This is a genomic window from Pseudomonas sp. Irchel s3b6 (assembly GCF_900187415.1).
Classification (GTDB): Bacteria; Pseudomonadota; Gammaproteobacteria; order Pseudomonadales; family Pseudomonadaceae; genus Aquipseudomonas.
This window is the reverse complement of the sequence record NZ_FYDM01000002.1, coordinates 447,991-504,712: the sequence shown is the minus strand read 5'-3', so window position 1 is coordinate 504,712 and position 56,722 is coordinate 447,991. Positions and strand designations below refer to the sequence as shown.

Sequence of the window (56,722 nt, the reverse complement as noted above, 5' to 3'; positions counted from 1 at the left end):
TGACTTCAGGCAAGAGTCCGGGGACGGCGCCGAGACAGCCAAGGTCTGCTACGTGAACTACGGCGTGACGTTCACCATGACCGAGGTGCAGAAAGTCCGTGGCCCCGACGCTGTGCATCTGTTCAAGATCCTGACCGAGCAAAGCAGTTCGCCGAAGTGGAATTTCTACAAGTATGTGGTCGATCGCCAGGGCAAGGTGATCGCGAACTTCTCCAGCCTGACCAAGCCCGATAACCCCGAATTCATCCAGGCCATAGAGCAGGCGCTGGCTTCCAAACCCTGATCGGCGTCCACTAAAAAGCCCCGCCTCTGTGCCAGAGAGCGGGGCTTTTTTGCGATTCAAGCGAGCGAGCCCTTCAGGCTCGCCGTGAATCAGAAGCGGTAGGTCGCGCCGACACCGAAGCCGTTCGCCCAGTTTTCATACTTGGCGTTGTAGCTTTGGCCACGGTCGTTGCTGTTGTTGACCTTGACCGCTTCTTCCTTGAGGTAGGAATAGGCCAGGTCGATGGTCAGGTCATCGGTCGGGCTCCAGCCAGCGCCCAGGCTGAAGATCTTGCGGTCGCCCGTCGGGATGCGCGGGGAGCGATCCACGTTGTTGGTCGGTGCCTGGTCAAACGACAGGCCGGTACGCAGGACCCACTGCTTGTTCAGCTGGTACGAAGCACCGATGGCGTGAGCCCAGGTGTCGTGCCAGTTCTGTTCTTCGGTGATTTCGCCGAATTGTCCGCCCAGAACGCCTGGAACGCCTTTGTTCTCGACGGTGATCTCTTTCAAGCGGCTCCAGCGGGTCCAGGTGCTGCCTGCGTACAGGGTCCACTGGTCGTCCAGCTCGTGAGTCACCGAGAAGTCCACCGATTCAGGGGTGGTCAGGTCCAGGGTGGCATCGTACTTCTGGTCTTTGCTCTGGCCTGCCAGCGGCAGCAGACCGTAGTTGATCTTGGTGTTGCCCTCGAGCTTGTACTTCACTTTCGAGTGGTAGGTCAGGCCGACGCGGGTACTGTCGGTCAGTTGTGCCAGGACACCGATGTTGTAGCCCAGCGCGGTGTCGTCGCCCTTGATGCGCACGTGACCGTCAGGCGCAGCCTGGGTAATCGACAGGTCGGACTCCAGGACCCCTTCGATACGGTTGATGGTTGGACCAAAACCGATGGAAACCTTGTCGTTGAACGCGTAGGAAACGGTTGGCTGCAGGGTGACGACTTTTACATCACTCTTGCTGCCGAAGTATTTGCCGGCAAAACCGTTCTCGTAGTCGGTGACCAGGCCAAACGGGGCATACATGCCGACGCCGACGGCCCATTGGTCATCGATTGGCTTGACGTAGTAGCCCATTGGCACGGCGATGAACGGAACCATGTCGCCTTGGTTGGTGCCGCCATTGGGGCTGGAGGTGGCATGGTTGATATCGGTGTGAGCGTCGAGCATGGCGACACCGCCGGTGACTTGTTCGCGCTTGAGGCGCGACATGCCGGCAGGGTTACCGAAAATGGTGCTTGCATCATCTGCGACAGAAGAACGCCCGGCGAATCCAGTACCCATCCCACTGATGCTTTGCTCGTTGATGGCGAAGCCAGCTGCGAAGATCTGCGTGGATGCCATGGTAACGGCGAGGCCAAGTGTGGTTTTGAGCATTACTTTTTTCATTATTAGAACTCCCGGTGATCACCGGGGCGGAAATTACCAACATTTTTGCTTTAGCGCCATAGGCTGTATGCCTTGAGATAGAGCGGTTTTGTAGGACAATCCGACCAGAATCGCGGCTTTTTTTACGATCTTGCAGTTTTGGCTGCTCAGCAGGCGATCTGATTCACGGGTGATACACAGGCTTGCCAGGCGCAGGTGAAATCGCGCAGGCGTCCTTGAGGCTGGAAGGTCTGGCGCCAGATTCGCGCCATACCCAGCAGATCATCTGCTTCGGGGAGGGGAGTGTTTTGTTCTTCTATCAGTAACCAGGCGATGGCGGTGGCGTAGCGCAGGTTGACGGTCAGTTCCAGGTGCGGGCCGCTGAGGAAGGCATGCTGGCTGGCAAGGCCGCGCACCAGGCTGGCGCGATCCGGGTCCCGTGCCAGGTAGTGATCCCAGAGTGCCTGGTGGCGGAGTTCGGCAATCCGGTACAGGCCGTGTCCACGGCGGTCATGCAGGGCGGAACCCAGGGCGGATTGACTGGCGGCGACCCCCAGTAGCAAGGCTTCAGCTGTCGTGCTGTGGCGCCCCAGATAAATCAGCGTGGGGCGGATCACAAAGCGGCACAGTTCGCTGGCGGCGATACCCATAAATCCCTCGAATGTGAAATGGGCGGCGATACCTGAATGGGTGGGCTTGGCAGCAGTGGGTTGACTCAGGCTCGCCGGAAGCGGATCAGGCCGCTTGAGTTGAAGTCTAGTGTCAATTTCGCGCTGTAAAGGACTGTTTTTAAAATATTTACGGCTTCCAGTTATAAACCTTATATCGGTTGGTGCTTAAGCCGGAACCGCAGCTGGAGAAACATCGGGCAATAAAAAGCCCTGCATTTTCAGCAGGGCTTTCAGGGTTTTCAGCCTTTCTGGCGTTTCAGGCAACCAGTGCCTGACGGGTACGCTCGATCACGGCCTGCAGCGGCTCGGCGCTGGAGTACTGGTCGGGGTACAGGCGTTCGCTGTGACGAGCGATGCCGTGTTCGTTGACCAGGGTGAAGCTGAAGCAGCCTTTGCGAGCGGCCATGATCAGGCAGTTCATTGGTGCGAAGGCGTTGGTTAGGGTGCGAATGGCATCCTGAGTGTGGATTTGAGTAGACATAGTTATTAGGTGTTCCTACAAATGACACGGATAAGAACCGTGCAACGTTAAAACGTTCCAGTAACGTCGATCACCATTGATCGAACGAAGAACCCGACTGGAACAAAGCAGCCAGTTGAAGCGCTATGATTTTTGCGCGCTTGGGCCGGCAGGTAGGTACTTAGGAGGGCAGGCAACACATCAAGGGCAAAGGTTCTGGGCCCGGGGTGAAGATCCTGATCAATTTGCAGGTTGGTTCGGTCAGAGTAAGTGAGCTTCGCAACACCCTTTGCATTCGATTCAAAGGCCGTGTTGCCGCAAGCATTACCTGGAAACCATCGAGGTGGTCGATCCCGTGGTGTCGGTAGAGGCTTCTCTTTAGGGAAGGTATACCGCGGGTGTCGTTCGACCAGAATTGACTTTCAGCTTGGTACTAACGCCGGGGATACTAACGGATTGAATTGTGGAATGGAAGTGTGTTAGGCAAAAAACATTTGGTTACAGGTCCTGGGGTCTTCGGTAGCCGGCGGTCAATCGGCGCCACGGCGGGACAGCACACAATTGTGACAACAAATGCGGGGAGGTAACGGCTTCAAGCGGGGGTTGAACGGCGGACAGTCGCTCCGGGTGTTACGGATTGGCTGTCATCCGCACGAAAAAAGTGCGCCGATATAACCGCCTCATCGGGACTTGTGCACATTAGTTGCGCAGGCTGTCACCGCTCTGTCATTTCACCCTCAAGCACAGTGGGTGCCTGTAGTGAAAGTTTAAGTCAATGAAAAACATCGCTTTTTTTTACTGGTGAAAAAAGCGTCAGTTTGAACGCAGGCCCCATTCCACAAGGCTTCTGGCGAGTTCGGGGCGGGTTGTCCACTGAGTTATCCACAGCTTCTGTGGATTGTCCCGAGCGCTTGCTCTAGGACGGGCGTGCAGGGTTTTTTTCGGCTTTACCTGTACGAAAAAAGGAGTAAAGTTGCGCGCCTTCCGGTCTGCCCCACAGTGCTTTATGAAGTTTCGCTCAGTATCAACCTCTGTTACCGACGTACCCTCAAGTGTTACCCCGCCCAAGCGCTTTACGATGCGTGTGGCCGAATGGTTGCTCGACAGCCCGCGCCTGGGGGAAAACCCTAACGTCAAGCATCTTGCTGGCCACTTGCTCAAGGCGCCGGCCCGTGAAGGTGTGGTGGCAGCGCAAAGTCGCCTGGGCCAGTTGATGTGCCGCGAGTGCGGCAATGCCCGGGACCGCCGCATAGGCCAGGACCTGCTGCGCCAGGCCGCTCGGGCCGGGGACCGGCGTGCCCAGCGCGAATTGGGCCAGATCGAAGACTGAGCTGTCCAAGCCTCGATGGCTTGGTTAACCTTCGGGCTTTAATTCTTCGGCGGGAGTCGTCATGGCTGTGGACTTGACCAGTGTGTTGCTGGGGCTGGCGGGCGCTGCATTGCCATTGCTGGTATTGGCGTGGCAGCTGCAACGACGCCTGGGTTTGGCACAGTCCGAGTTTTCACTGCTGCAAGAGCGCCTGAGCACTGCGCAGATGGCGCAAGACGGCCTTAATGCACAGCTCGATGCCTGCCGCGACGAGATCAGTGACCTGGGGCAGGCCAACGCCGCCAAGCAAGCCGACCTGGCTGCCGTGCGCCGTGAGGTCGAGCTGTTGCAGATCGAGCGTGACAATGCCCGTGACGCGGCCCATGCCTGGAACCTTGAGCGCAGCAGCAAGGAAACCGAATTGCGACGCCTGGACGCCCAGGCCGCCTCGCTCCATGCCGAGTTGCGCGAGCAGCAGGAAAGCCATCAACAGCGCTTGAACGACCTGCAGGGCTCACGGGATGAGTTGCGCGCGCAGTTTGCCGAACTGGCCGGGAAAATCTTCGATGAGCGCGAGCAGCGCTTTGCCGAAACCAGCCAGCAGCGCTTGGGGCAGTTGCTCGATCCGTTGAAAGAACGCATTCAATCCTTTGAAAAGCGCGTCGAGGAAAGCTATCAGGCCGAAGCCCGCGAGCGCTTCTCGCTGGCCAAGGAGCTGGAGCGCTTGCAGCAACTGAACCTGCGGTTGAGCGATGAAGCGACCAACCTGACGCGCGCGCTCAAAGGTCAGAAAACCCAAGGTAACTGGGGCGAGCTGATTCTTGAGCGAGTGCTGGAGCACGCCGGCCTCGAGAAGGGCCGTGAGTACCAGACGCAAGTCAGCCTCAAGGGGCCGGATGGCGAGCGCTTCCAGCCGGACGTGCTGATTTACCTGCCCGGCGACAAGCAGGTGGTGGTCGACTCCAAGGTCAGCCTCACGGCCTATCAGCAGTATGTCGCCGCAGACGATACGGCGGTGGGCCAGGCAGCACTCAAACAGCACGTGCAGTCGCTGCGCAACCACGTCAAGGGTCTGTCCGACAAGGACTACAAGCGTCTGGACGGTCTGCACAGCCTCGATTTCGTGTTGCTCTTCGTGCCCATTGAGGCGGCCTTTTCGGCAGCCTTGCAGGCCGAACCGAACCTGTTCCAGGAAGCTTTCGATCGACACATCGTGATTGTCAGTCCAACCACGTTGCTGGCCACCTTGCGCGTCATCGACAGCCTGTGGAAGCAGGAGCGGCAGAGCCAGAACGCGCGGGAAATCGCCGAGCGTGCTGGGTGGCTGTACGACAAGTTTGTACTGTTTATTCAAGATCTGGACGAGGTCGGCAATCGCTTGCAGCAGTTGGATAAAGCCTACAGTGCCGCGCGCAACAAGCTGACCGAAGGCCGCGGCAACCTGGTCAGCCGCAGCGAGCAGCTCAAGCTGCTGGGCGCCCGGGCCAGCAAGAGCCTGCCGGCGGATTTGCTGGAGCGGGCGATGACCGATGTGGATGGTCTGGCCGAATTGCCCGAGTAATCGGGTTTCCCCGTGGCGAGGGAGCTTGCTCCCGCTGGGGTGCGAAGCGCCCCTGAAAGCGTCCAGCCCGTTGTCTCAGACTCGCCGCATCCATCGGTTTACGGTTGCTGGGCAACCGAGCGGGAGCAAGCTCCCTCGCCACGGGTTGGCTGTCCTTTCCTCGGTGTGTCGACTACAGCGGCAAATGCCGGCTCAACAAGGCGCGCAGCGCCGCCGGTTTCACCGGTTTGGCCAGGTAGTCCAGGCCTGCCGCATGCACCTGGGCAATCATCTCCGGTCGTCCATCGGCACTGATCACTACGCCCGGTACCGGCTCGGCCAGTTGGGTGCGTAGCCAGGCCATCAGCTCGGTGCCGGTCTCGCCCTCGTCGAGGTGGTAATCCACCAGCGCCAGTTGCGGGCGCATGCCGTCGTTGAGCAAGGCGGCACACTCCTCACGATTACGCGCGGTGTACACCTGGCAACCCCAGCGCGAGAGCAGGCTGTTCATGCCGATCAGAATGCTGTCCTCGTTGTCGATGCACAGTACCTGTGCTCCGCTCGGCAACTGGCCGTTGAGTTCCGCCATTTTACCGGGCGCACTCGCTTGAGCGCGGGCCAGCGGTACGCTGACACTGAACACGCTGCCTTTGCCGGACCAGGAGCGCACGTGCAGTCGATGGCCCAGCACCCGGCATAAACCGTCCGCAATCGCCAGGCCCAGGCCCAGGCCTTTTTCGGCGCGGGTCTGGTGGCTGTCGAGGCGCTTGAACTCTTCGAAGATGACCTGGCGCTTGTCTTCCGGAATGCCCGGGCCCCGGTCCCAGACTTCCAGGCGCAGCTGCTCGCCTTGGCGGCGCACGCCCAGCAGCACGGGGCCTTTGGCGTAGCGGAAGGCGTTGGTCAGGAAATTCTGCAGCACACGGCGCAGCAACTTGATGTCACTGTCGACCCGCAGGTGGCTGCCGCGCAGGCGGAATTCCAGGCCCTGGTCACGGGCCAATGCCTTGAACTCGGCACCCAGGGTATCGAACAGCTCGTTGAGCACGAACGGTTTGCGGTCCGGGTTGATTTTGCCGTTCTCCAGGCGCGAAATGTCGAGCAGGTCACTGATCAGGTCCTCGGCCGAGCGCAGCGAGCTGTCCAGATGCTGCACCAGCTGCTGGGTCTCGGGCGACAGCTCTTCATCGCGGTGGGAGAGGGCGGCGGAGAACAGGCGCGCCGCATTCAGTGGTTGCATCAGGTCGTGGCTGACCGCTGCGAGAAAGCGGGTCTTGGACTGGTTGGCCAGTTCGGCGGTGCCCTTGGCTTCGGTCAGGGCGACATTGAGTTGCGACAACTCATGGGTGCGTTCGGTGACTCGCTGCTCCAGCCCTTCGTTGGCTTCGGTCAGCGCCTGCTCGGCTTCGCGGAACGCGGTAATGTCGGTGAAGCTCATGACAAAGCCACCACCTGGCATCGGGTTGCCGATCAATTCGATCACCCGGCCATTGGGGAACAGGCGTTCGGAGGTGTGGGCGCGGCCCTGGCGCATCCAGTGCAGGCGTCGGGCGACATGGACTTCCGCTTCGCCGGGGCCGCACAGGCCGCGTTCGGCATTGTGGCGAATAATGTCGGCAATCGGCCGGCCGACGCTGATCAGGCCGTCCGGGTAGTTGAAGAGTTCGAGGTAGCGACGGTTCCAGGCCACCAGCTTGAGCGACTGGTCGACCACGCTGATGCCTTGGGTAATGTTCTCGATCGCGCCTTGCAGCAGTGCGCGGTTGAACTGCAGCACTTCGGAGGCTTCGTCGGCAATTCGCACCACGTCCTCGAGCTGCATTTCCCGGCCTTCGATGGCGGCCTTCACCACGGCCCGGGTCGAAGAGGCCCCCAGTACACCGGCCAGCAGGCGTTCGGTGTGGGCGATCCATTCGCCATCGGCGTTCAAGTTCGGATTGAAGCCCTTGCCCTGGCGGTAAGCGAAGCGGATGAAACTTTGCCGTGCGCGTTCCTCGCCGACAAAGCGTGCCGCCAGTTGCAGCAGGTCGTTGATCTGTACCGCCAGCATCGAGCGGGCGCTGGGGCGAGCGCTGATCTCTTGGCCGATGAAACGGCCTGCCTGCCAGTGTTCCGAGACCCGGGTGCGCGACAGCACCGAGACCCAGGCAAACAGGGTGAAGTTACCGGCCAGCGACAGCACCACCCCTTGGGTCAGTGGGGTAATCGGCAGGTTCAGCGGGTTGCTGTGCAGCCAGCCGAGCCCTGGGAAACTGTTCAGCGACCAGCCCATGCTGTGGGCGGCAATCGGCAGGATCAGCGTGTAGAACCAGAGGAAGGTCCCGGCGGCGAGACCGGCAAACACCCCGCGGCGGTTGGCCTGTTTCCAGTACAGTGCGCCGAGCATGGCCGGCGCCAGTTGAGTGACCGCGGCAAAGGCGATCTGCCCGATGGTGGCCAGGCTGGCCGTCGAACCGAGCAGGCGATAGGCCACATAGGCCAGCAGCAGGATCACCACGATGCTGACGCGGCGTACCGACAGCATCCAGTGACGGAACACTTCGAACGGCCGCTCGGCATTCTTGCGGCGCAGCAGCCATGGCAGCAGCATGTCGTTGGAGACCATGGTCGACAAGGCCACGCTGGCCACGATCACCATGCCGGTGGCGGCCGACGCGCCGCCGATGAATGCCAGCAGCGCCAATGCCGGATGGGACTGGGCCAGCGGCAGGCTGATCACGAAGGAGTCAGGCAGCACCGAGCTGGGCAACATCATCTGCCCGGCCAGGGCGATTGGCACCACGAACAGGGCGGCCAGCGCCAGATAGGCCGGGAACACCCATTTCGCCAGGCGCAGGTCCTGGGGGTCGATGTTCTCCACCACCGTGACATGGAACTGCCGGGGCAGGCAGATAATGGCCATCATCGCGACGCCGGTCTGTACCACCATCGAGGGCCAGTTGATGGTTTCTTTCCAGTATTGCTCCAGGCGAGGGGCGAGCATGGCTTGGTCGAACAGGTCGTCGAAACCGTCGTACAGGCCGTAAGTCACGAACGCTCCCACCGCCAGGAAAGCGAACAGCTTGACCAGCGATTCGAAGGCAATCGCCAGCACCATGCCTCGGTGGTGTTCGGTGGCATCGAGGTTGCGGGTTCCGAATACGATGGTGAACAACGCCAGAATCAACGACACGATCAGCGCCGTGTCCTGGGCGCGGGTGCCCATGGCATCGGCCCCCGCACCGATCAGCAGGTTGACCCCCAGCACAATGCCCTTGAGCTGCAAGGCGATATAGGGCAACACGCCGACCAGGCAGATCAGGGCCACCACCACCGCCAGTGACTGGGATTTGCCATAGCGCGCGGCAATGAAGTCGGCAATCGAGGTGATGTTTTCCTGCTTGCTGATCATCACCATTTTTTGCAGGACCCACGGCGCGCCAAGCAGCAGCAGGATCGGCCCCAGGTAGATCGGCAAAAATGACCAGAGTTGTTCGGCGGCCTGACCCACCGCGCCAAAGAAGGTCCAGCTGGTGCAATAGACGGCCAGCGACAGGCTGTACACCCAGGCACGCATTCGCGGCGGCAGTGGCGTACTGCGGCGGTCGCCATAGAAGGCGATGGCGAACATGATGGCCATATAGGCCAGGGCGACGGCGGCAATCAGCCCGCTGGACAGCGACATGGGAACTCCCGGCAAAAGACACACGGGACTCCAGCCCGTTCGGACAGTCTCGCACGATGCACAGGCTTCGTCAGTGTCGACCATGGTCTCAGCGTGGCGGGGTGTCGCAGCTGGATATCGGCAACGTGGGTGCCGGTGCTGAAGGCACCTTCGCCAGCCACGACAGTGGGGATTGAGTTAGCCTTGGCACCTGACGTTCGACCGCCCCTGATTATTGAAGGATCGACCCCGCCATGAAGATCATCCGCAGCCAGTCCTTCACCGGCGACCGCCCTTGGGCGGCGCTGGATATCGCCAATATGAACGGCATCACCACCCGTTTGCACTGGACCGATCAGCCCTATATCTGGCACGTCAACGACGGCCAGGAAGTGTTTGTCGTGCTCGATGGACAAGTACAGATGCGCTATCGGGAAAACGGTGTCGAGCGGTCCACGATGCTGGAGGTCGGCGATATCTTCTATGCAGCGGCGGGCACCGAGCACGTTGCCCATCCGCAAGGGCCGGCCCGGGTCCTGGTGATAGAGGCGGAGGGCAGTGTCTAGGCTCTATATCTGCAAAACAGATAACAGTTAGAGATATTACCCGTTATATAGATATTCGATTCAGTTCTACCATGGGCTCAACCTCACCCGAGGACAGGAGTTCATCATGCAATGCCCTAACAGCAGCCAAACCCTCGTTCGACCCTTGAGTCATTTGCACCATCCGCTGGAAGCCATTCGCCAGTTCACCCCGAACTGGTTTGCCGCCACCATGGGCACCGGGGTGCTGGCGTTAGCACTCGCCCAGCTGCCAGTCTCGATCCCCGGCCTGCATGCCTTCGCCGAAGGCTTGTGGATGTTCAATATCTTCCTGTTCCTGCTGTTCAGTGGTCTGTATGCAGCGCGCTGGGTATTGTTCTTCGACGAGGCGCGGAGGATTTTCGGGCATTCCACCGTGTCGATGTTTTTCGGCACCATTCCCATGGGACTGGCGACCATCATCAACGGCATGCTGGTGTTTGGTTTGCCCCGCTGGGGGCAGGGTGTGGTGCCGGTGGCCGAGGTGTTGTGGTGGCTGGACGTTGCGATGTCGCTGGCCTGCGGCATCCTGATCCCGTACATGATGTTCACCCGCCAGGAGCACAGCATCGACCAGATGACGGCCGTATGGCTGTTGCCGGTAGTGGCGGCAGAAGTCGCGGCAGCCAGTGGCGGGCTACTTGCACCGCACCTGGCCGACGCTCATGGGCAGCTGGTGATGTTGACCACCAGCTATGTGTTGTGGGCGTTCTCGCTGCCGGTGGCGTTCAGTGTGCTGACGATCCTCGTATTGCGCATGGCCCTGCACAAGTTGCCCCACGAGAGCATGGCGGCATCGAGCTGGCTGGCGCTGGGGCCGATTGGTACCGGGGCACTGGGCATGTTGCTGCTGGGCGGTGACGCGCCGGCGATCTTCGCCGCCAATGGCTTGCCGGGGATCGGTGAAGTGGCCGCCGGGTTGGGCCTGATCGCCGGGATCACGCTGTGGGGCTTTGGCCTGTGGTGGATGCTCATGGCCGTGTTGATCACCCTGCGTTACCTGCGTGAAGGCATCCCTTTCAACCTCGGCTGGTGGGGTTTTACCTTCCCGCTGGGGGTTTACTCGCTGGCGACGCTGAAACTGGCGAGCACGCTGAACCTGAGCTTCTTCAGTATTTTTGGCAGCGTATTGGTCATCGCATTGGCAATTATGTGGTTGATCGTTTCCCGGCGCACGCTGCAGGGCGCCTGGCGTGGTGAGTTGTTTGTCTCGCCGTGCATTGCCGGTTTGAAGAAATAGTTCGCAAAGTTTAGCTATGGTTGTGGCCTGGATCGCTGTGTGACATTCCTATAAGAGCATCCAGGCCACTCGGGAACATGGAAGATGAGTCACCCCTCGCAGTTCACCTTGCTTCGCAAGCGGCGGTTCCTGCCGTTTTTTGTCACCCAATCGCTGGGTGCGTTCAACGACAACCTCTTCAAGCAGTCGTTGATTCTCGCCATTCTGTACAAGCTGACCCTTGAGGGTGATCGTTCGATCTGGGTCAACCTCTGTGCGTTACTGTTCATCCTGCCGTTCTTTCTGTTCTCGGCGCTGGCTGGCCAGTTCGGTGAAAAGTTCGCCAAGGACGCGTTGATCCGCCTGATCAAGCTCGGTGAAATCGCCATCATGGCGGTCGGTGCCGTGGGTTTCCTGTTCGATCATCTATGGATGATGCTGTTGGCATTGTTCGCGATGGGCACTCACTCGGCGCTGTTCGGTCCGGTGAAGTACTCGATCCTGCCCCAGGCATTGCGTGAAGAAGAACTGGTCGGCGGTAACGGCCTGGTGGAAATGGGCACCTTCCTGGCCATTCTGGCCGGGACCATTGGCGCCGGGATCATGATGTCGACCAGTGACTACGCGCCCATCGTCTCCACGGCGATCATCGGTGTTGCGGTGCTGGGTTACCTGGCTAGCCGCGGCATCCCTCGTGCGGCGGCGTCCAGCCCGGAACTGCGGCTGGACTGGAATATCTTCCGGCAGTCCTGGGCGACCTTGCGCCTGGGCCTGGGGCAGACGCCGGCGGTGTCACGCTCGATTGTCGGCAACTCGTGGTTCTGGTTTGTCGGGGCGATTTACCTGACGCAAATCCCGGCCTACGCCAAAGAGTGGATGCACGGCGACGAGACGGTGGTAACGCTGATTCTCACGGTGTTCTCGGTCGGTATCGCGCTGGGTTCGATGCTCTGCGAGAAGCTCTCCGGGCGCAAAGTGGAGATTGGCCTGGTGCCGTTTGGCTCCTTTGGCCTGACCGTATTCGGCTTGTTGCTGTGGTGGCACTCCGGCGGTATTGCGCCCAGCGAGCAAGGCCATGGCTGGGTCGAAGTGCTCGGCTTCGGTCATGCCTGGTGGGTGCTGCTGGATATTCTCGGCCTGGGCGTATTCGGCGGCTTCTACATCGTGCCGCTGTATGCGTTGATCCAGTCGCGCACCGCGGAGCATGAGCGGGCGCGGGTGATCGCAGCCAACAACATCCTCAACGCGCTGTTCATGGTGGTTTCGGCGATCGTCTCGATGGTGTTGCTCAGCCTCGCTGAGCTGTCCATTCCTCAGCTGTTCCTGGTGGTGTCACTGCTCAACATCGGCGTGAATGCCTACATCTTCAAAATCGTCCCTGAATTCAGCATGCGCTTCATGATCTGGCTGCTCAGCCATTCCATGTACCGCGTGCAGCACCGCAATCTCGAGCTGATTCCCGATGAGGGGGCGGCGTTGCTGGTGTGCAATCACGTGTCGTTCGTCGACGCCTTGTTGATTGGGGGGGCAGTGCGTCGGCCGATTCGCTTTGTGATGTATTACAAGATCTACAACCTGCCGGTGCTGAACTTCATCTTCCGTACCGCCGGGACGATTCCGATTGCCGGGCGTCAGGAAGATATCCAGATTTACGAAAGCGCCTTCAAGCGCATTGCCCAGTACCTGAAAGATGGCGAGTTGGTGTGCATCTTCCCGGAAGGCAAGCTGACCGCCGATGGCGAGATCAATGAGTTCAAGGGCGGGTTGACGCGGATTCTGGAAGAGACACCGGTGCCGGTGATTCCATTGGCCCTGCAGGGGCTGTGGGGCAGTTTCTTCAGTCGCGATCCGGACAAGGGCTTTTTCCACCGTTTGTGGTCGCGGGTAACCCTGGTCGCCGGTCCGCCGATGGCGGCGCAAGTGGCGCAACCGGCACAGTTGCAAGCGGCGGTGGGGGAGCTGCGGGGAGCGGTTCGCTGAAGGATGCCGGATAAAAAAACGCCCGCAATCCGCGGGCGTTTTTGTGTGTCAGGCGGCGCTGACTTTCAAGCCGACCAACCCGGCAATGATCAGTGCGACGCTGGCCAGGCGGAACAACGCCATGGACTCACCGAACAGGATGATCCCGGCGATCACCGTGCCTATGGCGCCGACACCGGTCCAGATCGCATAGGCCGTGCCCAGCGGCAATTCCTTCATCGCCAGGCCCAGCAGGCCAAGGCTGATGGCCATGGCGATAACGGTCAGGGCGGTGGGAAGAGGGCGCGTGAAGCCGTCGGTGTACTTCAGGCCAACGGCCCAGCCGACTTCAAACAGGCCAGCGAAAAACAGAATGATCCAGGACATGGAAACCTCCATCGATTGATGGGGCCGTCCCCAGATTAATGATTCGATCGAGCCGCGAGGTCGTCCTCGCGATGCGCAGTATAGTGCCCATTATTAACCTGACGATCAAGTTACGTGCGTAATCTGTTGCCGGTTATGTGCAAACGCCACCGAAGCGGTGGCGTTTGCACGGGGCCTGTCAGGCTTCGTCTGTATCGACGACTCAGATGCCTTGCGGCGTCTCTTCACCGCCCAGTGCTTCAACCAGCGCCGGGAGGAAATCGCCGAAAGTCAGCATCATCAGGGTGAAGCTGGCATCCAGTTGGCCAAGGGCCTCATCGCCGCCGTCCTGTTCAGCCTGGTCTTGCAGCAGGTCTTCGAATTTCAGGCGCTTGACCACCATCTTGTCGTCGAGCACGAAAGACAGCTTGTCCTGCCAGGCCAGGGACAACTGAGTCACCACTTTGCCAGTGCTCAGGTGCAACTGGATTTCTTCGCTGGTCAGGTCCTGGCGCTTGCAGCGCACGATGCCGCCGTCTTCGTGGGTGTCGCGCAGTTCGCACTCGTCCAGCACGAAGAAGTCATCCGCGGCTTTCTGGGTGGTGACCCACTCCGTCATGGTCGCGGTCGGGGACATCTTCACGGTCAGTGGGCGCACGGGCAGCGAGCCGATCACTTCGCGCAGGGTGGAGAGCAGGTCTTCGGCACGTTTCGGGCTGGCCGAGTTGACCAGGATCAGGCCTTGTTTCGGCGCAATGGCGGCGAAGGTCGAGGAGCGACGGATAAAGGCGCGTGGCAGGAAGGCCTGGATGATTTCATCCTTGATCTGATCACGCTCCTTTTTATAGACCTTGCGCATTTGCTCGGCTTCGATCTCTTCGACCTTTTCCTTCACAGCGTCACGTACGACGCTGCCTGGCAGAATGCGTTCTTCCTTACGTGCGGCAATCAGCAGGAAATCGCCGCTGACATGCACCAGTGGGGCATCTTCGCCTTTGCCGAATGGCGCGACGAAACCGTAGGTGGTCAACTCCTGGCTTGCACATGGACGCGCCAGTTTGGTGGCCAGTGCAGTTTCCAACGCCTCAGCATCAAAAGGCAGATCTTGGGTCAGGCGATAGATAAGCAGGTTTTTGAACCACATGGGGTGAGTCTCTCCTTTATACAAAGGGGGGCATTATTCTCCGCGCGGCGTCATAGGCCAACCCTTCGCTAAGCCTTTGGAAGGCCTGAGAAAATTATTTAAAAAAGTACTTGCCAGAGGTGGGACTGCTCCGTAGAATGCGCGCCACACCGAAGCGAAGGGTGATTAGCTCAGCTGGGAGAGCGTCTGCCTTACAAGCAGAATGTCGGCGGTTCGATCCCGTCATCACCCACCATTCGTTTTAAGTGTTACGCGCAGCGGTAGTTCAGTCGGTTAGAATACCGGCCTGTCACGCCGGGGGTCGCGGGTTCGAGTCCCGTCCGCTGCGCCATATTCGGTAACCTGGAACGCTGAACGCCAGGTCACCACGGAAAAGCCCGCTCACGCGGGTTTTTTTCTGTCTGTTGTTCCTGCAGGATGCATCGTTTCACCGGTTTTCAGATTTTTTGAAAAATATTTCAATTAAATCAACACTTTATGAAAACCTGTGGCATAATGTGCCCCGCAACGAAGGTAAAGGGTGATTAGCTCAGCTGGGAGAGCGTCTGCCTTACAAGCAGAATGTCGGCGGTTCGATCCCGTCATCACCCACCATTTACTTTCAACGCTACGCGCAGCGGTAGTTCAGTCGGTTAGAATACCGGCCTGTCACGCCGGGGGTCGCGGGTTCGAGTCCCGTCCGCTGCGCCATATTCGGTAACCTGGAACACTGAACGCCAGGTCACCACAGAAAGCCCGCTCAATGCGGGCTTTTTGCTGTCTGGGGTTTGCTTAATGCAAGCGCTTGCCGCCTGTCGAGTCCCCCGCAACGGCCTGTTTCCTGCCTTCCCCCCAATCCCTGCACATGCCTGGTCATTCGATTATCCGGCATGCACGCTCTCCAATGATTCATGTCAACGGCCACCCCGGCCAATTCCTATAGAAACAAAGTGGGACCTGCAGGTCCCGGTTCTTGCCTGATGAGGCGATAAAAACCAATAGGAAACTGGCCAACGGGACGACCCGTCGCCAGACCCAAAAGGGGTGTTTCAATGGATTTGAATTTGCCGCGACTGGCCATGCTGGTCTCGTCGTTGTTGTTTGTGCATCAACTCAACGCCAGTGAGCCGGCTTCGGCAGCGGCAACCCAGCCAGGTACGCTGATCGAGCAGGGTAAGTATGTCGCCCAGCTCGGCGACTGCATTGCCTGCCACACCGCCAAGGGCGGCGCGGTCATGGCCGGTGGCCTGGAGTTGAAAACACCGATGGGCACGCTGTATTCCAGCAACATTACCCCGGACCCGGAGACCGGAATCGGCCGCTACACGTTCGAGCAGTTTGACCGAGCCATGCGTGAAGGTGTCACGCCGGCGGGCGATAACCTTTACCCGGCGATGCCTTATCCGTCCTACGCGAAAATGAGCGAAACGGACATGCGGGCCCTGTATGCCTATCTGTTGCAAGGGGTCACCCCCGTCAAACAAGCCAATCTACAGGCGGACATGAGCTGGCCGTTCAACCAACGCTGGGGGCTGTGGTTCTGGAATCGGCTGTTTGTCGATCACATGCCCTTCGAACCCGACCCGGCCAAGGATCAGCGAGTGAACCGTGGCGCCTATCTGGTGCAGGGGCTGGGGCACTGTGGTGCTTGCCATACGCCACGAGGCATTGCCTTCCAGGAGAAGGCCATGAGCGATGCCGGTTCCAGCGGCGAGCACTATCTGGCCGGGGAAACCGTGGAACAGTGGCGCGCGCTCAGCTTGCGTAACCTGTGGACCGTCGACGACACGGTGCAATTGCTCAAGACCGGGCAGAATCGCTTTGCCACGGTGTCGGGCAACATGGCTGAGGTGATCCATCACAGCACCCAGCATTTTACCGACGACGATCTGATCGCGATCGCGACCTACCTCAAGTCCCTGCCGGCTGGCAAAGATGACCTGCCGCCGCAAGCCCTGCCGCTTGCCCCGGCTGAACCTCCGGCGACGCTGTTCAGCAGCCGCGGCGGCCTGGGCTACACGCAGTTTTGTGCCGACTGTCATCGTCCGGACGGTGGCGGTGTGAATGCGATGTTCCCGCCGCTGGCGGGTAATCCGAGCGTAGCCTCGGCCGACCCGGCGTCGTTACTGCACATCACCCTGACGGGCTGGAAAACCGCGCAAACCCAGACCCATCCCCGGGTCTACACTATGCCCGGATTTGCCCGGCTCTCTGATCAGGAAATCGCCGAAATCCTCAGTTTCGTGCGCGCAAGCTGGGGTAACAGCGGCTCGGCGATCAGCGCCGCGCAGGTCAAACAGATGCGCGGGCAACTCAAGCCGGTCACCGACTCTTCAACCTTTGAAACGCCTCGTCTGGCCGACATGCTGGTCGCGCCCAACGCGCAGCAGGTGGTGCGTGGCATGCGCCTGCACCTGCAAACCAAGGCACTGTTGCCGGACAACGTGGGCAATGCCCTGAACTGCACCAGTTGCCATCTCAACGCGGGCACCGTCGCGGACGGCTCGCCCTTTGTCGGTGTGTCGGCATTCTTCCCGGGTTACGCGCCCCGCGCGGGCCGGCAGATCACCCTGGCCGACCGGATCAATGGTTGCTTCCGGCGTTCGATGAACGGGCAACCGCTTCCCGTGCAGTCGGCGGACATGCAGGCGATGATTGCCTACTTCGACTGGATGAAGCGCAACACCCTGCCCGGGGACAAGGTCGCCGGGCGTGGCGTCGGCAAAGTCGACACGGCGATCAAGCCCGACCGGGACAACGGTCAGCGGGTGTATGCCAAGCAATGTGCGGTGTGCCATGGCGCAGCGGGCGAAGGCCTGAAGCGTGCCAGTGGAGAGTGGGTGTTTCCGCCACTCTGGGGCGACGAGTCATTCAATATCGGCGCGGGCATGGCGCGGACCTATACCGCCGCGGCGTTCGTCAAACGCAACATGCCAGTGGGCTTTCACGAGCAGTTCCCGCTGGGGCAGGGTGGGCTTTCCGATCAGGAGGCGGTGGACGTCGCGGAGTACTTCTCGCATCAGCCACGTCCGGACTTCCCGGACAAGGTCAAGGACTGGCCTGAGGGTGGCAAGCCGGTTGACGCGCGCTACTGAGCCTTGATGGGGCTGAAGCCGGCACTGTGGACAGGCCGGCTTCAGGTTGCGCTATTGTTCGGCGTTGCGCGCGTTCCGGTAGTCGCTGACGGCTTCATACACCGCTTTGCGCAATCGGTTGATGCCGCCAATCGGGCGATGGGCTTCAAGGCCGAACCAGGGGTTGAATGACAGGTTGTCGCATTGCAGGTTCTGCGCCGGCGTGTCGAAGTCCTGGGCGGGAATCCTGATCCGTGCCACGGTTTCGAACGGTGCATCGCTTTCGCGCCATTCAATGCTGGTGTCTTCGATCGGCATGTACTGGCTCGGATCCTGGCGCTGGATCTGCAGGACAAAGCAGGCCGGGACCCGATCCGTCGACAGTTGTTGGGTCAGTGCACTGCGCAGGAAGTTGGGCAGTGCCTGATTCTGCGCAGGCAGGGTGTAGGCCGGGCAGCTGTCCGGGTCCGGCGCGACACGAAATTTCGCATTGGCGCTGCCGAACTTGTAGGGCGACACCGAAAAGTAGGTGGTCTGGGTCGGGCTGGCCGGTGCGGGCGCCAGTGTCGCCAGGGCGATGAACAGGTGGCGAACCTGCCAGGTCCGGGGATCCCAACCGGGGAAAAACGCCATCACTTTTTTGCCGTCAGCCTGCGCGGCGACGTTCTGACGGTATTCGGCGACATCGCTGACGAAGAAGTTCGGGTGGTTGAACATCACGAAATCCTGTTCGCCACGGCTTTGCCGGTCCTTGAGCAACTGCGTACCTGGCACATCGAGCAATTTGAGCGCCATGCCACGGGCATCGCGCAGGCTGTCGAATTGCGGGTATGGGCTGCCGTTGGACAGGCGCAGGGTGGCTTGCCAGGTCTTGCCGGCCTCGCTGAAAACGCCTTGGCGCAGTTCGGGCGTCAGGTCCCCCAGGACCTGGACTTCAGCGTTCAGGCAGCCGTGAGCCTTGGCATGGGCGTCACGCAAGTAGCGGGTGTTCTCCCGGTGCGAGTCGACGATGCGCACGGCCGTCTGAATGACATCCCGGGTCATTGCCGCTTCGTCGGCGGGTATCTGTTCCTGGGCAGACACGGGCCCGCGGTGCTGCCAGGCAGACCAGCCGGTTGCCACGGCCCAGCCCAGCAGGCCGAGGCCCACCACAAACAGCACGGCCTTGCCCAGCAGAACGCACATGCGCAACCACAGTGTCATCAACATGCAAAACTCCTTGGGTTCGAGTCGAGGGTCATGGCAGTTGCGCCTCCAACGGGCCACCAAGCACTTTCAGGTACTCCAGCAGTGCCCAGCGCTCCTGTGGTTGCAGCAAGCGTCCGATGACCCCGTTGCCGCGTTCGCCGGCACGGAATTCGTGACCGCTGTTGTGGTTGCCGGTAATTCGCGTGTCGAACTCAAAACCGTTGGTAAAGGCTTGCGTGCGATACCCCAGATGCTTCGGGTCGTACTCGAAGGTGCCTTTATAGAAGGTGGTCGCCCGTTCATCCTGGGGTGAGAGCAGCTGGTAAATGCTTGGCACCGATCCGTTATGCAGGAAGGGCGCCGTTGCCCATACGCCCGCCAGGGGCCGGGCTTTGTAGGCAGTCTTTTCGCGCACCCCGATGGGCAGGCCAAAACCGTCCATGGTCGGACGTTCCTCGGGCGTGACAGCGGCCTCGCGATAAGCGCGGCGCTCAACGAAAGCGGTGACGTAGGCCAGGCCTTTGGCGACCGAGAGCTGGCTCAGGTCCAGCGGTTCCTCGGGCGCGGGCTGCAGCTTGACATCGAGGTTGGCCAGTTCCGCCGGGTCCCATTGCAGTGAGCGCAGGTCGAACCGGTGGTTGGCAATGTTGTTGGCCGCACCCGGGTCGGTGCCAATCACCTCGACCGGGAGCATTTTCAGCTTCTTCTCCGGTCGCCCATTGGCCTGGGCCACGCTCGGAACATGGCAGCCGGCGCAGTTTTCGGCGAACAGTGCGCGCCCCTGGGCCGCCAGCGGCTTGTCGATGTTGCCAAACAGTGCTTCGGGCCAGGCGGGCGGTTGGAGGCGTTTCAGGGTTTCTTCGATCAGGTGCAAGTCGCGCACACGGACGCTGGAGGGGTAGCGCTCGTCGCCCTTGAGCGGTTGGCCATTGGCATCGAAGAAGTTCAGCGTCGCGCCGACCCCCAGGGCTTCACCGACATTGCGGGCCATCGGTTGCTGGGCCGAGCCGTTCCATTGCACCCAGTCGAAGGTCCAGATATCCCAGAGCTGTGGATAGTCCACCGGGGCGTTGGCGACGCGGTAGTTGTCGGGGGAAATGGCGTCGCCGAAGGCGGCGTTGGCGATGCGTCCGAACGCGTCGGTGCGCCCGGGGCCTTCTTCGGTCGGGTAGAGACCGCGATGGGTATCGTTCCAGGCGACGCCCAGAAAGATGTCCAGTGAGGCCTTGACGTCCTGGCGCAGTTGCGAGTGCCCGGCGTCGTAGTCCTGGCCCAGCACATTGCGGGCGAAACGCTCGAATTTCCACGGGTTGTAGTAGGTAGAGGCCAGGCTGGCGACCAGCGCTTGGCCGAAGCTGCCGCCTTGCAGTGTCGGTACGCTGGAGGGCAGTACATGTTGTGCGGTACCGCCATCGATACGTACGGCCTGGCCTTTGAACCGCAGTTCTCCGGTGTGGCAGGCGGCGCAGGTAATATCCAGAAACTCTTCTTTGCTGCCGGAATTCTGATGGCGGGTGAAGCCTACCGGCAGGTTTCCAGGGTTGCCTGGCGTGGCTTTTTGCGCCGGATCCACCAGGAAACCGAAGCGCGCCAGGTACTCGGGCGCGGCGAAGCGTTGCTGCGAAAACGGCAGTTCAAGGGCGTTGAACCAGGTGTAGCGCAAGCCCTTGACCTGGGTACCCTGGGGCGTGAAATAGAACGTCTGACGGTCGTCGGCGCTCCATTGCGGCAGGTAATGAACCTGCTGGGCGGGCGTATAGGCCGGTAGTTTCGGGTTGGCAACGTAGTACAGCACCACGGCCAGCGCGACCAGCAGCAGGGCCGCGATCAGTAACAGCACACGGAATAAGAGGCGCAAGATAAACATCCTTGTCGATTAAGTATTTTGTTATGCCTGAGGCGTAGTTCAGCAGCAAGTAGCCATTACGCCAGATGTCGTGCGAATCGGCATCCGCAACCATGGGGGTAGGCTGACAGAAATTTCATGCTCACACCTGAGTAAAACGCGTTAAAAGACCTGAACTTATCGGACGTTTCCTGCTCTCATGCCGGTAGCCATTGGTCGTGGCGGCCTGATAAGCTCGCGGCTTTACTCGATTGCCCTTTAGGCGCATGAACAAGGAAATAGCATGAAACAGCATCGGTTGGCGGCGGCGGTGGCCCTGGTTAGCCTGGTACTTGCGGGTTGTGACTCGCAGACCAGCGTTGAGCTGAAAACCCCGGCGCAAAAAGCTTCCTACGGTATCGGCCTGAACATGGGCAAGAGCCTGGCACAGGAAGGTATGGATGATCTGGATTCCAAAGCTGTAGCCCAAGGCATCGAAGATGCCATCGGCAAGAAAGAACAGAAGCTCAAGGACGATGAACTGGTCGAAGCTTTCGCTGCGCTGCAAAAGCGCGCTGAAGAGCGTATGGCCAAGATGAGCGAAGAGTCGGCTGCCGCCGGCAAGAAATTCCTCGAAGACAATGCCAAGAAAGCCGGTGTGACCACCACGGCTTCCGGCTTGCAGTACGAAGTCGTCAAGAAGGCCGATGGCGCTCAGCCCAAGCCGACCGACGTGGTGACTGTTCACTACACCGGCACCCTGACCAACGGCACCGTTTTCGACAGCTCCGTCGAGCGTGGCAGCCCGATTGACCTGCCGGTCAGCGGCGTGATCCCGGGTTGGGTCGAAGGCCTGCAACTGATGCACGTCGGCGAGAAGTACAAACTGTACATTCCTAGCGAACTGGCCTACGGCGCACAAAGCCCTAGCCCGGCAATCCCGGCCAACTCGGTGCTGGTATTCGACCTGGAACTGCTGGCGATCAAAGATCCTGCCAAGCAAGACGCCGAGAAGTAATCAGCGTCTGGTATGACAACAACGCCCCGCTCATCCGGGGCGTTGTTGCATCTGGTGTCCGGTGGCCGGGCATTCGATTGAACGGATGCCCTGGGCTGGCGTCATAGCACTGAAAGGAGTGCCGATAGCCCGTAAGGTTGCCAAGTCAATGAAATATTGGGTTTTTTTATGTGAGTAAAAAACGCCCGATCTGACCGGGGCCCTTGTAAAACGGGGCTTTGAGGCGTGAAATAGGGCTCTGTTCACAAGGTTATCCACAATTTGTGTGGATAACATTTCAGTGGGGGGATGATGAAAACACCCTGGAGTTTCGCTCGGTTTCTGCCGTTGGCCGGTCGATTGATCAGTCGTGGACGTTTGCCGACACTGCTGTTCGCAGTGGCCCGCAAGGGCGCCAATCAAGGCTGGCGGCTAGGTAAGCTCAAGGATGACCTGCGCTTGCTGCAGGCACTGTGCCTGGCGTACTGGCGTGGCGAGTACCGTGCCATCAGCCCCAAGGCGTTGGTGGCGGTGGTAGCGGGGCTGATGTATTTCCTCAGCCCGATTGATGCCATTCCTGATTTCCTTCCCCTGTTCGGCATGTTCGATGACATCGCCGTGCTCGCCTGGTTGATGAAAACCCTGGCCGATGAGCTGGATGCTTTCCGTGCCTGGCGCAGCCGTCAGCGGCCGGAAAAGCTGGCCGTGGTGGAGCGGTTGCCCGATACACCGGAGCAACTGCAACTGCAGGGCCCGAAAAAAACCTGAGCCGAATCAGGTTCATCTGCAGATTGATCCCCCCTCGCGACCTTGGCGGCTGTTAGGATTACACTTCTAGGGAAAAGTGCCGACTCGCTAAGTGTTGTTGTCCTACGGGGTAGTCATGGATATTCAGATCATTGCACGTGATGGCGAGCCCGAGTATGCGGTGTTGCCATGGGCTCAGTATCAAGCGTTATTGAAAGCAGCAGGCGTTAGCGAATCACCTGCACGTGAAGCAACAGCTCGTCACGTGTCCTCCGCAGACCAGGAACTTCCCGGTCTGGATCAACTACGCAGTTTGCGTGAAGCAAAGGGCATCGCGATCGAAGCGCTGGCCCGCACGGTAGGCATCAGTCCTTCTTACCTGGCCCTGATTGAAAGCGGCGAGCGTCAACCTGACGCTGCGATCCGCCGCAGCCTGGCCTGGGAGTTGAAGGTGCAGGGATGGAGGGATGAATCGTGAGTGTGCGAATCAGTCGTCAACACTGGGACGGTCTATTGGGCGAGCTGGACCAGGCCCGTCGACAGCGTCACCTGCTGACTTACCGTGCGTTGCTCGAGCGCTTGCAACTCCCCACGCCGGCCATGCAAACCCTCACTGCGGCCCTTGAACACCTGGCGGCCCTGGATGCCAAGGCCGAGCAGCCCCTGCGCAGTTCGCTGGTGATCAGCCAGGGCGCCAGTCGCCTGCCGCGCACCGGTTTCTTCGAATGTGTCGAGCGCCTGGGACGGTTTTCCGGGCCGTCCGATGGCGTCGCGGCGGCATCCTGGCATGCCTCGGAAGTGGTTCGGGTGTTTGAATACGAATACCCTGAATCCGCGGAGGCCTGAGTGTTCTTACGACTCAAGGCGCATGTCGGTTACTGGCTGGCACGCCGGTTGTTTCACTGGTCGTGGTTTGTGCGCCAGCCGCGCGGCTGGCACTGGCTCGAAGGCCAGTTCGCACGCATGGCCAACCTGGGAGATGTCGGCGCCCAGAGCTTCTATGGGCACATCCTGACGTTTCGCGGCGTCGGCCTTGGTGCTCGTGAGGAGGGCGTGCGCTTGCTGCGTCTGGCCGCCTTGGCGGGCGATGGCAAAGCAGCCTATCAGGTAGGCGTGATCAGCCTGGCCGGAACGCCGGGCAAGGCCCCGGACGCTGCCGAGGCGGCGCGCTGGTGGCGGATGGCAGCCAAGGCAGGGCATCCCCTGGCCGAGCACAAGCTCAAGGCGCTGGAGCCCGGTTCGCACTAGCCTTGCCGGCACTGGCGATCTTGCGGGCGCCCGGGTTTTCAGGCACTCGCCAGGCTATCAATCACATGCACGCTATACCCCGGCACATGCTTGGCGTGGTGCTTGGCATGTGACGCCAGCTCTGCCAAGCGGCTGGCATCGAGTTGTCCGCAAGCCTGTGGGTGCAGATGCACGACGCCGATGGACAGGGACAGCAACGCATATTCCTGGCGTACACCCTGGCGATTGACGGCGATAAAGCACCCCGCCTCCAGGTGCTCGGCGCGGTAGAAGCGCCGGCACTGACGGTGGAAGTCTTCATGCAATTGGTTCAGGCGTTTTTGCCAGTCTTCCGGGCCCAGTACCAGCAGGAAGTCATCGCCGCCGATATGGCCGACGAAGTCGCGACCGGGATCGATACATTCGTTCAGGCATTGCGCCAGGCAGAGCAGGACTTCGTCGCCACGGCCGTAGCCATAGATATCGTTGAATGGCTTGAAACTGTCGATGTCGACGTAGCAGATCACCGACTCGCGGCGCTGTTGCAGCAACCGGGTCAGGCACTGCTGGATGGGCACATTGCCCGGTAGCAGGGTCAGCGGGTTGGCGTATCGGGCCTGCTGGATCTTCAGTTCGGTAATCAGTTTAAGCACGTCGATCACCCGTCCCAGCCCCAGGTAGCGACCAGTGAGGGTGATGATGAAGTCCTCTTCGATGCGCTGGCGAGCGCGGCTGGTGATCAGGCGGCTGACCTGTTGCAGCGACTGGCTGAGTTCCACGGCGAGGAAGTCATCGTTCATCAGGCGGCTGATGGGTTTACGAGCGAACAGATCGGTGGCAAACGGCTTGAGCAGTGCGTCCGAGAGTGAATGACGGTGAACGATGCCGCAGGGTTGGCTCCGCTCGTCGAGCACCGCCAGCGAGTTCAGGTTGGCTTGGCGGCGAAAGGCTTCGAGCACGTTGGCCGTCGGCGTATCGTGGCGCACGGCAGGTTGCTCGTTGAGCAAGGCGCTGAGGTCGCGCAGTTCATCGTTGAGCGCCACAGCGCTGCTGTCGTGCCTGGGCAGCATGTTGCGGGCTTCCTGTGGCGGATGTTCCTGCGGCCGGCACAACAGGTAACCCTGAACCAGATCGATGCCCATTTCGCTCAGCACCGCGAGTTCTTCCGGCAGTTCGATACCTTCGGCAATCACCTGGGCCCGCGAGGCTTTGGCGATTTGCAGGATCGAGCCGACGAACTCGCGCTTGAGGGCGTCCAGGTGAATGCCGTCGATGAAATGCCGGTCGATCTTCACATACTCCGGACGTAATTCCGACCACAGCCGCAGGCTGGAATAGCCGGCTCCCAGGTCATCGAGGGCAATCGAAAACCCCATCGCCCGATAGTGATGCAACGCGTTTTGCAGCAGCTGGAAATCATCGGTCGGTGTTTGTTCAGTCAGTTCGATGACCACCTGGCTCGGCGGGATGCCGAGGTCCTGGAGCATTTGCAGGGTTCTGCCGGGTTGATGGCCGGTTTCGAGCAGGGATTCGGGGGAGACGTTGAGAAACAGCTTGCCTGGCAACCGCTGCTCGCTGAAGCGGCGGCAGGCGCTGTGCCGGCAGGCGATCTCCAGTTCGCTGAGGCGCCCGGCCTGGCGGGCCACGGAGAACAGGGCGAGCGGGGAGTGCAGGGGGTTGTTGGAAGGGCCTCGGCTGAGGGCCTCGTAACCGAGAATGCGTCGTTCAGAGAGCGAAACGATGGGTTGGAACAGACTGTGCAAGGCCCCTTGAGCCAGAATTGAACTCAAGGCACTCAGCTGTTCGGTGGTGGTCATGGCAATCTCTGGCGATAAAAAAAGGACCGGGTCCGCCTTTGTTGGAAGGCGGACCCAGTCCTGTATTTCACGACAGATTGATGACTGTTTGATGACGTTCCAGGGGGAACGTCAACATTGAATTGCCATCACTTCTTGGCGCTGGCGACCGCCGTGTTCAGCTTCAAGTAATCCAGGAGAATCCGCCCGGTTTCGCTCAGGTAGGCATCGTCTTCCGGCTTGGTCTTGTCTGGCTCGGCGGCGATGGCGTCTTCGTCTTCTTTCTTCAGCTCTTTGAGCGGCGCTTCACCCTTGGCCTTGCGACGCAGGTTTTCCATCGCCAGCTGCTTGGCCTCGATGTCGGCGTGCTGAGCCCGGCGCTCGGCCTCGTTGAGGCTGACGGTTTTTTCCGTCATCAGCTTCTGGGCCAGTGCCAGTCTGTCACGGATGAACACGAACTCTGCGTCCTTGTCCGTGCGCGCGTCATGCTCGGCCTTGAGCTGGGCGAGGAAGGGCTTGAACGGGTCGACGGCAGGCTTGATCGCAGGCCGAATGGTGTCCCACGGCATCGCTTCGGGCAGGGCGCTTTCGCCGATTTCCTTGGTGTCGATCAGCGACGGGTAGTCGATGTCCGGCAGTACGCCCTGATGCTGGGTACTTTGGCCGGAAACCCGGTAGAACTTGGCCAGGGTCAGTTTCAGTTCGCCATGGTTCAGCGGCTGAATGGTCTGCACGGTGCCTTTGCCGAAGGTCTGGCCACCGATGATCATCGCACGGTGGTAATCCTGCATGGCGCCGGCAAAAATCTCCGAGGCGGACGCAGACAGACGGTTGACCAGCAACACCAGCGGGCCTTTGTAGAAGGCGCCAGGGTTTTCGTCTTCCAGCACGTCGACCCGGCCATCGGCATTGCGGACCAGCACGGTCGGGCCCTTGTCGATGAACAGGCTGGTCAGTTCGGTGGCTTCCTGCAGGGAACCGCCACCGTTGTTGCGCAGGTCGATGACGACGCCGTCGACTTTGTCCTTTTGCAGTTCGGTCAGCAGTTTCTTGACGTCGCGGGTGGTGCTCTTGTAGTCCGGATCACCGGCACGGAACGCCTTGAAGTCCAGGTAGAAGGCCGGGATCTCGATGACGCCCAGCTTGTAGTCCTTGCCGTCTTGCTTGAGGTTCAGCACGGACTTCTTCACCGCCTGGTCTTCGAGCTTCACCGCTTCGCGGGTGATCGGCACGATCTTGCTGGTCTGGTCGTTCGGTGCGTTGCTGGCCGGAATCACTTCCAGGCGCACCACGGTCCCTTTAGGCCCGCGGATCAGCTTGACCACTTCGTCCAGGCGCCAGCCGACCACGTCGACCATCTCTTTGTTGCCCTGGGCAACGCCGATGATCTTGTCGGCCGGAGCGACCATCTTGGTCTTGTCGGCCGGACCTGCCGGTACCAGGCGCACGACTTTTACCTGATCGTTGTCACTCTGCAACACGGCGCCGATGCCTTCGAGGGACAGGCTCATGTTGATGTCGAAGTTTTCCGCGTTATCCGGTGACAGATAGTTGGTGTGCGGGTCGTAGGACATGGCGAACGTATTGATGTACGCCTGGAAGATATCTTCCGCACGGGTCTGCCCCAGACGCGACAGCTGGTTCTTGTAGCGCTTGGTCAGGGTTTCCTGAATCTGTTTCGAGTCCTTGCCGGCGATTTTCATGCGCAGCACTTCGTCCTTGACGCGTTTGCGCCACAGGTCGTCGAGCTCGGCAGTGGAGGTGAGCCACGGAGCGTCCTTGCGATCGATCAGCAAGGTTTCCTTGGGGGTGAAGTCGATCTTGTCGACGCCTTTGTTCAGCTCGACCAGGGCGAACTCCAGACGCGCTTTGACGCGGTCCAGATAACGCTTGTAGATCGTGAACCCGGCGTTCAGGTCGCCGCTTTTGAGGAAGTCGTCAAACTGGGTTTTCCATTTGTCGAATTCGGCGATATCGCTGGCCATGAAGTAGCTGCGCGACGGATCCAGCAGCTTCAGGTAGCTGTCATAGATGATCAGCGAACGGGCGTCATCCAGGGGCGGCTTGCTGTAATGATGGCGCTTGAGCAACTCGACGACGTTCAGGCTGGCAATCACCTCGTCACGACCGGGCTGAAGCTTGTCCCAACTATTGGCTGCGAACGTATCGGGCGCGAGCGACAAGCTGCCCAAGCCAATGAAGAGTGCGAGTGCGGTGCTGGAGAACAAATGCTTCATGCCGATTCGACGCGGGGACAATTGATAACGCATATTAGGCCGTCTTTGAAGTCGCCGGTTCCACAAGAACCGGTCGCATAATGCAAAAAACCCGGCGCTATAGCACCGGGCTCAGTCCAGACTCACTATGGAGGCACTGTGAAGGCATTGCAAGGCGTTGACGGACATGTGGCGTGGGTTGAAGCGCCGACACCGGTCTGTGATGTGGGGCAGGTTCGCATTCGTGTGGCGGCTGCGGGCTTGAATCGGGCGGACTTGCTGCAGAGGGCCGGGCTCTACCCTGCGCCTCCCGGGGCCAGCCAGGTGTTGGGGCTGGAGTGTTCCGGGGTGATCAGCGAGGTCGGCCCGGGATCTTCCTGGCAGGTCGGTGATCGCGTGTGTGCTTTGCTGGCCGGTGGCGGGATGGCTGAAGAGGTGGTGGTCGACGCTCGCCACGTATTGCCAGTGCCAGAGGGCTTGTCGCTGACCGAAGCGGCAGCCTTGCCCGAGGTGTACAGCACGGCCTGGTTGAATCTGTTTCAGCTGGCGGCACTCAAGCCGGGTGAAAAGGTGTTGTTGCATGCCGGGGCAAGTGGTGTTGGTTCAGCCGCCATTCAGCTGTGCAAGGCGTTTGGCAACCCGTGCTGGGTCAGTGTCGGTTCCACCGACCGCCTGGCCTACTGCCAGGCGCTGGGTGCGCAAGGTGGCGTCGTGCGCACCGATGGCCTGGAAGGCTTGAGCGAGCTGGGACCCTTCGATGTGATTCTCGACCCGGTGGGGGCCAACTATGCCGAGTTGAACCTGAAGGTATTGGCGCGTGATGGGCGTTGGGTGTTGATCGGATTGATGGGCGGTCGAGAGACCCGGCTGGACCTGGCGCAAGTACTGGCCAAGCGGATCCAACTGGTGGGGTCGACCTTGCGCAATCGTGACGATCAGTTCAAGGCTGATCTGCTCAGCGATCTGAGCGTGCATGTCTGGCCACTGTTCACCGAAGAGCGCCTGAGCCCGCAACTGGTCAGGGCCTTCCCGATCCAGGACGCCGAAGCGGCGTTTGCCGAGCTGGCGAGCAACCAGGTATCGGGCAAGCTGGTGCTGGTGATTGACGAGAGTCTGGCCTGACGACACTGGCGATCGTTCCCATGCTCGCGTGGGAACGATCATCGCGGGCAAATCTTGCTCCTACTTCCAGAGATGGATCGGCCAGCCGGCCTTTTCGGCATGTTCGCGCAGTACCGGATCCGGGTTGACCGCATGGGGATGGTCGACCTTGAGCAGCAACGGCAGGTCGTTGCGTGAGTCCGAATAAAAGCTCGCGCCTTCAAGGTTTTCCTCTTCGGCGTCCAGCCACTCCAGCAGGCGCGTGATTTTGCCTTCGCGGTAGGTCAGGGTGCCGACGGTCTGGCCGCTGTAGGCCCCTTGCCGGACCTCCAGCTCGATGCCGAGAATTTCGTCGATACCCAGGCGCTCGGCAATCGGCCCGACCAGGTGGGTGCCCGAGGCGGAGATGACCAGGATCCGGTCGCCGGCCTTGCGGTGGGCGGCAATGGTCCTGGTGGCCTCGCTGAAGATGATGGGCTCGATGAAGTCCTCCACCCAGGGCTCGACCAGGTGCCGGACTTCTTCCGGTGTCCGGCCGATCAAGGGTTCCAGGCTGAACGTCATGTACTCCTCCATTCGCAGCTTGCCGTGACTGTAGGCGTCCATCAGCGCGTTGTTCTGGCGCATGAACGACTCAGGGTCGACCCAGCCCAGACGGCCCATCTGTTCACTCCAGAGGGTAGCGCAGTCGCCATGGATAAGGGTTTCGTCCAGATCAAAAATTGCCAGGGCCATCAGTGGGGTTCTCTCTTGAGAACAGCTTCAAGCGGCAAGCTTCAAGCTGCAAGGTGGATAGAGGTAGTCGGCAGTTTAGACTTGCAGCTTACAGCTTGAAGCTTGCAACTGCTCTTAAGCTACCTCACACAGGGCAGTGGGATCGATGGAAAGTGCCAGGCGTTGACCGTCGGCATGCAGGTCAGCCGCCGAGCGGTTAAGCACATCCACCACCAGTTCCACACCGCGCGCTTCGATCCGATAGCGAATCACATTGCCCAGCAGGCTGTGGCTGCGGATCAACGCATCCGGCTGGCCATCGAGGCTCAGCTCGATGGCTTCCGGGCGAATCGCGATGCGGCTGTTGATGGGCCGTTGCAGCAGTTGGCTGGCGCTGGCGGCGTCGAGCAGGTTGTAGTTGCCAATGAAGCCGGCCGCGAACGCATCGACGGGTGCGGTGTAGAGCGTCTCGGCATCGCCGCTCTGTACGATCTTTCCCTGGTTCATCAGGAAAATCCGGTCAGACATGGTCAGGGCTTCTTCCTGATCGTGTGTGACGAAGATGGTGGTCAGCCCCAGTTCGCGCTGGATCTGCCGAATCTGCTCGCGCAGGTGTTTGCGGATTCGCGCATCCAGCGCCGACAACGGCTCATCGAGCAGCAACAGGCGCGGGCGGGTGACCAGTGAACGGGCAAGGGCCACGCGCTGGCATTGCCCCCCGGACAGTTGATGGGGGTAGCGCGCGGCGAAGTCGGTCAGTTCCACCAGTTGCAGCACTTCCAGTACGCGCTTGCGACTGTCATCGGCGTTGACCTTTTGCATGCGCAAACCGAAGGCGACGTTCTGCTCCACGGTCATGTTGGGGAACAGCGCATAGCTCTGGAACACCATGCCGATCCCGCGCTTCTGAGGGCTGAGGGGCACCAGGTCCTGGCCCTCAAGCAGGATCTGGCCACCGTCTACCTCGGTCAGCCCGGCGATGCAGCGCAGCAGGGTGGATTTGCCGCATCCGGACGGACCGAGCAGGGTGACGAATTCGCCTTTCTGGATTTCGCAGTTGATGTCGCTGAACACGGCGGTGCCGGCGTAGCTTTTTTGCAGGTGTTGGACGCTGACGAAGCTCATTGGCTTTTGTCCTTGTTCAAGATATTGGCAGCCCAGGTCAGAACCAGCACAAAGAAGAAGTAGGAGATCACCAGCGCGCTGGTGAAGTGACCGCTGCTGTTACGCATGTTGTTGAGGTAGACCTGCAGGGTTTCGTAGCGAGTGCCGACGAGGATGTTGGCGAACACGAACTCGCCGAACAGAAACGAGAACGACAGCAGCAGTGCCACCATCAGGCCTTTGCGCAGGTTCGGCAGCACCACCAGGAACGCCGCCTGCCAGGTACTGGCGCCCAGCAGCTGGGCGGCGTCCATCAGGTCGTGCAGGTTGATCGCTTGCAGGTTGTTGGTGATCGCCCGGTACATGAATGGCAAGGCCACGGTGAAGTAGCACCCCACCAGAATCCACGGCGTACCGACCATCGCGAACGGCCCCGAGCCATAGAGCTGCAACAGCCCCACCGAAGACACCACTGGCGGCACGGCAAAGGGCAGCAGGATCAGGATGTTCATCAGCGCGTCGAGTTTCGGAAAGTGGTAATGCACCACGAACAGCAGCGGCAGAATCAGCACCACGGAGAGTATCAGCGCCCCCACGCACACCAGCAGCGATTGACCGAAGGCCGCGAGAAAGCGCGGGTCGCTCCACAGCTGGATGTACCACTTGAAGGTAAAGCCGCTGGGCAGGACAGTCGCCGACCAACTGCTGGCGATCGAGTAGATCAGGGTGCCGGCCAGTGGCAGCAGCAGAATGGCAAACAGCAGGTAAACCACCACGCGGTGGTACACGGCGACAGAGCCGGATTCAACGCGAGACATGGTAGCTCCTCTTCAACAGCAACTGATGGACCACGGTCACCAGGGTCATCAGGCTCACCAGCACGACCGCCAGGGCACTGGCCATGTTCGGGTCCAGGGAGATGTCACCCGAGACCATTGCCGCGATGCGGATCGTCAGCACGTTGAAGTTGCCGGTGGTCAGGGCATAGACAGTGGCGTAGGCACCCAGGGCATTGGCCAGCAGGATCACGAAGGTCCCGAGCAGGGCCGGGGTCAGCACCGGCAGGCCAATGTGCCGCCAGAATTGCCAGCTGCTGGCGCCCAGCAGCGCCGCCGATTCACGCCAGTCTTCGCGCAGGGCGTCGAATGCCGGGTACAGCAGCAGGACGCCCAGAGGAATCTGGAAGTAGGTGTAGAGAATGATCAGCCCGGTTTTGGAATACAGGTTGAAGTCCTGGATGATCCCGGCCTGCTTGAGCATGATGGTAATACTGCCGTTGAAGCCCAGTAGGATGATGAAGGCAAAGGCCAGGGGCACACCGGCAAAGTTGCTGGTCATGTTGGCAAAGGCATTGACGAAGTTGCGCAGTTTCGAGTCGACCCGGCGCAGCGAGTAGCTGCCCAGGATTGCAATGAAGATGCCGAACACGCTGGACCAGAAGCTGATCTCGAGGCTGTACTGGATGGCCTGCAGGTAGAACTTCGAGTTGAAGATCCTGTGGAAGTTGGCCAGGCCCCAGCCGAACTCTTCCGATTGCAGGCTGTTGATCATGACCCAGCCCAGCGGGGCGATCTGGAACACGAAAAAGAACAGGGCAAAGGGCACCAGGCACAGGGCGGCCAGCCATTTGCCGCGAGTCATGGAGTTCACTTGAGCAGCTCCCTGCACACAGGTTTGTCGTGGTCCACACCCAGCAGTTCGCAGACGGTGCCGCAGATGTCGGTCTGTCTGGGTGCGGCGCCGGCATCGAGACTGAAGGCATCGCCAAGGACGAACAGCGGCACTTCCCGCTCCTCGGCGAGCAGGCCGTTGTGGGAGCGGTCGTTGTTCATGCCGTGGTCGGCGGTCACCAGTACCTGGTAGCCGGCGTCGAGCCAGCCTTGCAGGTAGTCGGCCAGGATGATGTCGGCCGAGCGGGCGCTGTTACGGTATTGCGGGGTATCGAGGCCGTGCTTGTGCCCGGCATCGTCGATGTTCATCGGGTGCACCAGCATGAAATTGGGTGCATGGCGCAGACGCAGGTGTTCGGCATCGGCGAACAGGTGCGAGTCGGGGTAGTGATCGTTCCAGTAGAAGTGGCCGTGCTGGATCGGCAGCGCCGTGTCGTCGGTGTGTCGATCCCGTGCCGTCACGAACGGCGAGCGGTTGTACAGCTCACTGACCCAGTGATAGGCCGCCGCGGCGGTCGTGAGGCCGGCCTCGGTGGCGTAGTGATAGATGCTGCGTTGATTGGACAAGCGCGAGATGTTGTTGTGGACGATGCCGCTCTCGATCGGTGGCACGCCGGTGAGGATGCATTCGTAAAGCGGTCGGGACAGGGAAGGCAGTTCGCACTCCAGTTTATAGAGTGCCGCGCGTCCTGCGCCGATGTAGGCCTGCAAGTGCCCCATGGCGTGCCGGGCAACCTCGTAGTTGAGGCCGTCGAGCACGACAAGGATGACGTTGTGCTTCATAGGGGCGATGACTCCGAAAACGAAACTGGATCAAATCGTCGCAGGAACTGCCGCAGCCTGCGGCAGCTCCTGCAGATACAGCATTACTGCATGTTGATAATGACTTCTTCCTGCCACATCTGAGGGAGAGCCTTGGAGGTCTTTTCCCATGCATCTGCGTCTTTGATCGGGGTCACGTTTTTGTACTGCTCATTAGGCAGCAGCTTGGCCTTCACGTCTTCCGGCAGCTTGATGTGCTCGGCGCGAATCGGACGGGCATTGCCTTTGGCCAGGTTGATCTGGCCGGCGTCGCTGAAGATGTATTCGCGGGCCAGTTTGGCTGCGTTCGGGTTCTTCGCGTACTTGTTGATGATGGTGGTGTAGCCGGAAATCACCGAGCCATCGGACGGGATCAGCACCACATAATCATCCGGATTGGCCATCTTGGCCTTGTAGCTCAGGCCGTTGAAGTCCCACACCACGCCGACTTCGATCTCACCCTTTTCCATGGTGGCAATCGTCGGGTTGGCCATCGACAGGCGGCCTTGCTTGGCGATATCGGCGAAGAGCTCCAGTGCCGGTTGAATGTTCTTCTCGTTACCGCCTTTGGAAATGGCGGCGGCCAGCACGCCGTTGGCCGCTTGTGCGGCGGTGCTCACGTCACCGATGGATACCTTGTATTTACCCGTCTTGAGATCAGCCCACTGGGTGGGGGCTTCGGAGCCGTGCAGCAGCTTCTTGTTGACGATGAAAGCGATAGTGCCGGTGTAGGCCAGTGCCCAATTGCCGTCCTTATCCTTGGCCCAGGCCGGAACCTGATCCCAGGTGCTTGGCTTGTAAGGCTGCACCACGCCTTGCTTGACCGCGATCGGACCAAATGCCGCGCCGACGTCGCCGATGTCGGCGCTGGCGTTGTCTTTTTCGGCGGCGAACTTGGCGATTTCCTGGGCCGAACTCATGTCGGTGTCGATATGTTTGAGGCCATAGGTCTTGGCCAGGTCTGCCCAGGTGCCTTTCCAGTTGGCCCAGTCATCGGGCATGCCGACGCTGTTCACGGCGCCTTCCGCCCGCGCAGCGGCTTCCAGGGTTTTCAGATCGGTATCAGCGGCCATGGCACTGGTGCACATGGCAATGGTCGAGCCTAACAGTGATGCCAGGAAAAGCTGTTTCATCGAAAGCTCCTTTGGGCGTATTCAACGCTGCGTTTTATCGAACGTTTGCGGTTGGGTTGGTCTAGGTCAGCAATACCTGAGCCAATTTAGGTGCGCTGGATGACACTTTGATGTCGGCCTTGCGCACTCCCGCTTTTCTTTCGCTTGGGCGCAATGCTCGCGAGGTAAGCGTAGACCATGGTTACGGTCCCGGTTTTCAAGGACTTGGCCGTTAATTTGCACAGACCTAGCGTCGCCATCCGGCGGCTTTGTCATGGATCAGTCATATGGATTGCCTAGGCTTGCGCTACGTTTGAGGAGGCGTCTTTTGGCGCGTTCCCGCCCCGAATCAGTGCTGGTCTAGTCCAGATAGGTAACGTTGATGCGTGAAGAGGCAATCAAGGCGGTGACAGCCATCGGTCAGGTCCTGCAGGAACAGATCGATCATGGCTTGCTGGCACCGGCGAGCAAGCTGCCGGCCGAGCGCAAGCTCAGCGAGCTGTTCGGCACCACGCGCATCACGGTGCGTGAGGCGCTGTTGCAGCTCGAAGCCCAGGGGCAGATTTATCGTGAGGAGCGTCGCGGCTGGTTTGTGTCGCCCCCGCGCCTGGCCTACAACCTGATGCAACGCAGCCATTTTCACGCGATGGTCAGTGCCCAGGGGCGGGAGCCATCGACCGAGGTGATCTCGGCGCGTTTGCAGCCGGCGTCGGCGGCGGTGTGTGGCTGGTTGCAGTTACCGGCGCTGTCGAGTGTGATTCAGATCTGTCGGTCCCGGCGCATTGATGGGCGGTTGGTGCTGTATGTGGAGCATTACCTGAATCCGCAGTTTTTCCCGGGGATTCTCGAGTTCGATTTGAATCAGTCGATTACCGAGCTGTATGCGCGGCATTACGATTTGCATTATGGGCGGGTGCGGTTCGAGATTGTGCCGACGTCGTTACCGGTGGATGCGGCGGCGGCGTTGCGGGTGTCGCTGGGGAGTCCGGGGTTGCGGATTGCTCGCGTTAATTATGATCAGTATGAGCGGTTGATTGATTGTGACCTGGAGTTTTGGCGGCATGATGCGATTCATGTGGGGGTTGATGTGGTTTGAGTGGTGGCTCTTGCGGGTGTACATATCCGTTGCTGCGGTCACGGCGACTTATGGTTTCGCCTGACGGCGACTCACTTTTTTTACAAGCGCCTAAAAAAAGTAAGCAAAAAAACGCTTCGCCCCGAGCGTCCGGCCCCTCGCCAAGGCTCGGGGTTCCCTCGGCTCCGGCATTCCTCAGGGGGCATCGCCCTCCGGTCGGCTTCGCTCGACCTCCATGCGATGTCCTCGACTGCGTCAAGGGGCGCTGCGCGCCATTCCCCTGATGAACGCCTGCGCTCGGCCTACCGATGGGGCGGGTGGATCAAAAGCCAAAGCAAGAGCGGCAGGCGAGCTAACGCTCGGCCTGTTGAGTGGGGGGCATGCAGGTATGCAGGTGTGAGGTACTCAGGTGTGAAGTGCACAGGTGTGCAGGTATAGAGGTGTGTTGTTTTGCTTTTTGTGGCGAGGGAGCTTGCTCCCGCTGGGCTGCGGAGCAGCCCGCTTTGGTTGGTTGTGCGGGAGGGAGGTAGGTAGGGCTGAACGCTTCGCGTCCGCTTGTAAGGCTTATTCCTTCTCTTGCCCGCCACCGGCGGTCATCACTTGAATGTTCATCCTCGGTGTCGCCAGGTCCAGTCCGGCTTCGTCGAGGTGGCGTTTGAGGGACAGGTTGAATGCCCGCGACACTTCCCACTGCTTGATCGGTGCGGTCTTGAATCGGGCGCGGAGGATGGCGTTGCCGGATTCGAAGCTTTCCACTCCCTGGATTTCCAGGGGCGACCAGATGTTGCGTCGTTGCAGGGGGTCGGTGCGTATTTTCTGGCCGACTTCGCGCATCAGTTTGATGGCGTCATCGATTTCCATGTTGGAGGGCACGGCCACGCGGAAGATGGCGTAGCCGAATTCCCGTGAGTAGTTCTTGATGCTTTTGATTTCGCTGAACGGGATGGTGTGGACGATGCCGTCGATGTCCCGCAGGCGCACGGTGCGGATGGTCAGGCCTTCGACGGTGCCCAGGTGACCGCCGACGTCCACGTAGTCGTCGATGGCCAGGGAGTCTTCGATGATGATGAACAACCCGGTGATCAGGTCGGCCACCAACGACTGCGCACCGAAACCGATGGCCAGGCCGATCACGCCGGCACCGGCCAGCAGTGGCGTGACGTTCATGCCCATATTGGCCAGGGCCACGATCAGCGCAACGATAAAGATCGCCACGAACAGCACGTTACGGATCAGCGGCATCATGGTCTGGGCGCGGGCGTTGGCCAGGCCCTTGCGCGAGCGGGTGAGGGCGTGGTGCACGGCGGTGTCGCTGAGGATCCAGATCAGCCAGGCGAAGATCAGGGTGCCGGCCAGGCTGAACAGTTTGACGCTGATATCGTGGCCTTCGCCTTCGGTGAAGCGGAACAGTGACAGGCCCCAGACCCGCAGGCCGAGTTCGATGAACGCCAGCCATACCATCAGGTGCACCAGGGTGTAGACGAAACTCTTGAGGCGCTCCGAATACAGGGCGTGGCGCTTGGCACTGCGTTGCGGCTTGAGCGCCTGGCGGCGGACCAGGCCGTTGACGACCATGCACACCACCAGCAGCACGGTGCAGATCAGCGATTGGCGCAACGCCGTGCTGGTATCGCCGGCTGACAGGAAGGTGGCAAACAGCGAGACCCCCACCAGCACCAATGCGGGCAAATACCAGAAGGTCCCGAGAATATCGATGGTGTCACTCAATGCCCGGCGGGTCAGGCGCCTGGCCAGGGGTTGGTTGCGGATCAGGTGGGCGATGGGCCGGCGAAAACGCAGGATGAACAGGCCGGTGAACAAGGCGGCCAGCACATTGGCCACGGTCGCGGTGCTGTGGGCCAGGTGGACACCGAGGCTGGTGACCAGTCGCGGGTCGTTCAGGGCTTCGCCGAAGGCGGCGAAGCTGCCGATCAGCCACAGTGGGCGGAAAGCCTGATGCCGCAGGATGTACAGGGCGCGGTGGCGGTGCGGGCCGTCGAGCAGGGAAAATGCGATGACGCAGACGGCCGAGAAACAGGTGCCGACCACCAGTGCATAGGCCAGCACCATGGCCAGGTATTTCCCCAGCGACGACGGCAGCGCGTAGCTCATGTACACGGTGATCAGCAGGGCGATCAGCCAGGGGCCGAGTTTGCGCAGGGCGAACCGCAGAAGGTCCCAGGTCTTGGGGTGTTGCGGCAATTCTTCGGTCAGGCCGAAGCGCATGCGTAAACGATGGCTGAGCCAGATCAATGCGGCCGCCAACAGGCTCCAGAGCATCAGGATCAGGGCGAAGGCAAAGACGATGGGCAGCCATTCACTGGCGGGCAGTAGCAGCGCGTTGAACTCTTCCTTGGCCAGGTCGAACTCGGCGGACCAGCGCGCGAGTGGACTGGCGTCGCCGTAAAACTGTTTTTCGAGGTTGCCCAGGGTACTGCCGATCAGGCCGAGCACCCCATCTTCGGCGGGCGGCTGGGCTTGCTTGGTGGCGTCGCGCAACTTCTTCAGGTCAGCCAGCAGCCGGGTCCGTTGCTGATCGTTTTCCAGCGCCTTGATCACCTCGTCCAGCGATTGCCCCAAAGGTTCCGTGGCCTCGGGCTGGGCCTTGGCCGAGCCGCCAAGCAGGCCCGGCAAACCGACCGCATGGGCGGGTGCCATGGGCAGCCACATCAGCAGGCAAATCAACAGTGTGGACGGCAGGGCAAGCAGGCGAGCGAACACGGGGCGGTCAACCTCCACAGGTACAGGTTGACCGAGTGTACGAGGGGGGCAATATCAATGCGAGCGCAGTGCGCTTTTATTCGTTGAGTTTGGCGAGGATCTTGATCACGACGGTGGCGAGGATGATCAGCATGCCGACCCACATTGCAAATACGCCGGCGTTTTTGTCGCGAAAGTTGAAGCCGATGGCCAGCAGGATCATGCCCGTCAGGATGGGGATGAGCAGGGCGTTGAACAGAGACATCGAGATCATGGCGATGGCCTTAGAAATATACAGGTTTGAGTTTAGGTGGCTTTCGTGTGGGACAGATTGATGTTTGTCACTGATGGCTCAAGTCGTCCGGGCGCCGAGTGGGGCGAGGGCGTGCAGTCCCTCGCCACCCCCGGGCTCAAGGCAATTGGCGAGAGGCGTAGAACGCGCTGAGCACTTTCACCAGGTGGATCAGGTCATGGCTGCCGCACAGTTCACGGATCGAGTGCATGGCGAAGGTCGGCAGGCCGATATCCACGGTGCGCACGCCCAGGTGGCTGGCGGTGATCGGGCCGATGGTCGAGCCGCAGCCCATGTCGCTGCGGACCACAAAGCTCTGCACCGGGACTTCTTCGGCCATGCACAGGTGGCGGAAGAACCCGGCGGTTTCGCTGTTGGTGGCGTAGCGCTGGTTGCTGTTGACCTTGATCACTGGGCCGGCGTTGAGTTTCGGGCCGTGGTTGGCGTCGTGCTTGTCGGCGTAGTTGGGGTGTACGCCATGGGCATTGTCGGCCGAAATCAGCAGGGATTTCTGAATGGTGCGTACGAACTCTTCGCCTTCAGGCAGCAGGCGACGCAGGGTCTGCTCCAGCATCGGGCCGTCGGCGCCGCAGGCCGAGCAGGAGCCGACTTCTTCGTGGTCGTTGGCGACAAACACGCAGGTTTCGTCGGTCTCGGCATTGAGCAATGCTTGCAGGCCGGCGTAGCACGACAGCAGGTTGTCCAGGCGTGCACCGGCAATGAAGTCGCCATGCAGGCCAATAACAGCAGCGCTCTGGGTGTCGTAGAAACTCAGCTCGTAGTCGAGCACCACGTCGGCGTTCAGGCCGTGCTCCAGGGCGAGCTGATTGGTGAGCACCGCGCGAAAGTCCACGCGCTCGTCGCCGGCAAACTGCGCGAGGATCGGCGGCAGTTCGGTCTGTGCATTGATGGCCCAACCCAGGTTGGCATCACGGTTGAGGTGGATGGCCAGGTTGGGAATGGTGGCAATCGGTGTCTTGAAGTCGATCAGCTGGCTTTCGACCTTGCCGTCACGGCGGAAGGTCACACGACCGGCCAGCGACAGGTCGCGGTCAAACCACGGGGCGAGCAGGGCGCCACCATAGACTTCGACACCCAGCTGCCAGAATCCCTGGCGTTGCAGTTCAGGTTGCGGCTTGACCCGCAGGCAGGGGCTGTCGGTATGGGCGCCGACCATGCGTATGCCGTCGTACAGTGGGGAGTTGCGGCCCATCTTGATGGCAACGATCGAGGAATCGTTGCGGGTCACGTAGTAACGACCGTTGGCTTCGGTGGTCCAGGGCTCGCGCTCATCTAGCCGCTGATAGCCCGCCGCTTCCAGGCGCTGAACAAGGCTGGCGGTGGCATGGAACGGGGTAGGGGAGGCCTTGAGAAAGTCGATCAGGCCTTGGTTCAACTCTTCGCGCATAAGTAGCTCCAGACAGCAGTGTCGCGAGTTTAACGTATTGGCCCAAGGCTTTGGGCAAGTGCTTTGGCGGCACGGCAACGGACTCGCAACTGCGGATCAATGTGTCAAACGCTTGCGCAGATAGGCAATGATGGTCTGTTCATCGGCCGACTTTGCAGGTTTGGGCAGGTGTTTTGGCCAGCGACCCTTTTCGCTCCCGATGAATTTTTTCTGCGTGCTTTCGTCCCAGCGCAGAATCTCCCGGGAGGCGGATTCCCACCATTCATGCCGGCAGACCTCGTAGTACGGGTGATCGGGAGCGGCACTGCCGTACAGCAGGTTGCGACCGACTTTTTTCATGCTGCCACGCGTGTTGCGCAACTTCCATTTGATGCGCAGGCGCTGCCAGGGCGAGGGAAATGGCTTGCGGCATGGCACTTCGGTGCAGAGCACGGGGAGTTCGGGGCGGAACGCTTCGCCATGCCGGGTGAAGAAGTGCTTTTGCATGGCATGGAAAAAGCGTTTCTCGGCAAAGTAGTGATAAATGAATTTCTTGGCTTCTTGCACCGGCTTGTCGCGCATCGAGAATGACAGGGCAATCTGCTCGATCGTATGGATATCGAACGAGTCCCGGGTCCACTCGTCGATGAGGCGGACGGTCGTTTCAAGCAGGGGAGTATCGCCGTCGGTGACGCCACACAGGCCGCTGTTGTACAGCTTGAAGCTGTTTTGCGCAGAGATGTCATGGGCGAGCAGGCACTTGCCCAGTTTCACATAGTCCGGGCGCTCGCACACATAGCTCCAGTCGTACTCAAAGCGGTCCATCACATACTGTCCTGGCCCGATCCGCTCGAAGAGGCGATGGGGGTTTTCCAGAAACAGGGTGTCGGTGTCGACGAACAGGGTCTTTTGCGCCAGTTTCAGCCCTTCGGCGATGGCGCAGGCCTTGCGTCGGTGGTGATAACCGTTTTCGCCCTGCCAGGCCGTGAGGGTCTGCTCGCTCAGGAAGAGGGTGTCGACCGGCCAGCCCACATAGTCCTGCGGGCGATCGGTCATGACCCTGATGCACAGCGACTCGCCCCGTTTGAGTTGGGCGAGGGCGGTGAGCATGCTGAACTTGGCTTCGCGCCGGTACACGTCGTTGTCGCCGTAGACGAGATAAAGCAGCTGTTGCGGGGCTTTCTCAAGGGGCGTCGACAATGGGAGTGAGTTAAGCGTCATCGGTCCGGGGTCCTTCAGGTGTCGATGGGTTCCACGAGCAAGGTTCAAGGCTCTTAGAACGGTGCCGGGCACTCAAAGCGCAGGCGTTCGCCACTTTGCGGGTGGGTAAAGCTGAGCATGCTGGCATGCAGGCATAACCGCGGCCAGGCCGCCAGGGCCTGTGGGTGGGCATAGAGCCCGTCACCCAGCAGCGGATGACCGATGGACAGCATGTGTACGCGCAACTGGTGCGAGCGGCCGGTGATGGGCGTCAGCTCCACGCGGCACCAGTCGCCGCAGCGCTCCAGTACACGCCAGAAGGTCAGCGCATGTTTGCCGAACTCATGATCCACCACATGCCGTGGCTTGGTCGGCGGGTCGTAGCGCAGTGGCAAATCGATGCTGCCACTGTCCAGTTCCGGTTGGCCCCAGCACAGCGCGGTGTAGGCTTTTTCGGTTTCACGGTCATGAAACTGCCGAGACAGTTCGCGATGGGTATCCGGGTCGCGTGCCAGCAGGATGATCCCTGACGTTTCCCAGTCCAGTCGATGGACAATGCGGGCTTCCGGGTAGCCGTTTTCTTGCAGGCGGGTGATCAGGCAGTCCTTGTTGTCATCTGCGCGACCGGGCACCGAGAGCAGCAGGGTAGGCTTGTCCACCACCAGTACAGCGGCGTCCTGATGGATGATGCGGATATTCGACAGCGGCATTAAAACAGCCTCGTAACAAACGCCAACGGCGGCTCAGGCCCTTTCCAGTTCGGAAAGGACCTGAGCCGCCGTGGCTCCAGCCGGATCGACTCAGCGATCTGGCAGGGTGATATTGAGTTCCAGAATCGAGCAGCTGCCCTGGTTTTCCAGTGCGACATGCACATCATCGGACCCGATATTGACGTACTTGCGGATCACCTCGACCAACTCCTTCTGCAGGGCTGGCAAGTAGTCAGGGGTGCTGCGCTGGCCGCGTTCATGCGCCACGATGATCTGTAGACGCTCTTTCGCTACCGACGCGGTGTTTACTTTTTTGCTGGCACGAAAGAAGTCAAAAAGATTCATTATCTACCTCCAAACAGGCGCTCGAAGAATCCCTTCTTCTCGACATCAAGGAACCGGTGTTCGCGGTCTTTACCCAACAGGCGATCAACGGTATCGCTGTAGGCCTGGCCGGCATCGCTCTGGTCGTCGAGGATCACTGGAACACCCTGGTTGGATGCCTTGAGCACCGCCTGGGATTCAGGGATCACGCCGAGCAAGGTCACCGAGAGGATGTCCTTGACGTCTTCGACGCCGAGCATTTCGCCCTTGCTCACGCGCTCTGGATGGTAACGGGTGATCAGCAGGTGTTCCTTGATCGGGTCTTCGCCTCTTTCGGCGCGACGGGACTTGCTGGCCAGTAGGCCCAGCATGCGGTCGGAGTCACGGACCGAGGACACTTCCGGGTTAGTCACGACGATCGCTTCATCGGCGAAGTACATGGCCAGATGGGCACCTTTCTCGATACCGGCCGGGGAGTCGCAGACCACGAACTCGAAGTCTTCCTTGAGTTGCATCAGGACTTTTTCCACGCCTTCGACGGTCAGCGCGTCTTTGTCGCGGGTCTGGCTGGCGGCCAGGACGTAGAGGTTCTCAAGGCGCTTGTCCTTGATCAGGGCCTGCTGCAGGTTGGCTTCGCCGTTGACCACGTTGACGAAGTCATACACCACGCGACGCTCGCAACCCATGATCAGGTCGAGGTTACGCAGGCCGACGTCGAAGTCGACGATGACTGTTTTGTGACCACGCAGAGCGAGGCCGGTACCGATAGCGGCGCTGGTGGTGGTTTTACCCACACCACCCTTGCCGGATGTAACCACGAGAATCTTGGCCAAGGTGTTTTACCCCTAAGGAAAAAGGACGTTTAGCCCCGAAAAACATCTCTTGAAAACTACTGCAGTCGGACAGCCTTGGCTGGAATCCGGCCTGGGGCGGGGTTTACCTCCGGTAAACACTGCTTTGTGCCTTTTTCCTACTTCGTTTGAGCCGTTTTCACTACGTTTTAGAGATGCTTGGAAAATGCGGCAGTATCCGTTAAAGCCGAATGATGTTCAACACGTCGCCCGACAGGCTGACTTGTACGCCGGAGCCCCATAGCGGGTCACGGCGCAAGTCCTCGGAAACCTTGTAGTGGCCGGCGATGGACAGCAGTTCAGCGCTCATTTGCTGACAGAAAATCCGTGCCTTGGTGTCACCTTTTACACCGGCCAGCGCACGACCGCGCATCGGGCCGTATACATGGATGTTGCCATCGGCGAGAAGTTCCGCCCCCGGGCTGACCGAGGAAACCACTACCAAATCGCCACCCTGGGCGTAAATCTGCTGGCCACCCCGTACTGGCGAAGTGATGATTCGCGTCGGTTTTACCGTGGGTTCGGGCGGTTTTTCCGGTTTTTTCCTGATTTCGCCTTCCAGCGGGTCGAGCGGCCGTTCACGGGCACCGGACGGTGGCAACACTGGCAGGTCGACCGAAATCGCCGCCGCGATGTCTTCGATGCGGCTGGCGCGGATGGCCAGTGTGCGCAGGCCATGCTGGCGACAAACACGCATCAGCGCGGGCAGGTCCACAGCGCCTTCAGTGGCTGGGAGCTTGTCCAGGGCCAGCACCAGCGGGGCATTGCTGAAAAAGTTGGGGGCCAGAGCGACCTTCGCCGCCAGTTGACGGTCGAGGTTTTCCAGGTCGTTGCGGGCCAGTTCCAGCACCGTAATGGCGAGCATGCTGCCCTTCAACTGGAACACGGGATCTTGGTCTAGCGGGTCGGTTTGGCTCATGGTCGGCATAAAACGGCTTGTCACTAAAAGTGCCGAGACTTATAACGAGAACGCCCGCAGGCCGCAAGCCGGGTCGAACCGTTGTAGAATGCGCGGCCATTGTCTTTCCGGAATCGTTAATGGATCGCCCGCAATTTCGAGCTGCATTTCTTTCGCCACGCTTTTGGCCGCTATGGTGCGGTCTAGGGCTGCTGTGGCTGGTCGTTCAGTTGCCGTATCCGTGGCTGTTGCGCATCGGTCGCGTGCTCGGTGCCGGCATGTATCGGGTCGCTGGCGACCGCCGCCGCATTGCCAAGCGCAACCTTGAGTTGTGTTTTCCGGAGAAAACACCCGCCGAACGCAAGCGTCTACTCAAGGATAACTTCGCCTCCACCGGTATCGCCTTCTTTGAAATGGCCATGAGTTGGTGGTGGCCGCGCGAGCGTCTGGCGCGCCTGTCCCACATCGAAGGCCTGGAACACCTCAAGCAGGCTCAGCGCGAAGGCAAGGGCGTGATCCTGATGGCCCTGCACTTCACCACCCTGGAAGTCGGTGCGGCCTTGCTCGGTCAGCAACACACCATCGACGGCATGTACCGCGAACATAAAAACCCGCTGTTCGATTTCATCCAGCGCCGGGGTCGCGAGCGGCACAACCTCGATTCGCTGGCCATCGAGCGCGAAGACGTGCGCGGCATGTTCAAGTTGCTGCGCTCGGGCAGGGCGATCTGGTACGCACCGGACCAGGATTACGGCGCCAAGCAGAGTATCTTCGTGCCCTTGTTCGGGATCATGGCGGCCACGGTTCCGGCCACCAGTAAGTTCGCCAAGCTGGGCAAGGCATTGGTAGTGCCGTTCACCCAGGAGCGTCTGGCCGATGGCAGTGGTTACCGCCTGGTGATCCATGCGCCGTTCAGCGATTTCCCCGGGGAAAGCGACGAAGTGGATTGCATCCGCATCAACCAGTGGATCGAACGCGCTGTCAGTGCGTGCCCGGAGCAATATCTCTGGGCTCACCGACGCTTCAAGAGCCGCCCGCCAGGCGAGCCGAAACTGTACGACAAGCGTGGTTGAACCAACCCCGCTGGATTGAAGCCCCCAGGCGCCATGGAGTGTTGCGATGAGTTCAGCTGAGCCGGTTACAGGACTGATTCTTTCCGGCGGTGGGGCTCGTGCGGCGTATCAGGTGGGTGTGCTGGCGGCCATTGCCGAATTGCTGCCCCCCGGGGCTGCCAACCCGTTTCCGGTGATCGTCGGCACGTCGGCCGGGGCCATCAATGCGGTGAGCCTGGCCAGCGGGGCGACGGACTTTACCGCGGCGGTCGAACGCCTGACCGCATTCTGGCAAGGCTTTCGCAGCCGACAAGTACTGCGCAGCGACTGGCCAGGGGTGATCCGCCAGGCCAGTCGCTTTGTCATTCACAGCTTGCTGGGGATCGGTGCCAAGGTCCCGGTGGCGCTGCTCGACAGTTCACCACTGCGGGAACTGCTCAACGACAAACTGGATTTGTCCGGGATCAACCAGGCCATCGCCCAAAAGCAATTGCACGCCGTGGCGCTGACCGCGTTCGGCTATGAGTCCGCGCAGGCCGTGACTTTCTATCAGGGTGGCCGAAGCATCGATGCCTGGCTGCGCCATCGGCGCATCGGCGTGCCGACCCAATTGACCGTTGATCATTTGCTCGCCAGCTCGGCGATCCCGTTGTTGTTTGCCCCGGTGAAAATCGAAAGCGAGTATTTCGGCGACGGGGCTGTGCGGCAGTCGGCCCCCATCAGCCCGGCGTTGCACCTGGGCGCCAACAGGGTGCTGGTGGTGGGGGTCAGCGGCAATCCGCGCGGTGTCGACCCGGATAACCCCTTGCAACGTACCTACAGTGGACAGCAGCCGTCGCTGGCACAGATCGGCGGGCACATGCTCAACAGCACGTTCATCGACAGCCTGGAGAGCGACATCGAGTTGCTGCAGCGCTTGAACCAGTTCAGCCATGTGATGCCCCCGGGCAGTTCGGCCCGCAAGCTGGGGGTGGCGCCCGTGGAGGTGCTGGTGATTGCGCCGAGCCAGCCGATCGACGAGATCGCCGCGCGTCACCGCCAGGAGCTGCCGGCGGCGTTGCGCCTGTTCCTGCGCGGGCCGGGTGCGACCAGGACCAGCGGTGCCGGGGTGTTGAGCTATTTGTTGTTTGAATCCGGATATTGCAGTGAACTGATCGAGCTCGGCCGCCGTGATGCCTTGGCCAAGCGCGATGAGTTGTGCCGGTTTTTGCGGTTACAGGAGCCTGCCATCCCGGCTTGAGTGCGGTGCGCGGCCATCGCGAGCTGGCTCGCGATGGTCTGGTTGCAGGCGTGGAACACCTCAGGCAGTCAGCCGGTCATCACGAAAATCCCGGAGCGCCTGTTCGATCTCGTCCCGGGTGTTCATCACAAACGGTCCGTACTGCACGATAGGCTCACCCAGTGGCTTGCCAGCCATCAACAGCACGCGGGCTCCTGACGGGCTGCTCAGGTGTACTGTCCCTTTATCCGACAAACGGACCAGTTTACTGGCGGCCACACTGTGCGGATGGCCCTGCAATTGGATGCTGCCTTCGTAGACATACAGCAGCGCCCGATGCCCGTCCGGCAGTTCTGGCGTGATGTGGCTGCCGGCTGGCAGGTGCAGGTCGAGGTAGTGGGGTTCAGTGTCTGGCCGTTGTACCGCGCCAGCCTGTTTGACCGCACCCTCTTCGAACAGGCCGGCGATCACTACCACCTCGACACCTTGCGCGGTTTTCACGCGTGGCAGCTCGGCCGGTGGAATGTCGCGATAACCGGCCGGGTCGAGTTTGTGCTTGCCCGGCAGGTTCAGCCACAGCTGGAAGCCACGCATCACGCCTTGTTCCTGCTCCGGCATTTCGCTGTGGATGATGCCTTTGGCCGCCGTCATCCATTGCACGCCACCGCTTTGCAGCAAACCGACGTTGCCCAGGTGGTCTTCATGGCGCATCCGGCCTTCGAGCATATAGGTCACGGTTTCGAAACCACGGTGCGGGTGAGGTGGGAAACCGGCGATATAGTCGTCGGGATTTTCCGAGCCGAATTCATCGAGCATCAGAAACGGATCGAAGCGCTCGACCCCCGGGCCACCGAAGACGCGAGTGAGTTTGACCCCGGCACCATCAGACGCGGGTTGGCCGGTGTGCAGGCTGAGTACTGTGCGAAATGACGTCATGGGTGCAATCCCTTGAAAGAATGGAATGGCGCCATGCTATGCCAGTCATATCGATCAATGGTTGCGAATTTTGCGATGGTTTAATCAGTTTTTTAGATGTAGATCATTCCCGCGCAGCGCAGGGGAATGATCCATCACCGCCGGCATGGCCCCTTGCACTCGATGCGCTTGTGTAGGGGGCGGCCGGAGACTCGATCTGGCTGAGCCGGATCAGAAGTGCACTTTCACCAGGAAGCTGGTCACGCTCTGGTCGGTCTTGAAGCCTTGGCTGTCTTCGATACCGTACTTGTTTTTCCAGTAGTCGTATTCGACACCCACGTACAGCTGTTTCTCGCCAAAATGCAACGCCTTGCCCAGGTCGTACTTGATCTGTGGGTTGAAGTGCAGGTTGGCGTGGTATTCACCTTTGTCGTTCACGTCGTTGTCGACCACCCAGTCCATGAAGCCGTCGATCAGTACGTCAGAGCTGCCCATTGGAATGGTGTAGGACCAGACCGGAGTGACCTGCCAGACATCGTCACCCGGGCGACCACCTTCGGTATGGCGGTTGTAGAAGTTCAGCTGGAAGTAGTCAAAGCCCGGAATCGCCAGGTCGAAGCCTGGACCGATCAGGTAGGACTCGGTGTCGTCTTCGCCAAACTCATAGGTCATGGCCAGCAGGACGTCCTTGATCGGGCCGAATTCGAATTTCTGGTCGAAGATCTTGCCGAACGACAGGCGCGGTTGGAGTTCGCCGTAGTGGCTGTTCTCACCCGCGAAGGCATCCTCTTTACCGTTGTAGAAAATCTTGTCGATGAAGAAGAAGTTGTCGCCGTACTTCCAGGCATCGGCGTGCTCGAACGTCACGGTCTGCTGGATACGCGGGTTGACTTGAAAGTCTTTGCCGTAGAGGTAACTCAGGCTGTTGTTCTGCCACAGCAGCAGATCTTCGGCCATTGCCTGGCCCCCTGCCAGCAAGGATCCCGCGAGCATCAGGCTAGCGCACATACGTTTCATTCGGTTGCTCCCAAAGTAGGTGGTTCCACGTTTTTTTTGTCAGACGGCGCTCTGGTGTGGCGCCTTTTCTCGATGCTGCAAAAATCATCCAATCGATCAGCTTCAGAGCTCCCGGCAAATGCTGGGCCAAGGCTTTTAAAAAGCAAAAGAACGCCAGCCCGGCTGTTCGAAAACAGTCGGTCAAGCGTCCATTCGGCGTTTAGTAGACTCTGCCTCGTGACCGTCCAGGGCCGGGATAAGTTGGCTTTCTGGTCAGGATTTTGATCCGGGCTTTTTTTTAGACCAGATTCAGACGGCCGCGGAGAATACTGGCTCCCGCGCCATGGCTCAAGCGCCTCGCAACGGAGCACCGATAACAGGCCTGGGGCATCGTTGCGGGCCATTCTAGAAGTGCACCTTGACCAGCAGGCTGGCGGTGTTTTGGTTGGTGTCCAGGTTCGAGCTGTGCTCGACGCCGTACTTGTCTTTCCAGTAGCTGTACTCGGCACCGACATAGAGCTGTTTCTCGCGGCCGTTCAGTGCCTTGCCCAGGTCGTACTTGATCTGTGGATTGAGGTGCAGGTTGGCGTGGTACGTGCCGCGCGAGTTCTGGTCGTTGTCCACCACCCAATCGAGGTATCCATCGATCAGGACGTTGGAGCGGCCGACAGGGATGGTGTAGGACCAGGTCGGCGTAATCTGCCAGACGCCGTCGCCAGGGCGCGGACCTTCGGTCTGGCGACGGTAAAAGTTCAGCGTGACGTAGTTGAAGCCAGGCACGGCGAGGTCGAAGCCGGGACCGATCAGGTAGGCCTCGCTTTCGCCTTCGCCGTATTCATAGGTCATGGCCAGCAGCACGTCCTTGATCGGGCCGTACTGCAGTTTCTGGTCGAAGATCTTGCCCGCGGACAGGCGTGGGCTGAACTCGCCGTAAAAGCTGTGGGGACCTTTGTTGGGGTCTTGCTGGCCGTTGTAGAAAATCTTGTCGACGAACAGAAAGGTGTCGCCGTACTTCCAGCGGTCGGCGTGCTCGAAGGTCACCGTCTGCTGGATCGAGGGGTTGATTGCAAAATTCTTGCCGTACAGGTAGCTCAGGCTGTTGGTCTGCCACAGCAGCAAGTCCCCGGCCATGGCCTGGGTGGCCGCGAACAGTGTGCCGCTCAAGAGCAGGCTTGAAGGTGTACGTAACATGGTGTTGCTCCCTGATTATTCTTATTTTTAATGCGCAGGCAGCCGCCGACTGCGACCGGATCGGCTGCCGGTCTGCCTGTCATGCGTGTACGTCGTCTTGCGGGTCGAGCGGTGAAAAGGGCGGCCATTGCGCCGCCCGTCAATCGATCAATGGGCGTTTGCGTGACAATCGTTGATAGCCGCGCGTTCGCTACCGCCGAGGATGTTGAACAACAGGTTCAGCGTCAGCGCGCTGAGGGTGGCCATGGCAATGCCGCTGTGGGTGATCGGGCTCATCCACAACGGCAAGTGGGCGAAGAAGTCCGGGCGAACCACGGGAATCAGGCCCATGCCGATACTCACCGCGACCAGCAGTTGATTGCGACGGTCGGCGATGTCGGCTTCCTGGAGGATCTTGATCCCGGTGGCCGCGACCATGCCGAACATGGCGATCGCCGCGCCGCCGAGTACCGCCGGTGGAATCGAGGCTACCAGGAAGGCCGCTTTGGGCAGCAGGCTGAGCAGAATCAGCAACCCGCCGGCGACGATGGTCACCGAGCGGCAACGCACGCCGGTCATCTGTACCAGGCCGATGTTCTGGGCGAACGAGGAGTGGGTGAAGGTGTTGAGGAAGCCGGCGAAGAAGGAGGCGCCGGCGTCACACAGCAAGCCGCGGCGCAGCATGCGGGGGCAGACTTCCTGGCCGGTGATCTTGCCCAGTGCCAGGAACATCCCGGTGGACTCGACGAAGATGATCACCACCACCAGGCACATCGACAGGATCGGCGCCAGGTGGAACTGCGGCATGCCAAAGTGCAGCGGCGTGACCACCTGAACCCAGGGAGCCTGCGCCATGCCACTGAGGTCGACCATGCCGATCACACCGCAGAGGATGTAGCCCAGGCCCATGCCGATCAGCACTGAAATGTTGACCCAGAAACCGCGCATGAAGCGGTGGATCAACAGGATGGTGCCCAGTACCAGGGCGGCGATGGCCAGGTAAACGGGAGAGCCGAACTCTGCCGCGGCGTTGCCACCGCCGGCCCAGTTGACGGCGACGGGGAACAGCGACAAACCGATCGAGGTGATGACGGTGCCGGTCACCAGGGGAGGGAAGAAGCGCACCACTTTGGACATGAACGGTGCGATGAGCATGCCGAAGAACCCGGCGGCGATGGTTGCGCCGAAGATTCCCTGCAGGCCGATACCGGGCATGCCGGCCATGGCCACCATGCTGCCGACGGCGGCAAAACTGGCGCCCATCATCACCGGCATGCGGATCCCCATGGGGCCTATCCCCAGGGATTGCACGATGGTGGCGATACCGGCGACGAGCAGGTCGGCATTGATCAGGAAGGCGATTTCTTCACGACTCAGGCCGGCGGCCTGTCCGATGATCAGCGGAACCGCGATGGCTCCGCCGTACATCAGCAGAACATGTTGCAGACCTACCAGGATCAGTTGCAACACAGGCAATCGCTGGATAGCGGGTGCGTCGGGGATGCGCGCTTCGGATGACACGGACATGCAACACCTCGGATCTTTTTTATTCTTGTGATTTTGTGCATCAGGCAACCGCTGTGCGGTTGATCACGGGCAGCCGGATCACCGCCCCCACAGGTCTGGGTCATCCCTGTGGGGGCGAGCTGCCCGCGATGTTTTCAGCTACTTAAGGGGTCAAAGCTCCCTGAGCGATCCAGGCGCCGATCAGGTCACGTTCCTGCTGGGTCATCTGGGTGATGTTGCCCAGTGGCATGATCTGGGTGGCCACGGCCTGGGCCTGAATGCGCGCGGCGTTCTGGCGGATCTGTTCCGGGGTATCGAACATCACGCCAGCCGGTGCCGCGCTGAACAGCGGGCTGGTGGGCTTGGCCGAGTGGCAGACCGAGCAACGTTCCTGAATCACGCTGTGCACCTTGTCGAAGGCCGGACCTGTGTTGGATGCCTGGGCGGGTGCTGGCGCAGGGGCGGCGGCCGGTGCGGTTTCAGCGGGTTTTGCGCCACCACCGACAGCGGTTTCCGGCAGCGGCTGGTACTCGATCTTCGCCGCAGACTTGGCCACGTCCGGGTTCATCATCGGCGCAGGGCCGGTGACGTACGCCAGGCTGATCATGCCCACCGCTGCCACCGGTAAGGTCCAGGCAAACTTGTGGCTGTCGTGACGGGTGTTGAAGTAGTGGCGTACCAACACGGCCAACACGGCGATCCCGGCCAGGATCAACCAGTTGTACTGGCTGCCGTAGGTGCTCGGGAAGTGGTTGCTGATCATGATGAACAGCACCGGCAAGGTGAAGTAGTTGTTGTGACGCGAACGCAGCAGGCCTTTGGCCGGCAGGGCCGGATCCGGCGTGCGGTTCTCGGCAATCGCCGCTACCAGTGCGCGCTGCGCCGGCATGATGATGCGGAACACGTTACCCACCATGATGGTGCCGATGATGGCGCCAACGTGCAGGTAGGCACCCCGACCACTGAACACTTTGCTGAAGCCGTAGGCGGCGCCGATGATCAGTACGAACAGGATTCCACCTAGCAGGGCAGGGCGTTTGCCCAGGGCCGAGTCGCACAGGAAGGAGTAGACAAACCAGCCGACGAACAGCGAGCCGAGGCCCAGCAGTACGCCTTCAGGGCCGCTCAGGCTGCTGCCAGGGGCCAGCAGGTACAGGGTCGGGTTGGAGTAGAACACCACGCACAGCAGTGCGACCCCCGATAACCAGGTGAAGTAGGCTTCCCATTTGAACCAGTGCAGGTTGTCCGGCATGGTCGGTGGAGCCAGCTTGTATTTTTCCAGGTGGTAGATCCCGCCACCGTGAATCGCCCAGAGATCGCCGGCCAGGCCGCTCTTCGGGTTGACCCGGTTGAGGTTGTTTTCCAGCCAGACGAAATAGAACGACGCGCCGATCCAGGCCACGCCAGTGATCATGTGAACCCAGCGCACGCTCAGGTTCAGCCATTCCAACAGATGTGCTTCCACAGTCTTTACCTCTCGCCTGTCACTCTGTTGTCGAGTGATCAGACCTTCTCTTATTGGTGGGGGGCAAGGATCAAACGCTCATCCTCTTTGAAAAAATGCTCATCGCAGTTATTGCCTGTGCCACTGCGATCAACCACCAGGAAGTCATCCCGCTTTTCGATCGTCAGCACCGGGTGGTGCCAGACGCCGCGATGGTAATTAATGCCCTGCCTGCCGTTGGTGACGAAGGCGCGGACCAAGCCTGATACAGGTTCATCGCCAAGTGGCGCGACCACGATCAGAAAGGGGTTGCCGAGCAGCGGAATGAAAGCCTGGCTGCCCAGCGGATGGCGCTCCAGCATGCAGACGGTCAGCGGCATGTCCTGCGCGTCGGCGCGGAAGATGCTGATGATCGCCTTATCCTCTGGCGTGGCGGTTTCGACCGTCGCCAGTTTGTGAAAGCGCATGGTCGAACCGTTGTTGATCATGAAGTGATCGCTGCCGTCGGTTTCGATGACGTCACCGAAAGGGGCGAAGGCTTCTTTGGTCAAGGGTTCAATCGTTAGTGTGCGCATGCTGTTCTTCTTAATTTGTTTAGGTGTTGATGATTCTTTGTAGGAGCGAGCTTGCTCGCGATGGTCGTCAACGATAACGCGTGCATCCAGGATGAACGCGGTGTCCTTGGGTTTTTCGCGAGCAAGCTCGCTCCTACAGGCTCAGCATTACTTGGCGACCTTGCCCAATACCCGCAGGCGGCTCACACCACCGTCCGGGAACACGTTCAGGCGGATGTGGGTGATCGGGCCCAGGGCCTTGATCTGCTCGGCGAAGGTGTGTTCGGCGTGCATTTCCAGCTTCTGGCTTGGCAGCAGTTCACGCCAGAACAGCGACTGGGTTTCGATCTGGCTGTCGGTGCCGCCCTTGACGAACGCGCCCTGGATCGAGCAGGTGTCCGGGTAGTTGCCCTTGAAGTGCAGGGTGTCGACGACGATTTTTTCGATCTCGCCCGGATGGCCCAGCGCGACGATGACCCAGTCATTGCCCGGGGTGCGACGACGGGCGGTTTCCCAGCCATCGCCCATGTTGATGCCACGGCCCGGGTTGAGGATGTTGCTCATGCGGCCGAAGTGTTCATCGGAGCAGGCCAGGGCGCGACCACCGTTCAGGGCGGCAGCCAGGTCAACCTGTTCGTTATCGCCCACTGCCGACCAGTCGCGGAACGGAACGCCATACACGCGCAGACGGGCTACGCCACCGTCCGGGTAGATGTTGAAACGCAGGTGGCTGAACGCCTGGTCGTTGTTGATTTCGTGGTAGTGGTGGCTGTTGCCTTGCAACTCGACGGCCGACAGCACTTCAACCCACTGGGTGTTTTCGTTTGGCTCGCCGCTCGCCAGGAAGCAGGCTTCCAGGGAGGCAGATGGCGGGAAGTTGCCGGTGAAGAATGAAGTGTCGATGTCCACGCCCTTGATCGAGCCCGGTACGCCCAGGCGGATCACCGCGCTGTCGTAGCCTTCGAAGCGCTTGCGGCGCGACTCCCAGCCGTCCATCCACTTGCCGTTGTCATCGAACACGCCCTCCTTCCACACGGCCGGGGTCGGTTGGAACAGACGGTTGGCGTCTGCGAACCAGTCATCGGTGACCGAGATGATTTTGGTGCCCAGGCGGGCGTCGGCCAGGTTGACGAACTTCTCGAAAGGTACGGCGTAAGCTTTCATTCTTCTTGTCTGCCTTTAAATAAGTGGCTTGGGATGCTTGCGAGGCTCTGGTTGATTTCGGCGTTCATGAAATCGCAGGGCCAGGCTTGCTATAGGGTCAGTAATCGGAACAGGGCGATCTTGTTGATCTCTGCCAGCGCGCATTTGAACTCGGTGTCGACCGGGTTGTGGATACGCGTTTCGAACGCTGCGAGGATCTGATGCCGGTTGCTGCCTTTTACCGCCATGATGAAGGGAAACTTGAACTTGGCTTTATAGGCGTCGTTCAGCTCGGTGAAGCGAGAAAACTCTTCGGCCGTGCATTGGTGAATACCGGCGCCGGCTTGTTCATTGGTGCTGGCTTCGGTCAGTTGACCCTGGACGGCGGCTTTGCCGGCCAGGTCCGGGTGAGCGTTGATCAGGGCCAACTGGCGGTCATGATCGGCGCTCAACAGGATGTCGCTCATGCGCTGGTGCAGGGTTTCGATCTCGTCGATCGAAGCGTCCTGGCCCAGGTCGAAGGCCTTTTCGGCGACCCATGGCGAGTGTTCATAGATATCGGCGAAGGCGTTGACGAACGCGTCGCGGCCCAGGGTCGATGGCTTCAGGGTTTGGAAGTGGCTCATTCTGCAGGCCCTTGGTACGGGTGGGTTGCTTGCCAGTGACGAGCGATGTCAACGCGACGGCTGAACCACACCTGTTCATGGCTTTTAGCGTATTCGATAAAGCGCTTGAGCGAGGCCAGACGCGCCGGACGGCCGATCAGGCGGCAATGCAGGCCGATCGAGAGCATCTTCGGGGCCTCGGCACCTTCGGCGTACAGCACGTCGAAGGCGTCCTTGAGGTACTCGAAGAAGTCGTCGCCCTTGTTGAAACCCTGGACCTGGGTAAAGCGCATGTCGTTGGTGTCCAGAGTGTACGGGATCACCAGATGCGGCTTGCCGGTCGGGTTGTTCGGTTCCCAGTAGGGCAGGTCGTCGTCGTAGGTGTCGCAGTCGTAGAGGAAACCGCCTTCTTCCATCACCAGCTTGCGGGTGTTGGGGCCCGTGCGACCGGTGTACCAGCCCAGCGGACGCTCGCCGGTGATTTCGGTGAGGATGCGGATGGCTTCGAGCATGTGCTCGCGCTCTTGCGCTTCGTCCATGTACTGGTAGTCGATCCAGCGGTAACCGTGGCTGCAGATTTCGTGACCGGCCTCGACCATGGCGCGGATCACGTCCGGGTGGCGCTGGGCGGCCATGGCCACGGCGAAGACGGTCAGGGGGATGTCGAATTCCTTGAACAGTTTCAGGATCCGCCAGACGCCGGCACGGCTGCCATACTCGTACAAGGATTCCATGCTCATGTTGCGCGCGCCTTGCAGCGGTTGCGCCGAGACCATTTCCGAGAGGAAGGCTTCCGACTCCTTGTCACCGTGCAGGATGTTGCGCTCGCCACCTTCCTCGTAGTTGAGCACGAAGGACAGGGCGATGCGGGCATTGCCCGGCCAGTGTGGATGGGGAGGGTTACTGCCGTAACCGATCAGGTCGCGTGGGTAATCAGCGCTCACTGCAGTCTTCCTTCTTGTTCGAGTTTGCTTATTCGCGATAAGGGTGGTGTGGCGGCCTGGTGGTGAGGTGACAGGCTGGCGTCACAGCGATGGATTGATTGTATACAACTTTATGTGCGCTTTGTAAGCCTGAATTTTTGCATTTTTCACCAACTGTCATCTTCAGGTGGTACTGCAATAAACCTGCCTGAGTGGTCAGCTATTAGATGAGGGGTCGTTGCAGCGCATGGTTTAGCGGATGATTGGTATGAAAGCCCGGTTGGTCGGGGCGCGTAGAAAAATGTCGTTTTTATTGTGTACAATTTTTTTGAAAAGTGTCTTAATCAGTCGCTCGCCGCCGCTTTCGGTGCTCCGAAAGGGTGCGGTCTCCTTTTTAACTGACTCCGGGAGGCGCGGAGCCTGGCTGCTGTGCACGCAGGCAGGCGCGCAGAATCAATGGGACGTTTGACTACACACGTTTTGGACGCAGCACACGGTTGCCCGGGCAGCTCGATCAAGGTCGAGTTGTACCGCGTTGAAGGTTCGCAGCTGGAATTGGTCGCCAGCGCACTGACCAACAGCGACGGCCGTTGCGATGCGCCTTTGTTGCAAGGCGATGACTACCGCTCCGGGGTCTATCAGCTGCAGTTTCATGCCGGCGACTACTACCGCGCTCGCGGTGTGCAACTGCCGGAACCAGCGTTTCTGGATGTGGTGGTGCTGCGCTTCGGCATCTCGGCAGAGCAGGATCACTACCATGTGCCGTTGCTGATCTCGCCGTATAGCTATTCGACCTACAGAGGAAGCTAGATCTCCCCCAAGAATCTGCGCAAAAAGCTTCTTTGGTCTTTCGCCCGCTCACACTGCGGGCTTTTTTTCGTCTGTGGAAATGTAGTGCCTGGACCGTCGCTTTTGCTGGCAAGCCAGCTCTACAGGTATTGCACGGGTCCTGTAGGCGTTGGCTTGCCAACGATGCTCTTAGCGGCTCAACAGCGATGCAGTACCCGCTCCGCTGAACAACCCGGCACTGACCCGGTTGAACCAGCTCTGGCCCTTGCCGCTTCGCAGGTAGCGCGCCGCGCCGTGGGCACCGAGACCGTAGGCCAGCTTGCAGCACAGGTCGAGCAGGGTCCAGGTAAGGATCATGATCAGCAATTGCGGTAGGAAGGGTTGTTGCGCCGTGAGGAACTGCGGCAGGAAGGCGGCAAAAAACAGGATGTCCTTCGGATTGCTCGCGCCCAGTACAAACGCGCGTCCGAACAGCGCCCGAAAACGCGGAACCGCTGCCGCTTGCGGGACTTCAGTGGCGTGAGCCGGTTGCCGTGATTGCTGCCAGCTCTGCCAGGCGAGGTAGAACAGGTACAGCGCACCGACAATCTTCAGGGCGCTGAACAGCTGCTCCGACGCCAGCAGCAGGGCGCCGAGGCCCAGCGCCGATGCGCTCAACAGGCAGATCGAGGCGAACACCCCGCCGAGAAACGCCGGGTAGGAACGGCGCAAGCCGTAATTCAAGCTGTTGCTGATCATCAGCAACGACAAGGGGCCCGGGATCAGGATGACCACCAGGGCAGCGCCACTGAACAGCAGCCAGGTTTCCAGACTCATTACTTTCCTCCATTTATGCAAAAGCCCCACCCGACCGGGTGAGGCGTTTAAAGCACCAGGCTGCGGGCGTTTCGCCGCAGCCGA

Annotated in this window: 51 protein-coding genes and 4 tRNA genes (1 of these 55 cut by a window edge); 21 read left to right on the top strand and 34 right to left on the bottom strand. The window is 60.4% G+C overall.

Features of this window, described 5'->3' with window-relative positions; genetic code table 11:
- Positions 1-283: the 3' portion of a glutathione peroxidase gene (locus CKW07_RS05940; protein WP_095144013.1), read on the top strand. It extends 269 nt beyond the left edge of the window; only the last 283 of its 552 coding nucleotides appear in the window; the start codon falls outside the window, past its left edge; it ends in the stop codon at positions 281-283.
- A gap of 89 nt (positions 284-372) precedes the next feature.
- Here CKW07_RS05940 and CKW07_RS05935 read toward each other — a convergent pair whose 3' ends face one another.
- From CKW07_RS05935 to CKW07_RS05925, 3 genes are all read right to left on the bottom strand, one after another.
- Complete coding sequence (locus CKW07_RS05935) at positions 373-1,644, bottom strand: OmpP1/FadL family transporter (protein ID WP_095144012.1); 1,272 nt, start codon at positions 1,642-1,644, stop codon at positions 373-375.
- Between the two features lie 146 nt (positions 1,645-1,790).
- Positions 1,791-2,273 carry a hypothetical protein gene (locus CKW07_RS05930; protein WP_095078389.1) on the bottom strand — a complete coding sequence of 161 codons (483 nt, stop codon included), beginning with the start codon at positions 2,271-2,273 and terminating at the stop codon, positions 1,791-1,793.
- Positions 2,274-2,550: 277 nt separating this feature from the next.
- The gene (locus tag CKW07_RS05925; protein WP_007898912.1) at positions 2,551-2,775 is read right to left on the bottom strand and encodes a hypothetical protein; all 225 of its coding nucleotides are present in this window, start codon (positions 2,773-2,775) and stop codon (positions 2,551-2,553) included.
- Positions 2,776-3,760: 985 nt separating this feature from the next.
- Here CKW07_RS05925 and CKW07_RS05915 point away from each other — a divergent pair.
- Together CKW07_RS05915 and rmuC are read left to right on the top strand one after the other, a co-directional pair.
- Positions 3,761-4,084, top strand: a complete 324-nt coding sequence (locus tag CKW07_RS05915) for a sel1 repeat family protein (protein ID WP_095144073.1) — start codon at positions 3,761-3,763, stop codon at positions 4,082-4,084.
- Between the two features lie 175 nt (positions 4,085-4,259).
- Positions 4,260-5,624: a DNA recombination protein RmuC gene (rmuC, locus tag CKW07_RS05910; protein ID WP_176465282.1), complete on the top strand. Its 1,365-nt coding sequence runs from the start codon at positions 4,260-4,262 to the stop codon at positions 5,622-5,624.
- A 172-nt stretch (positions 5,625-5,796) separates the two neighbouring features.
- Here the strand turns inward: rmuC and CKW07_RS05905 are convergent, their stop codons facing one another.
- Positions 5,797-9,267 (bottom strand): PAS domain-containing hybrid sensor histidine kinase/response regulator, encoded by a 3,471-nt coding sequence (locus CKW07_RS05905; RefSeq protein ID WP_095144010.1) that lies wholly within the window; start codon positions 9,265-9,267, stop codon positions 5,797-5,799.
- A gap of 233 nt (positions 9,268-9,500) precedes the next feature.
- Between CKW07_RS05905 and CKW07_RS05900 the strand changes: the two genes are divergently transcribed.
- The 3 genes from CKW07_RS05900 to CKW07_RS05890 all read left to right on the top strand — a co-directional run bounded on the left by CKW07_RS05900 (position 9,501) and on the right by CKW07_RS05890 (position 13,029).
- Entirely contained in the window at positions 9,501-9,812 is a 312-nt protein-coding gene (locus CKW07_RS05900; protein ID WP_095144009.1) for a cupin domain-containing protein, read from the top strand.
- 106 nt (positions 9,813-9,918) lie between these two features.
- Positions 9,919-11,070, top strand: coding sequence for a TDT family transporter (locus CKW07_RS05895; protein ID WP_095144008.1), 1,152 nt, complete (start codon positions 9,919-9,921; stop codon positions 11,068-11,070).
- A gap of 84 nt (positions 11,071-11,154) precedes the next feature.
- Positions 11,155-13,029, top strand: coding sequence for an MFS transporter (locus CKW07_RS05890; protein ID WP_095144007.1), 1,875 nt, complete (start codon positions 11,155-11,157; stop codon positions 13,027-13,029).
- A 48-nt stretch (positions 13,030-13,077) separates the two neighbouring features.
- Here CKW07_RS05890 and sugE read toward each other — a convergent pair whose 3' ends face one another.
- Complete coding sequence (sugE, locus tag CKW07_RS05885) at positions 13,078-13,395, bottom strand: quaternary ammonium compound efflux SMR transporter SugE (RefSeq protein ID WP_095078382.1); 318 nt, start codon at positions 13,393-13,395, stop codon at positions 13,078-13,080.
- 202 nt (positions 13,396-13,597) lie between these two features.
- Positions 13,598-14,518, bottom strand: a complete 921-nt coding sequence (rdgC, locus tag CKW07_RS05880; RefSeq protein ID WP_007936132.1) for a recombination-associated protein RdgC — start codon at positions 14,516-14,518, stop codon at positions 13,598-13,600.
- A gap of 159 nt (positions 14,519-14,677) precedes the next feature.
- On the opposite strand from rdgC, the gene CKW07_RS05875 reads away from it, so the two are divergent.
- The 5 genes from CKW07_RS05875 to CKW07_RS05855 all read left to right on the top strand — a co-directional run bounded on the left by CKW07_RS05875 (position 14,678) and on the right by CKW07_RS05855 (position 17,592).
- Positions 14,678-14,753, top strand: a tRNA-Val gene (locus CKW07_RS05875).
- A 19-nt stretch (positions 14,754-14,772) separates the two neighbouring features.
- Positions 14,773-14,849: transfer RNA gene (locus tag CKW07_RS05870), tRNA-Asp, on the top strand.
- Positions 14,850-15,036: 187 nt separating this feature from the next.
- Positions 15,037-15,112, top strand: a tRNA-Val gene (locus CKW07_RS05865).
- Between the two features lie 19 nt (positions 15,113-15,131).
- Positions 15,132-15,208, top strand: a tRNA-Asp gene (locus tag CKW07_RS05860).
- 341 nt (positions 15,209-15,549) lie between these two features.
- Positions 15,550-17,592, top strand: a complete 2,043-nt coding sequence (locus CKW07_RS05855; RefSeq protein ID WP_095144006.1) for a c-type cytochrome — start codon at positions 15,550-15,552, stop codon at positions 17,590-17,592.
- 51 nt (positions 17,593-17,643) lie between these two features.
- Here CKW07_RS05855 and CKW07_RS05850 read toward each other — a convergent pair whose 3' ends face one another.
- Positions 17,644-18,780: a catalase family protein gene (locus CKW07_RS05850; RefSeq protein ID WP_095144005.1), complete on the bottom strand. Its 1,137-nt coding sequence runs from the start codon at positions 18,778-18,780 to the stop codon at positions 17,644-17,646.
- Positions 18,781-18,808: 28 nt separating this feature from the next.
- Positions 18,809-20,617: a di-heme-cytochrome C peroxidase gene (locus CKW07_RS05845; protein WP_095144004.1), complete on the bottom strand. Its 1,809-nt coding sequence runs from the start codon at positions 20,615-20,617 to the stop codon at positions 18,809-18,811.
- Positions 20,618-20,888: 271 nt separating this feature from the next.
- Here CKW07_RS05845 and CKW07_RS05840 point away from each other — a divergent pair, with 271 nt between their 5' ends.
- The 5 genes from CKW07_RS05840 (at position 20,889) to CKW07_RS05820 (ending at position 23,576) form a co-directional block, all read left to right on the top strand.
- Positions 20,889-21,602 carry an FKBP-type peptidyl-prolyl cis-trans isomerase gene (locus CKW07_RS05840; protein ID WP_095078378.1) on the top strand — a complete coding sequence of 238 codons (714 nt, stop codon included), beginning with the start codon at positions 20,889-20,891 and terminating at the stop codon, positions 21,600-21,602.
- 291 nt (positions 21,603-21,893) lie between these two features.
- Positions 21,894-22,349: a YkvA family protein gene (locus CKW07_RS05835; protein WP_095144003.1), complete on the top strand. Its 456-nt coding sequence runs from the start codon at positions 21,894-21,896 to the stop codon at positions 22,347-22,349.
- A 115-nt stretch (positions 22,350-22,464) separates the two neighbouring features.
- Complete coding sequence (locus CKW07_RS05830) at positions 22,465-22,806, top strand: helix-turn-helix transcriptional regulator (RefSeq protein ID WP_095144002.1); 342 nt, start codon at positions 22,465-22,467, stop codon at positions 22,804-22,806.
- Complete coding sequence (locus tag CKW07_RS05825) at positions 22,803-23,174, top strand: hypothetical protein (RefSeq protein ID WP_003223109.1); 372 nt, start codon at positions 22,803-22,805, stop codon at positions 23,172-23,174. The genes CKW07_RS05830 and CKW07_RS05825 overlap by 4 nt, the downstream gene beginning before the upstream one ends.
- A complete protein-coding gene (locus CKW07_RS05820; RefSeq protein ID WP_095144001.1) occupies positions 23,175-23,576 on the top strand; it encodes a sel1 repeat family protein in 402 nt (133 codons plus the stop codon).
- A gap of 38 nt (positions 23,577-23,614) precedes the next feature.
- Here the strand turns inward: CKW07_RS05820 and CKW07_RS05815 are convergent, their stop codons facing one another.
- Positions 23,615-25,372, bottom strand: a complete 1,758-nt coding sequence (locus tag CKW07_RS05815; protein WP_095144000.1) for a bifunctional diguanylate cyclase/phosphodiesterase — start codon at positions 25,370-25,372, stop codon at positions 23,615-23,617.
- Between the two features lie 128 nt (positions 25,373-25,500).
- On the bottom strand, positions 25,501-27,588 hold the full coding sequence (locus tag CKW07_RS05810) for a carboxy terminal-processing peptidase (RefSeq protein WP_176465281.1): 2,088 nt from the start codon (positions 27,586-27,588) through the stop codon (positions 25,501-25,503).
- Positions 27,589-27,726: 138 nt separating this feature from the next.
- Between CKW07_RS05810 and CKW07_RS05805 the strand changes: the two genes are divergently transcribed.
- Positions 27,727-28,689: an NAD(P)H-quinone oxidoreductase gene (locus CKW07_RS05805; protein WP_095143998.1), complete on the top strand. Its 963-nt coding sequence runs from the start codon at positions 27,727-27,729 to the stop codon at positions 28,687-28,689.
- Positions 28,690-28,749: 60 nt separating this feature from the next.
- On the opposite strand, the gene CKW07_RS05800 is transcribed toward CKW07_RS05805, so the two are convergent.
- The 6 genes from CKW07_RS05800 to CKW07_RS05775 form a co-directional block, all read right to left on the bottom strand.
- Positions 28,750-29,403 carry an HAD family phosphatase gene (locus tag CKW07_RS05800; RefSeq protein WP_095143997.1) on the bottom strand — a complete coding sequence of 218 codons (654 nt, stop codon included), beginning with the start codon at positions 29,401-29,403 and terminating at the stop codon, positions 28,750-28,752.
- A gap of 114 nt (positions 29,404-29,517) precedes the next feature.
- The gene (locus CKW07_RS05795; protein WP_095143996.1) at positions 29,518-30,507 is read right to left on the bottom strand and encodes an ABC transporter ATP-binding protein; all 990 of its coding nucleotides are present in this window, start codon (positions 30,505-30,507) and stop codon (positions 29,518-29,520) included.
- Positions 30,504-31,304 (bottom strand): ABC transporter permease, encoded by an 801-nt coding sequence (locus tag CKW07_RS05790; RefSeq protein WP_095143995.1) that lies wholly within the window; start codon positions 31,302-31,304, stop codon positions 30,504-30,506. The genes CKW07_RS05795 and CKW07_RS05790 overlap by 4 nt, the downstream gene beginning before the upstream one ends.
- Positions 31,291-32,127 carry an ABC transporter permease subunit gene (locus CKW07_RS05785; protein WP_176465276.1) on the bottom strand — a complete coding sequence of 279 codons (837 nt, stop codon included), beginning with the start codon at positions 32,125-32,127 and terminating at the stop codon, positions 31,291-31,293. The genes CKW07_RS05790 and CKW07_RS05785 overlap by 14 nt, the downstream gene beginning before the upstream one ends.
- A 5-nt stretch (positions 32,128-32,132) precedes the next feature.
- Positions 32,133-32,939: an alkaline phosphatase family protein gene (locus CKW07_RS05780; RefSeq protein ID WP_095143993.1), complete on the bottom strand. Its 807-nt coding sequence runs from the start codon at positions 32,937-32,939 to the stop codon at positions 32,133-32,135.
- Between the two features lie 83 nt (positions 32,940-33,022).
- Positions 33,023-34,090, bottom strand: coding sequence for an ABC transporter substrate-binding protein (locus tag CKW07_RS05775; RefSeq protein ID WP_095143992.1), 1,068 nt, complete (start codon positions 34,088-34,090; stop codon positions 33,023-33,025).
- Positions 34,091-34,451: 361 nt separating this feature from the next.
- Between CKW07_RS05775 and CKW07_RS05770 the strand changes: the two genes are divergently transcribed.
- Positions 34,452-35,165: a UTRA domain-containing protein gene (locus CKW07_RS05770; protein ID WP_095078366.1), complete on the top strand. Its 714-nt coding sequence runs from the start codon at positions 34,452-34,454 to the stop codon at positions 35,163-35,165.
- A 543-nt stretch (positions 35,166-35,708) separates the two neighbouring features.
- Here the strand turns inward: CKW07_RS05770 and CKW07_RS05765 are convergent.
- The 8 genes from CKW07_RS05765 to minC form a co-directional block, all read right to left on the bottom strand.
- Positions 35,709-37,865: a mechanosensitive ion channel family protein gene (locus tag CKW07_RS05765; RefSeq protein ID WP_095143991.1), complete on the bottom strand. Its 2,157-nt coding sequence runs from the start codon at positions 37,863-37,865 to the stop codon at positions 35,709-35,711.
- Between the two features lie 76 nt (positions 37,866-37,941).
- The gene (locus CKW07_RS25420; protein ID WP_172736429.1) at positions 37,942-38,118 is read right to left on the bottom strand and encodes a hypothetical protein; all 177 of its coding nucleotides are present in this window, start codon (positions 38,116-38,118) and stop codon (positions 37,942-37,944) included.
- A 136-nt stretch (positions 38,119-38,254) separates the two neighbouring features.
- The gene (locus CKW07_RS05760) at positions 38,255-39,544 is read right to left on the bottom strand and encodes a M18 family aminopeptidase (protein ID WP_095143990.1); all 1,290 of its coding nucleotides are present in this window, start codon (positions 39,542-39,544) and stop codon (positions 38,255-38,257) included.
- A gap of 96 nt (positions 39,545-39,640) precedes the next feature.
- On the bottom strand, positions 39,641-40,744 hold the full coding sequence (locus tag CKW07_RS05755) for a hypothetical protein (RefSeq protein ID WP_095143989.1): 1,104 nt from the start codon (positions 40,742-40,744) through the stop codon (positions 39,641-39,643).
- A gap of 53 nt (positions 40,745-40,797) precedes the next feature.
- Positions 40,798-41,433: an RluA family pseudouridine synthase gene (locus CKW07_RS05750; protein ID WP_007940846.1), complete on the bottom strand. Its 636-nt coding sequence runs from the start codon at positions 41,431-41,433 to the stop codon at positions 40,798-40,800.
- Between the two features lie 90 nt (positions 41,434-41,523).
- Positions 41,524-41,778, bottom strand: a complete 255-nt coding sequence (gene minE / locus CKW07_RS05745; RefSeq protein ID WP_095143988.1) for a cell division topological specificity factor MinE — start codon at positions 41,776-41,778, stop codon at positions 41,524-41,526.
- Positions 41,778-42,590 carry a septum site-determining protein MinD gene (gene minD, locus CKW07_RS05740; RefSeq protein WP_095143987.1) on the bottom strand — a complete coding sequence of 271 codons (813 nt, stop codon included), beginning with the start codon at positions 42,588-42,590 and terminating at the stop codon, positions 41,778-41,780. Before minD ends, minE begins: the two co-directional genes overlap by 1 nt.
- A gap of 199 nt (positions 42,591-42,789) precedes the next feature.
- A complete protein-coding gene (gene minC / locus CKW07_RS05735) occupies positions 42,790-43,527 on the bottom strand; it encodes a septum site-determining protein MinC (RefSeq protein WP_095144072.1) in 738 nt (245 codons plus the stop codon).
- 119 nt (positions 43,528-43,646) lie between these two features.
- Here minC and CKW07_RS05730 point away from each other — a divergent pair, with 119 nt between their 5' ends.
- Positions 43,647-44,579, top strand: a complete 933-nt coding sequence (locus CKW07_RS05730) for a lipid A biosynthesis lauroyl acyltransferase (RefSeq protein WP_095143986.1) — start codon at positions 43,647-43,649, stop codon at positions 44,577-44,579.
- A gap of 46 nt (positions 44,580-44,625) precedes the next feature.
- Complete coding sequence (locus tag CKW07_RS05725) at positions 44,626-45,798, top strand: patatin-like phospholipase family protein (protein ID WP_095143985.1); 1,173 nt, start codon at positions 44,626-44,628, stop codon at positions 45,796-45,798.
- A gap of 60 nt (positions 45,799-45,858) precedes the next feature.
- Here the strand turns inward: CKW07_RS05725 and CKW07_RS05720 are convergent, their stop codons facing one another.
- The 9 genes from CKW07_RS05720 to puuE form a co-directional block, all read right to left on the bottom strand.
- Positions 45,859-46,713 (bottom strand): pirin family protein, encoded by an 855-nt coding sequence (locus CKW07_RS05720; RefSeq protein ID WP_095143984.1) that lies wholly within the window; start codon positions 46,711-46,713, stop codon positions 45,859-45,861.
- Between the two features lie 210 nt (positions 46,714-46,923).
- Entirely contained in the window at positions 46,924-47,709 is a 786-nt protein-coding gene (locus CKW07_RS05715; RefSeq protein ID WP_095143983.1) for an outer membrane protein OmpK, read from the bottom strand.
- 384 nt (positions 47,710-48,093) lie between these two features.
- Positions 48,094-48,879: an outer membrane protein OmpK gene (locus CKW07_RS05710; protein ID WP_095143982.1), complete on the bottom strand. Its 786-nt coding sequence runs from the start codon at positions 48,877-48,879 to the stop codon at positions 48,094-48,096.
- A 147-nt stretch (positions 48,880-49,026) separates the two neighbouring features.
- Entirely contained in the window at positions 49,027-50,385 is a 1,359-nt protein-coding gene (locus CKW07_RS05705) for a nucleobase:cation symporter-2 family protein (protein ID WP_095143981.1), read from the bottom strand.
- Between the two features lie 142 nt (positions 50,386-50,527).
- Positions 50,528-51,829, bottom strand: coding sequence for a urate hydroxylase PuuD (locus CKW07_RS05700; RefSeq protein WP_095143980.1), 1,302 nt, complete (start codon positions 51,827-51,829; stop codon positions 50,528-50,530).
- 50 nt (positions 51,830-51,879) lie between these two features.
- Positions 51,880-52,383 carry an ureidoglycolate lyase gene (locus tag CKW07_RS05695; RefSeq protein WP_007898831.1) on the bottom strand — a complete coding sequence of 168 codons (504 nt, stop codon included), beginning with the start codon at positions 52,381-52,383 and terminating at the stop codon, positions 51,880-51,882.
- Between the two features lie 147 nt (positions 52,384-52,530).
- Positions 52,531-53,526 (bottom strand): allantoicase, encoded by a 996-nt coding sequence (alc, locus tag CKW07_RS05690; RefSeq protein ID WP_095143979.1) that lies wholly within the window; start codon positions 53,524-53,526, stop codon positions 52,531-52,533.
- A gap of 89 nt (positions 53,527-53,615) precedes the next feature.
- Positions 53,616-54,131: a 2-oxo-4-hydroxy-4-carboxy-5-ureidoimidazoline decarboxylase gene (uraD, locus tag CKW07_RS05685; protein ID WP_095143978.1), complete on the bottom strand. Its 516-nt coding sequence runs from the start codon at positions 54,129-54,131 to the stop codon at positions 53,616-53,618.
- Positions 54,128-55,054, bottom strand: a complete 927-nt coding sequence (gene puuE, locus CKW07_RS05680) for an allantoinase PuuE (protein WP_095143977.1) — start codon at positions 55,052-55,054, stop codon at positions 54,128-54,130. The genes uraD and puuE overlap by 4 nt, the downstream gene beginning before the upstream one ends.
- Positions 55,055-55,489: 435 nt before the next feature.
- On the opposite strand from puuE, the gene uraH reads away from it, so the two are divergent.
- Entirely contained in the window at positions 55,490-55,843 is a 354-nt protein-coding gene (gene uraH / locus CKW07_RS05675) for a hydroxyisourate hydrolase (RefSeq protein ID WP_095078352.1), read from the top strand.
- A 168-nt stretch (positions 55,844-56,011) separates the two neighbouring features.
- Here uraH and CKW07_RS05670 read toward each other — a convergent pair whose 3' ends face one another.
- Complete coding sequence (locus CKW07_RS05670) at positions 56,012-56,638, bottom strand: LysE family translocator (protein WP_095143976.1); 627 nt, start codon at positions 56,636-56,638, stop codon at positions 56,012-56,014.
- Between the last annotated feature and the right edge of the window lie 84 nt (positions 56,639-56,722).

What these genes read in the sequence shown, in the direction of transcription:
- CKW07_RS05840 (WP_095078378.1), top strand. Translation starts at nt 20,889, where the DNA reads ATGAAACAGCATCGGTTGGCGGCGGCGGTGGCCCTGGTTAGCCTGGTA.
- CKW07_RS05850 (WP_095144005.1), bottom strand. Translation starts at nt 18,780, where the DNA reads ATGTTGATGACACTGTGGTTGCGCATGTGCGTTCTGCTGGGCAAGGCC.
- CKW07_RS05905 (WP_095144010.1), bottom strand. Translation starts at nt 9,267, where the DNA reads ATGTCGCTGTCCAGCGGGCTGATTGCCGCCGTCGCCCTGGCCTATATG.
- CKW07_RS05670 (WP_095143976.1), bottom strand. Translation starts at nt 56,638, where the DNA reads ATGAGTCTGGAAACCTGGCTGCTGTTCAGTGGCGCTGCCCTGGTGGTC.
- uraH (WP_095078352.1), top strand. Translation starts at nt 55,490, where the DNA reads ATGGGACGTTTGACTACACACGTTTTGGACGCAGCACACGGTTGCCCG.
- CKW07_RS05800 (WP_095143997.1), bottom strand. Translation starts at nt 29,403, where the DNA reads ATGGCCCTGGCAATTTTTGATCTGGACGAAACCCTTATCCATGGCGAC.
- CKW07_RS05750 (WP_007940846.1), bottom strand. Translation starts at nt 41,433, where the DNA reads ATGCCGCTGTCGAATATCCGCATCATCCATCAGGACGCCGCTGTACTG.
- CKW07_RS05760 (WP_095143990.1), bottom strand. Translation starts at nt 39,544, where the DNA reads ATGCGCGAAGAGTTGAACCAAGGCCTGATCGACTTTCTCAAGGCCTCC.
- CKW07_RS05815 (WP_095144000.1), bottom strand. Translation starts at nt 25,372, where the DNA reads ATGACCACCACCGAACAGCTGAGTGCCTTGAGTTCAATTCTGGCTCAA.
- minE (WP_095143988.1), bottom strand. Translation starts at nt 41,778, where the DNA reads ATGAATCTTTTTGACTTCTTTCGTGCCAGCAAAAAAGTAAACACCGCG.
- CKW07_RS05890 (WP_095144007.1), top strand. Translation starts at nt 11,155, where the DNA reads ATGAGTCACCCCTCGCAGTTCACCTTGCTTCGCAAGCGGCGGTTCCTG.
- CKW07_RS05795 (WP_095143996.1), bottom strand. Translation starts at nt 30,507, where the DNA reads ATGAGCTTCGTCAGCGTCCAACACCTGCAAAAAAGCTACGCCGGCACC.
- CKW07_RS05770 (WP_095078366.1), top strand. Translation starts at nt 34,452, where the DNA reads ATGCGTGAAGAGGCAATCAAGGCGGTGACAGCCATCGGTCAGGTCCTG.
- CKW07_RS05895 (WP_095144008.1), top strand. Translation starts at nt 9,919, where the DNA reads ATGCAATGCCCTAACAGCAGCCAAACCCTCGTTCGACCCTTGAGTCAT.
- CKW07_RS05715 (WP_095143983.1), bottom strand. Translation starts at nt 47,709, where the DNA reads ATGAAACGTATGTGCGCTAGCCTGATGCTCGCGGGATCCTTGCTGGCA.
- CKW07_RS05785 (WP_176465276.1), bottom strand. Translation starts at nt 32,127, where the DNA reads ATGACTCGCGGCAAATGGCTGGCCGCCCTGTGCCTGGTGCCCTTTGCC.
- CKW07_RS05695 (WP_007898831.1), bottom strand. Translation starts at nt 52,383, where the DNA reads ATGCGCACACTAACGATTGAACCCTTGACCAAAGAAGCCTTCGCCCCT.
- CKW07_RS05830 (WP_095144002.1), top strand. Translation starts at nt 22,465, where the DNA reads ATGGATATTCAGATCATTGCACGTGATGGCGAGCCCGAGTATGCGGTG.
- minC (WP_095144072.1), bottom strand. Translation starts at nt 43,527, where the DNA reads ATGAGCCAAACCGACCCGCTAGACCAAGATCCCGTGTTCCAGTTGAAG.
- CKW07_RS05710 (WP_095143982.1), bottom strand. Translation starts at nt 48,879, where the DNA reads ATGTTACGTACACCTTCAAGCCTGCTCTTGAGCGGCACACTGTTCGCG.
- CKW07_RS05705 (WP_095143981.1), bottom strand. Translation starts at nt 50,385, where the DNA reads ATGTCCGTGTCATCCGAAGCGCGCATCCCCGACGCACCCGCTATCCAG.
- CKW07_RS05855 (WP_095144006.1), top strand. Translation starts at nt 15,550, where the DNA reads ATGGATTTGAATTTGCCGCGACTGGCCATGCTGGTCTCGTCGTTGTTG.
- alc (WP_095143979.1), bottom strand. Translation starts at nt 53,526, where the DNA reads ATGAAAGCTTACGCCGTACCTTTCGAGAAGTTCGTCAACCTGGCCGAC.
- CKW07_RS05755 (WP_095143989.1), bottom strand. Translation starts at nt 40,744, where the DNA reads ATGACGCTTAACTCACTCCCATTGTCGACGCCCCTTGAGAAAGCCCCG.
- CKW07_RS25420 (WP_172736429.1), bottom strand. Translation starts at nt 38,118, where the DNA reads ATGATCTCGATGTCTCTGTTCAACGCCCTGCTCATCCCCATCCTGACG.
- CKW07_RS05935 (WP_095144012.1), bottom strand. Translation starts at nt 1,644, where the DNA reads ATGAAAAAAGTAATGCTCAAAACCACACTTGGCCTCGCCGTTACCATG.
- rdgC (WP_007936132.1), bottom strand. Translation starts at nt 14,518, where the DNA reads ATGTGGTTCAAAAACCTGCTTATCTATCGCCTGACCCAAGATCTGCCT.
- CKW07_RS05835 (WP_095144003.1), top strand. Translation starts at nt 21,894, where the DNA reads ATGAAAACACCCTGGAGTTTCGCTCGGTTTCTGCCGTTGGCCGGTCGA.
- CKW07_RS05810 (WP_176465281.1), bottom strand. Translation starts at nt 27,588, where the DNA reads ATGAAGCATTTGTTCTCCAGCACCGCACTCGCACTCTTCATTGGCTTG.
- CKW07_RS05775 (WP_095143992.1), bottom strand. Translation starts at nt 34,090, where the DNA reads ATGAAACAGCTTTTCCTGGCATCACTGTTAGGCTCGACCATTGCCATG.
- CKW07_RS05725 (WP_095143985.1), top strand. Translation starts at nt 44,626, where the DNA reads ATGAGTTCAGCTGAGCCGGTTACAGGACTGATTCTTTCCGGCGGTGGG.
- CKW07_RS05925 (WP_007898912.1), bottom strand. Translation starts at nt 2,775, where the DNA reads ATGTCTACTCAAATCCACACTCAGGATGCCATTCGCACCCTAACCAAC.
- uraD (WP_095143978.1), bottom strand. Translation starts at nt 54,131, where the DNA reads ATGAGCCACTTCCAAACCCTGAAGCCATCGACCCTGGGCCGCGACGCG.
- CKW07_RS05900 (WP_095144009.1), top strand. Translation starts at nt 9,501, where the DNA reads ATGAAGATCATCCGCAGCCAGTCCTTCACCGGCGACCGCCCTTGGGCG.
- sugE (WP_095078382.1), bottom strand. Translation starts at nt 13,395, where the DNA reads ATGTCCTGGATCATTCTGTTTTTCGCTGGCCTGTTTGAAGTCGGCTGG.
- CKW07_RS05730 (WP_095143986.1), top strand. Translation starts at nt 43,647, where the DNA reads ATGGATCGCCCGCAATTTCGAGCTGCATTTCTTTCGCCACGCTTTTGG.
- CKW07_RS05780 (WP_095143993.1), bottom strand. Translation starts at nt 32,939, where the DNA reads ATGAAGCACAACGTCATCCTTGTCGTGCTCGACGGCCTCAACTACGAG.
- CKW07_RS05930 (WP_095078389.1), bottom strand. Translation starts at nt 2,273, where the DNA reads ATGGGTATCGCCGCCAGCGAACTGTGCCGCTTTGTGATCCGCCCCACG.
- CKW07_RS05790 (WP_095143995.1), bottom strand. Translation starts at nt 31,304, where the DNA reads ATGTCTCGCGTTGAATCCGGCTCTGTCGCCGTGTACCACCGCGTGGTG.
- CKW07_RS05915 (WP_095144073.1), top strand. Translation starts at nt 3,761, where the DNA reads ATGAAGTTTCGCTCAGTATCAACCTCTGTTACCGACGTACCCTCAAGT.
- CKW07_RS05720 (WP_095143984.1), bottom strand. Translation starts at nt 46,713, where the DNA reads ATGACGTCATTTCGCACAGTACTCAGCCTGCACACCGGCCAACCCGCG.